The 56332-nt window shown below is 68.9% G+C and carries 56 protein-coding genes and 4 tRNA genes (2 of these 60 running past the window's edge); 33 read left to right on the top strand and 27 right to left on the bottom strand.

Translation table 11 applies throughout. The annotated features are described in order from the left end of the window. On the top strand, nt 1-2216 hold the 3' portion of the coding sequence (locus AMD30_RS03140) for a bifunctional acetate--CoA ligase family protein/GNAT family N-acetyltransferase (RefSeq protein ID WP_156354133.1). Its footprint begins 622 nt before the window's first position; the window shows 2216 of its 2838 coding nt (coding positions 623-2838); the start codon falls outside the window, past its left edge; it ends in the stop codon at nt 2214-2216. 44 nt (nt 2217-2260) lie between these two features. Here the strand turns inward: AMD30_RS03140 and AMD30_RS03135 are convergent, their stop codons facing one another. Together AMD30_RS03135 and AMD30_RS03130 are read right to left on the bottom strand one after the other, a co-directional pair. After that, nucleotides 2261-3199 carry a sigma-70 family RNA polymerase sigma factor gene (locus tag AMD30_RS03135; RefSeq protein WP_171011532.1) on the bottom strand — a complete coding sequence of 313 codons (939 nt, stop codon included), beginning with the start codon at nt 3197-3199 and terminating at the stop codon, nt 2261-2263. Between the two features lie 312 nt (nt 3200-3511). Continuing rightward, entirely contained in the window at nt 3512-3964 is a 453-nt protein-coding gene (locus AMD30_RS03130; RefSeq protein ID WP_055474676.1) for a DUF3099 domain-containing protein, read from the bottom strand. A 152-nt stretch (nt 3965-4116) separates the two neighbouring features. Between AMD30_RS03130 and AMD30_RS03125 the strand changes: the two genes are divergently transcribed. After that, entirely contained in the window at nt 4117-4389 is a 273-nt protein-coding gene (locus AMD30_RS03125) for a DUF3039 domain-containing protein (protein WP_010840877.1), read from the top strand. 45 nt (nt 4390-4434) lie between these two features. On the opposite strand, the gene AMD30_RS03120 is transcribed toward AMD30_RS03125, so the two are convergent. Then, nucleotides 4435-5637, bottom strand: coding sequence for a YihY/virulence factor BrkB family protein (locus tag AMD30_RS03120; RefSeq protein ID WP_055474675.1), 1203 nt, complete (start codon nt 5635-5637; stop codon nt 4435-4437). Between the two features lie 281 nt (nt 5638-5918). On the opposite strand from AMD30_RS03120, the gene AMD30_RS03115 reads away from it, so the two are divergent. Then, nucleotides 5919-7685: a DEAD/DEAH box helicase gene (locus tag AMD30_RS03115; protein ID WP_010840879.1), complete on the top strand. Its 1767-nt coding sequence runs from the start codon at nt 5919-5921 to the stop codon at nt 7683-7685. A gap of 74 nt (nt 7686-7759) precedes the next feature. Here AMD30_RS03115 and AMD30_RS03110 read toward each other — a convergent pair whose 3' ends face one another. From AMD30_RS03110 to ppgK, 4 genes are all read right to left on the bottom strand, one after another. Continuing rightward, nucleotides 7760-7966 (bottom strand): DUF7455 domain-containing protein, encoded by a 207-nt coding sequence (locus AMD30_RS03110; protein WP_004018852.1) that lies wholly within the window; start codon nt 7964-7966, stop codon nt 7760-7762. Nucleotides 7967-8225: 259 nt separating this feature from the next. Then, nucleotides 8226-9275 carry a sulfite exporter TauE/SafE family protein gene (locus tag AMD30_RS03105; protein WP_014926568.1) on the bottom strand — a complete coding sequence of 350 codons (1050 nt, stop codon included), beginning with the start codon at nt 9273-9275 and terminating at the stop codon, nt 8226-8228. Nucleotides 9276-9659: 384 nt separating this feature from the next. Beyond that, a complete protein-coding gene (locus AMD30_RS03100; protein ID WP_081637163.1) occupies nt 9660-11201 on the bottom strand; it encodes an RNA polymerase sigma factor in 1542 nt (513 codons plus the stop codon). Nucleotides 11202-11257: 56 nt separating this feature from the next. Beyond that, nucleotides 11258-12061, bottom strand: coding sequence for a polyphosphate--glucose phosphotransferase (gene ppgK, locus AMD30_RS03095; RefSeq protein ID WP_010840882.1), 804 nt, complete (start codon nt 12059-12061; stop codon nt 11258-11260). Nucleotides 12062-12218: 157 nt separating this feature from the next. On the opposite strand from ppgK, the gene AMD30_RS03090 reads away from it, so the two are divergent. Further along, complete coding sequence (locus AMD30_RS03090; protein ID WP_055474674.1) at nt 12219-13154, top strand: inositol monophosphatase family protein; 936 nt, start codon at nt 12219-12221, stop codon at nt 13152-13154. 46 nt (nt 13155-13200) lie between these two features. On the opposite strand, the gene cei is transcribed toward AMD30_RS03090, so the two are convergent. Then, the gene (gene cei / locus AMD30_RS03085; RefSeq protein ID WP_014926572.1) at nt 13201-13893 is read right to left on the bottom strand and encodes an envelope integrity protein Cei; all 693 of its coding nucleotides are present in this window, start codon (nt 13891-13893) and stop codon (nt 13201-13203) included. Nucleotides 13894-14303: 410 nt separating this feature from the next. Between cei and AMD30_RS03080 the strand changes: the two genes are divergently transcribed. Then, nucleotides 14304-14603 carry a DUF4193 domain-containing protein gene (locus AMD30_RS03080; protein ID WP_004018846.1) on the top strand — a complete coding sequence of 100 codons (300 nt, stop codon included), beginning with the start codon at nt 14304-14306 and terminating at the stop codon, nt 14601-14603. 81 nt (nt 14604-14684) lie between these two features. On the opposite strand, the gene AMD30_RS03075 is transcribed toward AMD30_RS03080, so the two are convergent. After that, entirely contained in the window at nt 14685-15257 is a 573-nt protein-coding gene (locus AMD30_RS03075) for a DUF3093 domain-containing protein (protein WP_014926573.1), read from the bottom strand. Nucleotides 15258-15279: 22 nt separating this feature from the next. Between AMD30_RS03075 and dut the strand changes: the two genes are divergently transcribed. Both dut and AMD30_RS03065 read left to right on the top strand, forming a co-directional pair. Beyond that, the gene (gene dut / locus AMD30_RS03070) at nt 15280-15765 is read left to right on the top strand and encodes a dUTP diphosphatase (RefSeq protein WP_014926574.1); all 486 of its coding nucleotides are present in this window, start codon (nt 15280-15282) and stop codon (nt 15763-15765) included. 84 nt (nt 15766-15849) lie between these two features. Beyond that, the gene (locus AMD30_RS03065; protein WP_055474673.1) at nt 15850-16749 is read left to right on the top strand and encodes a DUF3710 domain-containing protein; all 900 of its coding nucleotides are present in this window, start codon (nt 15850-15852) and stop codon (nt 16747-16749) included. Between the two features lie 7 nt (nt 16750-16756). On the opposite strand, the gene AMD30_RS03060 is transcribed toward AMD30_RS03065, so the two are convergent. Further along, the gene (locus AMD30_RS03060) at nt 16757-17488 is read right to left on the bottom strand and encodes an alpha/beta hydrolase (protein ID WP_055474672.1); all 732 of its coding nucleotides are present in this window, start codon (nt 17486-17488) and stop codon (nt 16757-16759) included. Nucleotides 17489-17702: 214 nt separating this feature from the next. Here AMD30_RS03060 and AMD30_RS03055 point away from each other — a divergent pair, with 214 nt between their 5' ends. Continuing rightward, the gene (locus tag AMD30_RS03055; protein ID WP_010840889.1) at nt 17703-18077 is read left to right on the top strand and encodes an OB-fold nucleic acid binding domain-containing protein; all 375 of its coding nucleotides are present in this window, start codon (nt 17703-17705) and stop codon (nt 18075-18077) included. Further along, entirely contained in the window at nt 18074-18775 is a 702-nt protein-coding gene (locus AMD30_RS03050; protein ID WP_014926577.1) for a DUF3159 domain-containing protein, read from the top strand. Before AMD30_RS03055 ends, AMD30_RS03050 begins: the two co-directional genes overlap by 4 nt. Here AMD30_RS03050 and AMD30_RS03045 read toward each other — a convergent pair. Together AMD30_RS03045 and AMD30_RS03040 are read right to left on the bottom strand one after the other, a co-directional pair. Further along, nucleotides 18756-19418, bottom strand: coding sequence for a potassium channel family protein (locus tag AMD30_RS03045; RefSeq protein ID WP_055474671.1), 663 nt, complete (start codon nt 19416-19418; stop codon nt 18756-18758). The genes AMD30_RS03050 and AMD30_RS03045 overlap by 20 nt on opposite strands. 22 nt (nt 19419-19440) lie before the next feature. Then, entirely contained in the window at nt 19441-20109 is a 669-nt protein-coding gene (locus tag AMD30_RS03040) for a potassium channel family protein (protein WP_010840892.1), read from the bottom strand. A 78-nt stretch (nt 20110-20187) separates the two neighbouring features. Here AMD30_RS03040 and AMD30_RS03035 point away from each other — a divergent pair, with 78 nt between their 5' ends. The 4 genes from AMD30_RS03035 (at nt 20188) to AMD30_RS03020 (ending at nt 26825) form a co-directional block, all read left to right on the top strand. Beyond that, on the top strand, nt 20188-22203 hold the full coding sequence (locus AMD30_RS03035; protein ID WP_010840893.1) for an APC family permease: 2016 nt from the start codon (nt 20188-20190) through the stop codon (nt 22201-22203). Next, the gene (locus tag AMD30_RS03030) at nt 22200-23507 is read left to right on the top strand and encodes a class I SAM-dependent RNA methyltransferase (protein ID WP_055474670.1); all 1308 of its coding nucleotides are present in this window, start codon (nt 22200-22202) and stop codon (nt 23505-23507) included. Before AMD30_RS03035 ends, AMD30_RS03030 begins: the two co-directional genes overlap by 4 nt. Nucleotides 23508-23657: 150 nt before the next feature. Beyond that, nucleotides 23658-25616, top strand: a complete 1959-nt coding sequence (dxs, locus tag AMD30_RS03025) for a 1-deoxy-D-xylulose-5-phosphate synthase (RefSeq protein WP_010840895.1) — start codon at nt 23658-23660, stop codon at nt 25614-25616. Nucleotides 25617-25709: 93 nt separating this feature from the next. After that, nucleotides 25710-26825, top strand: coding sequence for a carboxylate-amine ligase (locus AMD30_RS03020; RefSeq protein ID WP_055474724.1), 1116 nt, complete (start codon nt 25710-25712; stop codon nt 26823-26825). Between the two features lie 8 nt (nt 26826-26833). Here AMD30_RS03020 and AMD30_RS03015 read toward each other — a convergent pair whose 3' ends face one another. From AMD30_RS03015 to AMD30_RS03005, 3 genes are all read right to left on the bottom strand, one after another. Beyond that, a complete protein-coding gene (locus tag AMD30_RS03015) occupies nt 26834-27262 on the bottom strand; it encodes a type II toxin-antitoxin system Rv0910 family toxin (RefSeq protein ID WP_010840897.1) in 429 nt (142 codons plus the stop codon). 154 nt (nt 27263-27416) lie between these two features. Next, entirely contained in the window at nt 27417-28694 is a 1278-nt protein-coding gene (locus AMD30_RS03010; protein WP_055474669.1) for an HRDC domain-containing protein, read from the bottom strand. Continuing rightward, on the bottom strand, nt 28691-29317 hold the full coding sequence (locus AMD30_RS03005) for a DUF3000 domain-containing protein (protein ID WP_035716956.1): 627 nt from the start codon (nt 29315-29317) through the stop codon (nt 28691-28693). Before AMD30_RS03005 ends, AMD30_RS03010 begins: the two co-directional genes overlap by 4 nt. Nucleotides 29318-29409: 92 nt before the next feature. Between AMD30_RS03005 and hemE the strand changes: the two genes are divergently transcribed. From hemE to hemQ, 3 genes are read left to right on the top strand one after another with little or no spacing between them, the layout of a single operon-like run. Beyond that, nucleotides 29410-30474 carry a uroporphyrinogen decarboxylase gene (gene hemE, locus AMD30_RS03000; protein ID WP_084817185.1) on the top strand — a complete coding sequence of 355 codons (1065 nt, stop codon included), beginning with the start codon at nt 29410-29412 and terminating at the stop codon, nt 30472-30474. Next, nucleotides 30474-31895 carry an FAD-dependent oxidoreductase gene (locus AMD30_RS02995; protein ID WP_055474668.1) on the top strand — a complete coding sequence of 474 codons (1422 nt, stop codon included), beginning with the start codon at nt 30474-30476 and terminating at the stop codon, nt 31893-31895. Before hemE ends, AMD30_RS02995 begins: the two co-directional genes overlap by 1 nt. 57 nt (nt 31896-31952) lie before the next feature. Next, nucleotides 31953-32648 carry a hydrogen peroxide-dependent heme synthase gene (gene hemQ, locus AMD30_RS02990; protein WP_044507882.1) on the top strand — a complete coding sequence of 232 codons (696 nt, stop codon included), beginning with the start codon at nt 31953-31955 and terminating at the stop codon, nt 32646-32648. Between the two features lie 15 nt (nt 32649-32663). On the opposite strand, the gene msrB is transcribed toward hemQ, so the two are convergent. From msrB to AMD30_RS02970, 4 genes are all read right to left on the bottom strand, one after another. After that, nucleotides 32664-33095 carry a peptide-methionine (R)-S-oxide reductase MsrB gene (msrB, locus tag AMD30_RS02985; RefSeq protein ID WP_010840903.1) on the bottom strand — a complete coding sequence of 144 codons (432 nt, stop codon included), beginning with the start codon at nt 33093-33095 and terminating at the stop codon, nt 32664-32666. 37 nt (nt 33096-33132) lie between these two features. Further along, nucleotides 33133-34440, bottom strand: a complete 1308-nt coding sequence (locus AMD30_RS02980; protein ID WP_055474667.1) for a glycosyltransferase family 87 protein — start codon at nt 34438-34440, stop codon at nt 33133-33135. 59 nt (nt 34441-34499) lie between these two features. Then, nucleotides 34500-36110 carry an alpha/beta hydrolase gene (locus tag AMD30_RS02975; protein WP_055474666.1) on the bottom strand — a complete coding sequence of 537 codons (1611 nt, stop codon included), beginning with the start codon at nt 36108-36110 and terminating at the stop codon, nt 34500-34502. A 75-nt stretch (nt 36111-36185) separates the two neighbouring features. Continuing rightward, entirely contained in the window at nt 36186-36986 is an 801-nt protein-coding gene (locus AMD30_RS02970) for a pyrimidine reductase family protein (RefSeq protein WP_055474665.1), read from the bottom strand. Between the two features lie 35 nt (nt 36987-37021). On the opposite strand from AMD30_RS02970, the gene zapE reads away from it, so the two are divergent. Both zapE and AMD30_RS02960 read left to right on the top strand, forming a co-directional pair. Further along, a complete protein-coding gene (zapE, locus tag AMD30_RS02965) occupies nt 37022-38035 on the top strand; it encodes a cell division protein ZapE (protein ID WP_010840907.1) in 1014 nt (337 codons plus the stop codon). A 55-nt stretch (nt 38036-38090) separates the two neighbouring features. Continuing rightward, nucleotides 38091-38939 (top strand): aldo/keto reductase, encoded by an 849-nt coding sequence (locus AMD30_RS02960; protein WP_197282730.1) that lies wholly within the window; start codon nt 38091-38093, stop codon nt 38937-38939. On the opposite strand, the gene AMD30_RS02955 is transcribed toward AMD30_RS02960, so the two are convergent. From AMD30_RS02955 to AMD30_RS02945, 3 genes are read right to left on the bottom strand one after another with little or no spacing between them, the layout of a single operon-like run. Further along, nucleotides 38923-39480 carry a GNAT family N-acetyltransferase gene (locus AMD30_RS02955; RefSeq protein ID WP_055474664.1) on the bottom strand — a complete coding sequence of 186 codons (558 nt, stop codon included), beginning with the start codon at nt 39478-39480 and terminating at the stop codon, nt 38923-38925. The two genes, AMD30_RS02960 and AMD30_RS02955, sit on opposite strands and share 17 nt — an antisense overlap. Nucleotides 39481-39485: 5 nt before the next feature. Next, nucleotides 39486-40304, bottom strand: a complete 819-nt coding sequence (locus AMD30_RS02950) for a sulfurtransferase (RefSeq protein WP_055474663.1) — start codon at nt 40302-40304, stop codon at nt 39486-39488. Nucleotides 40305-40327: 23 nt separating this feature from the next. Continuing rightward, nucleotides 40328-42268 (bottom strand): flavin-containing monooxygenase, encoded by a 1941-nt coding sequence (locus tag AMD30_RS02945; RefSeq protein WP_055474662.1) that lies wholly within the window; start codon nt 42266-42268, stop codon nt 40328-40330. Nucleotides 42269-42406: 138 nt separating this feature from the next. Here AMD30_RS02945 and AMD30_RS02940 point away from each other — a divergent pair, with 138 nt between their 5' ends. From AMD30_RS02940 to AMD30_RS02925, 4 genes are read left to right on the top strand one after another with little or no spacing between them, the layout of a single operon-like run. Then, the gene (locus tag AMD30_RS02940) at nt 42407-43045 is read left to right on the top strand and encodes a nitroreductase family protein (protein ID WP_010840912.1); all 639 of its coding nucleotides are present in this window, start codon (nt 42407-42409) and stop codon (nt 43043-43045) included. After that, nucleotides 43042-44652: a class I adenylate-forming enzyme family protein gene (locus AMD30_RS02935; RefSeq protein ID WP_055474661.1), complete on the top strand. Its 1611-nt coding sequence runs from the start codon at nt 43042-43044 to the stop codon at nt 44650-44652. Before AMD30_RS02940 ends, AMD30_RS02935 begins: the two co-directional genes overlap by 4 nt. After that, nucleotides 44633-45277 (top strand): TetR/AcrR family transcriptional regulator, encoded by a 645-nt coding sequence (locus AMD30_RS02930; RefSeq protein WP_010840914.1) that lies wholly within the window; start codon nt 44633-44635, stop codon nt 45275-45277. Before AMD30_RS02935 ends, AMD30_RS02930 begins: the two co-directional genes overlap by 20 nt. Further along, a complete protein-coding gene (locus AMD30_RS02925; protein WP_055474660.1) occupies nt 45274-46380 on the top strand; it encodes a CaiB/BaiF CoA transferase family protein in 1107 nt (368 codons plus the stop codon). The genes AMD30_RS02930 and AMD30_RS02925 overlap by 4 nt, the downstream gene beginning before the upstream one ends. A gap of 41 nt (nt 46381-46421) precedes the next feature. Here the strand turns inward: AMD30_RS02925 and AMD30_RS02920 are convergent. From AMD30_RS02920 to AMD30_RS02910, 3 genes are all read right to left on the bottom strand, one after another. Continuing rightward, nucleotides 46422-46496 (bottom strand) — tRNA-Val (locus tag AMD30_RS02920). 21 nt (nt 46497-46517) lie between these two features. Continuing rightward, nucleotides 46518-46591: transfer RNA gene (locus tag AMD30_RS02915), tRNA-Cys, on the bottom strand. 22 nt (nt 46592-46613) lie between these two features. After that, a tRNA-Gly gene (locus AMD30_RS02910) sits at nt 46614-46686 on the bottom strand. Between AMD30_RS02910 and AMD30_RS24430 the strand changes: the two genes are divergently transcribed. Together AMD30_RS24430 and AMD30_RS02905 are read left to right on the top strand one after the other, a co-directional pair. Further along, nucleotides 46657-46842, top strand: coding sequence for a hypothetical protein (locus AMD30_RS24430; RefSeq protein ID WP_084817184.1), 186 nt, complete (start codon nt 46657-46659; stop codon nt 46840-46842). The two genes, AMD30_RS02910 and AMD30_RS24430, sit on opposite strands and share 30 nt — an antisense overlap. Before the next feature lie 97 nt (nt 46843-46939). Beyond that, nucleotides 46940-47011: transfer RNA gene (locus AMD30_RS02905), tRNA-Val, on the top strand. 77 nt (nt 47012-47088) lie between these two features. On the opposite strand, the gene AMD30_RS02900 is transcribed toward AMD30_RS02905, so the two are convergent. Continuing rightward, nucleotides 47089-47847, bottom strand: coding sequence for a GTP pyrophosphokinase (locus AMD30_RS02900; RefSeq protein WP_055474721.1), 759 nt, complete (start codon nt 47845-47847; stop codon nt 47089-47091). 256 nt (nt 47848-48103) lie between these two features. Here AMD30_RS02900 and AMD30_RS02895 point away from each other — a divergent pair, with 256 nt between their 5' ends. The 3 genes from AMD30_RS02895 to AMD30_RS02885 are packed head-to-tail and all read left to right on the top strand — an operon-like array spanning nt 48104 to nt 49169. After that, nucleotides 48104-48478 carry a DUF732 domain-containing protein gene (locus AMD30_RS02895; RefSeq protein WP_010840919.1) on the top strand — a complete coding sequence of 125 codons (375 nt, stop codon included), beginning with the start codon at nt 48104-48106 and terminating at the stop codon, nt 48476-48478. Further along, nucleotides 48475-48828: a DUF732 domain-containing protein gene (locus AMD30_RS02890; RefSeq protein WP_055474659.1), complete on the top strand. Its 354-nt coding sequence runs from the start codon at nt 48475-48477 to the stop codon at nt 48826-48828. Before AMD30_RS02895 ends, AMD30_RS02890 begins: the two co-directional genes overlap by 4 nt. Before the next feature lie 11 nt (nt 48829-48839). Continuing rightward, on the top strand, nt 48840-49169 hold the full coding sequence (locus AMD30_RS02885) for a hypothetical protein (RefSeq protein WP_014926601.1): 330 nt from the start codon (nt 48840-48842) through the stop codon (nt 49167-49169). A gap of 46 nt (nt 49170-49215) precedes the next feature. Here AMD30_RS02885 and AMD30_RS02880 read toward each other — a convergent pair whose 3' ends face one another. Then, nucleotides 49216-49752, bottom strand: coding sequence for a hypothetical protein (locus tag AMD30_RS02880; protein WP_055474658.1), 537 nt, complete (start codon nt 49750-49752; stop codon nt 49216-49218). A gap of 148 nt (nt 49753-49900) precedes the next feature. On the opposite strand from AMD30_RS02880, the gene AMD30_RS02875 reads away from it, so the two are divergent. From AMD30_RS02875 to AMD30_RS02850, 6 genes are all read left to right on the top strand, one after another. Beyond that, nucleotides 49901-51298: a glycosyltransferase 87 family protein gene (locus AMD30_RS02875; protein ID WP_084817183.1), complete on the top strand. Its 1398-nt coding sequence runs from the start codon at nt 49901-49903 to the stop codon at nt 51296-51298. Nucleotides 51299-51341: 43 nt separating this feature from the next. Beyond that, nucleotides 51342-51866, top strand: coding sequence for a TIGR02611 family protein (locus AMD30_RS02870; RefSeq protein WP_055474656.1), 525 nt, complete (start codon nt 51342-51344; stop codon nt 51864-51866). A gap of 121 nt (nt 51867-51987) precedes the next feature. Then, a complete protein-coding gene (gene thrS, locus AMD30_RS02865) occupies nt 51988-54081 on the top strand; it encodes a threonine--tRNA ligase (RefSeq protein ID WP_055474655.1) in 2094 nt (697 codons plus the stop codon). Continuing rightward, a complete protein-coding gene (locus AMD30_RS02860; RefSeq protein ID WP_004018806.1) occupies nt 54074-54637 on the top strand; it encodes an HIT family protein in 564 nt (187 codons plus the stop codon). Before thrS ends, AMD30_RS02860 begins: the two co-directional genes overlap by 8 nt. Before the next feature lie 97 nt (nt 54638-54734). Continuing rightward, nucleotides 54735-55454 carry a phosphatidylinositol phosphate synthase gene (pgsA, locus tag AMD30_RS02855; protein WP_055474654.1) on the top strand — a complete coding sequence of 240 codons (720 nt, stop codon included), beginning with the start codon at nt 54735-54737 and terminating at the stop codon, nt 55452-55454. Beyond that, nucleotides 55451-56332, top strand: the 5' portion of a protein-coding gene (locus AMD30_RS02850; RefSeq protein WP_010840927.1) for a phosphatidylinositol mannoside acyltransferase. Its footprint extends 42 nt past the window's final position; the window shows 882 of its 924 coding nt (coding positions 1-882); its start codon is at nt 55451-55453; its stop codon lies off the right edge, out of view. The genes pgsA and AMD30_RS02850 overlap by 4 nt, the downstream gene beginning before the upstream one ends.

Raw genomic sequence — 56332 nt, 5'->3', positions numbered from 1 at the left:
ACGCCCGGGAACGCGCCTCGGAGGCCCGCAGCGTCGCGAACCTGCTGCGTCCGACCTCGGTTGCGGTCATCGGCGCCTCGACGGACCCGAACAAGGTCGGCAATGCGCTGCTGGCGAACATCATCGCCGGAGGTTTCACCGGACCGGTGTTCCCGGTCAACGGTCCCGCCCGGGTGGCGGAGGACGAGCCCGAGCGGGGGAGGCGCGGGCCCGGTCGTGAACCGTTGCCGGCGCGTCGCCGCACCCGCGAACGACCGCCGTCGGTGCGTGGCATCAGGGCGTACGAGACGGTGCGCGACATCCCCGACCCCGTCGACCTCGCGGTGGTCGCGGTGCCCGCCGCCCGGGTCGACGACGTGCTCGACGACTGCCTGGTCAAGGGCGTGCGCACGCTCGTCGTGGTGTCGTCGGGTTTCGGTGAGTCCGGCGAGGAGGAGGGGCTCGAGAACGAGCGCCGGCTCGTCGCCCAGGTCCGCGAACACGGAATGCGTCTGGTCGGGCCGAATGCGCTGGGAGTGGCGAACAACGACCCGACGGTCGCACTCAACGCGACCCTGGCCCCACGAATCCCGGGTGCCGGGCGGGTCGGATTCTTCTGCCAGTCCGGCGCGCTCGGGATCGCGATCCTCGACACCGCGGCACGGCGCCAGATCGGACTGTCGACGTTCGCCTCGGCCGGCAACCGCGCGGACGTCTCCGGCAACGACCTGTTGCAGTACTGGGACACCGACGCCACCACCGACGTCATCCTGCTCTACCTCGAGAGCTTCGGTAATCCGCGTAAGTTCTCCCGGATCTCGCGGCGGGTCTCGCGCTCGAAGCCGATCATCGCCGTCAAGTCCGGCCGTGGTGCGATGACACCGGTCCGCGCGGCGCGTTCGGCGGCCACCCTCGACGATCAGATCGCCCGGATGATGCTCGAACAGGCCGGCGTGATCCAGGTCGACACGATCCCCGAGCTGTTCGACTGCGCGGCCGTGTTCGCCTATCAGCCGCTTCCGCGCGGGCCGCGCGTCCGCATCATCGGCAACTCCTCGGTGCTCGGCAGCCTGGCCGCGGACACCGCGCGCAACGGAGGCCTCGAGGTCGTCGACACCGTCGATCTCGGCGCCGGTGCCTCCGAGGAGGAGTTCGAGTCGACGGTGTCGGCGGCGATGGCCGATCCGGGTGTCGACGCGATCATCGTCGTCTTCGTGCCGCCGGTCGCGGTCGGCGCCGACTGGCACGCGCGGGCACTCATGGCGGCGGCGAACACGCCCGACGCCGATGCCGACAAGCCGATCGTCACGACCTTCCTCGCAGTCGACGGCATTCCGCCGGGCCTGACCAGGCCGGGGCCGGGCGGCATGCCGACGAAGGGCTCGATCCCGTCGTACGGCTCGCCCGAGCGCGCCGCGGCCTCGCTGGCCCGTGCCTGGCAGTACGCCCGGTGGCGGCTGAGGCCGGAGTCCGTCGTCCACCGCCCCGAGGGCACCGATCCCGAGGCGGCGCGGACGTTCGTGCGTGAGGCCATGGCGGGTGAGGGTGCCGTGGATCGACCGGTCGAGCGGTTGCTCGGACATGTGGAGTCGGCGAAGCTGTTGCGCTGGTACGGGATCGACGTGGTCCCGTTCCGCGAGGTGACCACGATGCACGAGGCATCCGCGGCGGCCCGTGAACTCGGGCTGCCGGTGGCGGTGAAGGCGACGTCGGACAAGTGGCGCGGTCGTCTCGACCGCGAGGGCGCGCGCCTGGACCTACCCGACGCGACGACGGTGGTGACGGCGTTCGCCGAACTGACCGAACTCACCGGCGACCGCGTGCTGCACGTGCAGAAGATGGCGCCGAAGGGCGTCGGTACGGTCATCCGGGTGCGCGACGATCCGTCGTTCGGTTCGGTGATGTCGTTCGGTCTGTCCGGGCGGACCTTTGACCTGCTGGGCGACCACGGTTACCGCGCCGTCCCGCTGTCCGAACTCGATGCACGGGAACTGATCGAGGAGCCGCGTTCGGCACCGCTGCTGTCGGGCTACCGCGGGGAGGAGCCCGCCGACAAGGAGGCGCTCGCCGATCTGCTGCTGCGCATCTCGACGCTCACCGACGACATCCCGGAGGTCCGCGAGGTGGTCTGCGATCCGATCCTGGCCTCGGTCGACGGCGCGGCCGTTCTCAATGCCCGGATACGCGTGGGCCCGGTGCCCGACAGGCGGGACACCGGACCCAGGCGACTCGGGTGACCGAGTGGACTCAGTGAAGGAGGCGGCGGAGCGTGCGGGAACGCTCAGCTGGCGTAGGCGCGCAGGCGCTCGGCACGGTCGCCGTGGCGGAGCTTGCCCATGACCTCGCGCTCGATCTGACGCACGCGCTCGCGCGACAGCCCGAACATGCGGCCGATCTGATCCAGGGTGCGCGGCTGGCCGTCGTCGAGGCCGTAGCGCATCCGGATGACCTGCTGCTCACGCTCGTCCAGCGTCGCCAGGACGGCGCGGATGTCGGAGTGCAACAGGCCGGCGATGACGGCGTTCTCGGCGGAGGTGGCCTCGGCGTCCTCGATGAAATCGCCCAGGGGAGCTTCCTCGTCGCTGCCCACCGGCATGTCGAGGCTCACCGGATCGCGGCTGTGGTCGAGCAGATCGGCGATCTTCTCCGCGGGGATGCCCGATTCGTTGGCCAACTCGTCGTCGGTCGCTTCGCGGCCGAGCTGCTGGTGCAGCTCGCGCTTGATGCGGGCCAGTTTGTTGACCTGCTCCACGAGATGGACGGGGAGCCGGATCGTGCGGCTCTGGTCCGCCATTCCGCGGGTGATCGCCTGACGAATCCACCAGGTGGCGTAGGTCGAGAACTTGAAGCCCTTGGCGTAGTCGAACTTCTCCATCGCCCGGATCAGACCGAGGTTGCCCTCCTGGATCAGGTCGAGGAGAGGCATGCCGCGGCCGGTGTAGCGCTTGGCCAGCGACACGACCAGGCGGAGGTTCGCCTCGAGCAGGTGGGCCCGGGCGGCCTCGCCTTCACGGACGATGACCGCGAGGTCACGCTTCTTGGCTGCGGACAGCCGCTTCTTGTTGGCCAGAACGTGTTTGGCGTAGAGCCCGGCCTCGATCTGCTTGGCGAGTTCGACCTCCTGCTCCGCGTTGAGAAGGGCGGTGCGACCGATTCCGTTCAGATAGACACGGACCAGATCCGCCGCTGGAGACTGGGCGTCGAGATCCTGTTCGGTCATCGCCGGCCGAGTACCCGGAGGGGTGACTTCGGCGAAACCTTTGGTCGGGGTCGAACGTGCAACTGTCGAGCGTGACATGCGGCCTCCTGACTTGAGTGCGTTCACTGGGTCCAACGCCCTTGTGTGGGCGATAGTTCCCGAGAGTGGTTCGGAGCAAACCTCGCCGAGGCTTGGTGACCTGCGCATTCTTTTTCGCGACTCGACAACCGGCTGAGAAGTTGCTGAGATGTCGCGCGCGAAGGAACCGGCGCGAGATGGCCGGGGTGGCGGTGACGGACCTGTCGGTCGCGAACGCGTGGAGGCGGCGTCGTGTCAGGCGCGGGGATCGTCGGGGTCGACGACCTGTCCATCGACGGTGCGGGACAGCTGCTGATCGGTGTCGGTGAGGGCCGGTGGGCCCACGACGTGGTGGTCGGCGCCGTACTTGTACTGCGGGACCTCGCCGCGTTTGCGCGGCGGACGGTCGTTGGCGATCAGGACCGCGGCCCACGGCAGCGGGATGGAGATCGCGACGATCGCCAGCGCCAGGAGTCCGGACCCGGTGATCCCGTAGGCGACCCCGGCGATCAGGAGTGCCGGGACACGGAAAGCCATGAGGAACAGGTACTTCCGCACGCGCGCCCGGTGCTGGGCCTCCAGCGAGTCCGATGCGTCGGTGATCAGGTAGGTCTCCGCGCCGGAGCGTTTCGACACGGGGTGGCCGTGCTCGTCGCCGTGCGGTGACGTGCTGCTGTGGCCGTACTGACCGCGACCGGTCTCACCCATGGATTCCCTTTGTTCGAACACTCTCTCCACTGTCCCACTTTCGATGTGGGATTGCACCCGCCGCCGGGAGCGGAGCGAGCGGGGCAGATTGGACCCGCCGCGATTCTCGACTCCGGTGTTCCGTCGCGCGGCCGTTGACGCACAATGTAGGTATGGGAACCGAAACCATCGAACGCCCGGACCTCGACGAATGGTCCGACACCAAGACCGACGAGCGTCCCGATGCCGACGCGACCGATCGGGATGACGACGACCGCCCCAAGTTCTTCCACTACGTGAAGAAGAACAAGATCGCCGAGAGTGCGGTCATGGGAAACCACGTCGTCGCCCTCTGCGGCGAGACCTTCCCGGTGACGCGGTCGGCCAAGCCCGGGTCTCCGGTGTGCCCGAAGTGCAAGAAGATCTACAGCAAGATGCGTAAGTAGCGGCTGCCCGCACGTGCCGACGCGGTTGGCCGGTCCCGGTACCGGTCAGCCGCGTTCGCGTTCCCGGGGATGTCTGCGGATCGGACCGGAGGACAGCCGGTCGGGCAGGGTCCGGAGTTGTCCGGTGAAGTCCGAGGTCTGCGAATTCACCCAGTGCCGCACCTGGGTAGTGGTCGATGCCTTCGCCGGCCAGAACTGTTGCACGGCGGCGTTGAACTCGGCGCCGATCACGATGCCGAATCCCAGCGAGAACGTGAAGAGCAGGAAGGCGATCGGGGTGGCCAGCGCTCCGTAGGACACCCCGGCCTCGGTGATCTTGGTCAGGTAGATACGCAGCAGGTAACTCGCGAGCCAGAAGAACACGCCCGCCACGACGGCGCCGCCGATCAGCCGGTGCCACGGCAGGGGATTGGGCAGCGCGAGGTGGTAGAGCGTCGTCAGGACGAACAGCAGCAGCACGGCGACGAACGGGAAGTAGCCGTAGTCGATGAGGGTGGTGACGAAGGAACCCCACGACTCCGGCACGATCGCCCGGAGGTAGTTCGGTCCGAGCGCGACGAGGGGGAGCAGGAACACCGCCACGCTCAGGAATCCGACGTAGAGGAACAGTGCGAAGAACCGCTGCCACACCGGATTCCGGACCTCGTGCTGGTCGTGGGCGTGGGCGATCGAGGCGATGAAGCACGAGACGGCCGACGATCCCGCCCACAGCGACAGGACGAAACCGACCGACATCAGGCCGATCCGGCCGCGTCCGAGCACGCTGTCGACCGTGGGGGTGATCAGATCGTCGACGACGGTCGGGGTGAAGGTCCGGTCGGCGAAGTCGACGATGCGGGCGTAGACGACGTCGACGGTGTCGGGGCCGAACCAACCGGCCACGTATCCGACCGAACCGAGCAGCCCGAGCAGCAGCGGTGGCAGCGACAGCGCCTGCCAGAACGCGGCCTGGGCGGCCCAGCCGATGATCCCGTCGTCCCATGACTTGACGATGGTGCGCCAGATCACGCGATGGATGTTCGGAAGTACCGGCAGTGCGGGCCCGGTCGAGGCCTCGGCCCGTACCGGGTCGTCGTTTCCCGGCTTCTGCGGATGATCCGCGTCGTGGAGCACCTCGACGTCGCCGGATGCCGGGGCGGCTCGTGGCGCAGCGCGCAGGGGTTCGGTCGCGGTGTCGTCGAGCGGGGCGGTGATCGCCGCGGACAAGGGCGCGGGCGGCGGCACCGGGCGCAGGCTCGGCGCAGCCACCGACGACGTGTCGTCGGCCAGCGGGACCGGATTCCTCTTGCGCGTTGTGATGAGTTCAATATCCCTGATCGGAGGGGCAGTTGGGTACTCGGGTCACCAGGCGAGTCGTTCGGATCGCCCACGAGGGGCGGCTTCCGGGACCATCTCGGCCCGATGTCGGGATGCGGGAGCTGTCGCCCGTCGGCGGTACCATTGGCGGGTCCCCTTGGGCGCGGGTCCCGCACGCGAGGGGTCATTTCATGTCCGGCAGTATCCGCACCCGTGGAGGAGCAGCACAGAAGGTGACGTCAGCCGAACCCTCCGCCAGCAGCCCGTCCGGGTCCGCGAGTGCCGGACCCACATTCCAGCTCCGCGCCTGGCAGCGTCGTGCGCTGACCAAGTACCTGACGCAGAAGCCGAAGGACTTCCTCGCCGTGGCGACCCCCGGCGCGGGAAAGACGACGTTCGGTCTGCGCATCGCCCGCGAACTCCTCGACGACCGCACCGTCGACAAGATCACCGTCGTGGCGCCGACCGAGCATCTGAAGCACCAGTGGGCCGAGGCCGCGGCGCGGGTCGGGATCGCACTCGATTCCCGTTTCACCAACGCCGCCGGACAGACCAGCACGGACTTCCATGGCGTCGTGGTCACCTACGCACAGGTGGCCGCCCATCCGGCTCGGCATCGGGTGCGCACCGAGAACTACCGCACCCTGGTCATCCTCGACGAGATCCACCACGGCGGCGACGCCAAGTCCTGGGGTGAGGCGATCCGCGAGGCCTTCGACGACGCGGAGCGCCGGTTGCTGCTGACGGGTACACCGTTCCGCTCCGACGACTCGCCGATCCCGTTCGTCACCTACGAACCGGAGGCCGGTGGGCACCAGCGGTCCAAGGCCGACCACACGTACGGCTACGCCGACGCCCTGAAGGACGGCGTCGTCCGCCCGGTGGTGTTCCTCGCCTACTCCGGCGAGGCCAGCTGGCGGGACAGCGCGGGCGAGGAGTACACCGCGCGTCTGGGCGAACCGCTCTCGGCCGAGCACACCACCCGCGCCTGGCGCACCGCCCTCGATGCGCACGGCGATTGGATTCCGGCGGTGCTCACGGCCGCGCACACCCGCCTCGGCCAGCTGCGCGCGACCGGCACGCCGGACGCGGGCGGCCTGGTCATCGCCACCGATCAGACCGCGGCCCGCGACTACGCCGAACTCCTCACCGCCATCACCGGCAAAGAACCCACGCTGGTGCTCTCCGACGACCCGAAGTCGTCGTCGCGGATCGGCCAGTTCGCCGCGTCCACCGACGAGTGGATGGTCGCGGTCCGCATGGTGTCCGAAGGTGTCGACGTGCCGCGCCTGGCCGTGGGCGTGTACGCCACGAGCTCGTCGACGCCGCTGTTCTTCGCGCAGGCCATCGGCCGCTTCGTGCGGTCGCGTCGTCCGGGTGAGACCGCGAGCGTCTTCTTGCCGTCGGTACCGGTGCTGCTCGACCTGGCCAGCCAGATGGAGGTCGAGCGCGACCACGTGCTCGGCAAGCCGCACCGCGAGAGCGACGGCCTCGACGACCAGTTGCTGATCGATGCCAACAAGCAGGAGGACGAGCCGGGGGAGGACGAGCCGAAGTTCCAGTCGCTCCATGCCGACGCCGAACTCGATCAGGTGATCTTCGACGGCACGTCGTTCGGCACGGCGACGTTCGCGGGCAGCGATGAGGAATCGGACTATCTGGGTCTGCCCGGACTGCTCGACGCCGATCAGGTGCGCGCGCTCCTGCGTAAACGGCAGGAGGATCAGGTCACGGCGCGGACGGCCGCCGCGTCGACCTCGGACTCGTCGGCGAGCTCAGCCCAGCCGACCCCGGGCCGGCCCCCGGGGACGACCGGCGAGAACCTGCATGCCCTGCGCAAGGAACTGAACACCCTCGTCGCGATGCATCACCATCGCACGGGCAAGCCGCACGGCATGGTGCACAACGAGCTACGGACCCGGCTGGGCGGACCGCCGACCGCGATGGCGAGCGCCGAGCAGCTCAAGGAACGGATCGCCGCACTGCGCGAGTGGCGCTGACACGACAGAGCCCGGCCGGATGATTCCGGCCGGGCTCTGTGCGTTGGAACGCCCGTGTCAGATCGTCGGAGGTGTCAGACCAACTCGCCGGCGGACTCGACGACGGTGGCGCTCAGCTCGACGAGACGGGCTTCGTGCTCATTGAAGTGGTGGCGGCAGAAGAGAAGTTCGCCGCCCTTGGGCAGGACGGCCCGTACCTTGGCTGCAGCGCCGCAGCGATCGCAGCGATCGGCGGCTGTGAGCGGCAGGTAGATCGGGGCTGTGGTGGCGATGTCAGTCATGGTTGTCGTTCCTCCGTCCCGGTCCGGCGCCGGTGTCCGGTCGCCTTCCCTTCGAGCCGACACATCCGGGCGATGCGTCAACCTCACTCTGTCAGACGCTCGAGGCGTTCGTATTGTTCCGGGGGTGCGCTCGGTGTGTCGTCACTCACCGTTTACATCGCGCAACAACTGAACAACGAATGCCTGAACGCAATGCGACCCGGCCATGGGGGCCGGGTCGCACCACTCTACGTGTTCTTCGCGGGTCGGGTCGGGCCGGTCAGCTCGTCCGGGTGGGGGAGTGCGTTCCGCTTGCGCCCCCATCGGGTTCGGCTGCGGACTCGGTGGCCGGGATGTCGGACGTCGACGCTGTCCCGGTGCCGGACCGGTCCGCGCCCTCGGCACCCACAAGTGCCTCTTCCTGCTCCTCGCGGAAGTGGGTGACGGCGTCCGAGGATTCGTTCTCACGGTCGCGCAGGTACTCGCGGAGCGAGTAGGCGAAGGCCGCGGCCCAGGCGATGGCGATCACGATGTAGAAGACGTTGCGCACCGAGGCCGGGGCATCGATGAAGTCGCTCTTCAACAGGCTGCGCGTGTTGGTGAGCACGATCAGGCCGCCGACCGAGGCGCCGAGCAGACGCGGCGGGATGTGGCGCACGAGCCATGCCGCGATCGGCGCGGCGATCACGCCGCCGACGAGGATGGCGCCGACCCACGCGAAGTTGATGCCCTGCGAACCGAGGCTGAACAGGAAGCCGAGGCTCGCGGCGACGGCGATGATGAACTCGCTCGTGTCGATCGAACCGATCACCTTGCGGGGTTCGAGGCGGCCGCTGGCCAGGATGGCCGGGGTGCCGACAGGTCCCCAGCCGCCGCCACCGGTGGCGTCGACGAATCCGGCGACGAACCCGAGGGGGCTCAGGAACCGCTTGCGCAGCGGCTTGCCGAGATTGTGGCGGGGAATGCCCTGGAAGGTGAACCGCACCAGGATGTAGAGGCCGAGCAGCAACAGGATCACGGCCATGACCGGCGCTGCGGTCTCGGTGGAGAGACTCGACAGGATCGTCGCGCCGAGGAATGCGCCGATGGCGCCCGGGATCGCGATCCGGCGCACGACCCGCCAGTCGACGTTGCCGAACTTCCAGTGCGAGACACCGGACACCAGCGTGGTGCCGATCTCGGCCAGGTGCACGGTGGCCGATGCGGCAGCCGGGTTGGTGCCGATGGCGAGTAGGAGGGTCGTGGTGGTGACGCCGTAAGCCATGCCGAGACTGCCGTCGACGAGCTGAGCAGCAAAGCCGACGAGGCCGATCAGGACAATCGTTCTCATAGGAGATCTTTCCGGGAAGTCACGCCGTCAGGGGCGTGGAGAGGCTGGGCGGACACGATGCGGCCGCGAGAGATGAAGCGCAGGGTGGGGACGCGGTGTCGGTCCCAGGACGGGTTGGGTCGCGTCACCGACACAGCATCGAGGCCGTACGCAGCAGGTCAACGGCGGCGCGGCGCACCAGCATGGCGCCACGTCTGTTCCCGGTCACTGCGTAAGTCACCGCGTCATCTTATGTAGAGCCAGTTCGAAATCCGACTTCCCGGCCGTGTCGAAATCGTCGCGCGCAGAAACCTTGACAGATGTCGGGTGTGCGGCTAACCGCAGAAGCAGACGCCCCCGGCGCCTGGGAGGCGCCGGGGGCGTGTGTCTGCTGGTTGCGGAGTGCTAGTCCAGGTAGTCGCGCAGGACCTGCGAACGCGACGGGTGGCGCAACTTCGACATGGTCTTGGACTCGATCTGGCGGATGCGCTCCCGGGTCACCCCGTACACCTGCCCGATCTCGTCGAGGGTGCGGGGCTGCCCGTCGGTGAGACCGAAGCGCAGGCGGACGACACCCGCCTCACGCTCGGACAGCGTTTCCAGGACCGACTGCAGCTGGTCTTGTAGCAACGTGAAGCTGACCGCGTCGACCGCGACCACGGCTTCGGAGTCCTCGATGAAGTCACCGAGCTGGCTGTCGCCCTCGTCGCCGATGGTCTGGTCCAGCGAAATGGGCTCCCGGGCGTACTGCTGGATCTCCAGCACCTTCTCCGGAGTGATGTCCATTTCCTTGGCGAGCTCCTCGGGAGTCGGCTCGCGGCCGAGGTCCTGGAGAAGTTCGCGCTGGATGCGACCGAGCTTGTTGATGACCTCGACCATGTGCACCGGGATACGGATCGTGCGGGCCTGGTCGGCCATGGCCCGGGTGATCGCCTGACGGATCCACCAGGTGGCGTAGGTCGAGAACTTGTAACCCTTGGTGTAGTCGAACTTCTCGACCGCGCGGATCAGACCGAGGTTGCCCTCCTGGATCAGATCCAGGAACGCCATGCCGCGGCCGGTGTACCGCTTGGCCAGCGAGACGACGAGTCGGAGGTTCGCCTCGAGCAGGTGGTTCTTGGCGCGATTGCCGTCGCGCGAGATCCAGTTGAGGTCACGCTTCTGGGCGGTGCTCAGCTTCTCGCCGGCGTCCATGATGCGTCGGAGACGTTCGGTGGCGAACAGCCCCGCCTCGATCCGCTTGGCGAGCTCGACCTCTTCCTCGGCATTGAGGAGGGCGACCTTGCCGATCTGCTTCAGATACGCGCGGACGCTGTCGGCGGAGGCGGTGAGTTCGGCGTCCTTGCGCGCCTGGCGCAGAGCCTCCGACTCCTCCTCGTCCCACACGAAGTCGCCGGATTTGGCGGCGGCTGCCTCGTCCTTGGAGGCGGCCGCGGCGGTGGCGGGACCCGCGCCGGCGGCCGGGGTCTTCGCGGACTCCTCGTCGTCCGACTCGTCGTCGTCGACCTCCAGGTCTTCGATTTCGACGTCTTCGAGCTCCGCGTCGGGGCCGTCGATGTCGTCGATCGAGTCCGGGTCGTCGGGCTCGGCGCTCGGATCGTCGCCGGACCCCTCAGCGGAGGCGCCCTTCTTGGCGGCCTTCTTCGGCGCTGCCTTCTTGGTCGCCTTCTTCGCTGCTGCCTTTTTGGCGGGCGCCTTGCGGGCGGCGGTCTTCTTCGCAGCCTTCTTGGCGGTCCGCTTGGCCGGGGCGTCGGTCGCGGCGGGGGTCGACTCGGTCGACTCCTCGGCCTCTACATCACCCTGGTGGGTCGTGATGGCTGCCACGTACAACCTTTCGAACTGTCTTCTATGGTGTCGTCCGTCGTCTGTCACCAGACGTGACACGGCAGCACGAGCCGCCGTGGACGAGGTCTTGGTTTCTCGGTTGGAATGACCGGTGACGACCATTGTAACGACATCGCCGTGTCCGGTGTGTCAAAGACCTGGTCAATGCACGCGTGGCGCTAGGTTTTGAGCCCCCGCGAGACCGCCATGGCGGCACCCACGATGCCGGCGGTGTTCAGCAGCACCGCGGGGACCACGGGCGTGTCATTGGTCAACAGCGGAATCCACTTGTCGGACTTGCGGCTGATGCCGCCGCCCGCGATGAACAGCTTCGGCCAGAAGAGGGCCTCGTAGGTCTTCAGGACCTCGGAGACCTTCTCGGTCCACTTCTCGTATGACCAACCCTTCTCGTCCCGGACGCGAGAGGACGCCTGGTGCTCGGCTTCCTTCTTGCCGACCTGGAGATGACCGAGCTCGGTGTTCGGCACGAGGGTTCCGTCGATCAGGATCGCCGACCCTATGCCGGTTCCGAACGTCAGCAGCATCACGACCCCCGCGACGTCCTTGCCCGCGCCGTACGCGTCCTCGGCCATCCCCGCGGCGTCGGCGTCGTTGAGCACCGACACCTGCCTGCCGTCGAGGTGCTTGCTGAAGAGGTCGTAGACGTCCGTACCGATCCAGGCCTTGTCGATGTTGGCGGCCGTGCGCATGATCCCGTCGGTGACGACGCCGGGCAGGGTGATGCCCACCGGTCCGGTCCAGTCGAAATGTGCCACGACCTCGGCCACCTTGTCGGCGACTGCGTCGGGTGTCGCCGGCTGCGGGGTCAGCACCTTGAACCGCTCGCCGACGAGTTCACCGGAATCGAGATCGACGATCCCGCCCTTGATCCCGGAACCGCCGACGTCGACCCCGAAACCGAGGTTGGTCGGAGGTGTCGGATCGTCGGGGTCGGACGATCCGGGGACGGACGTATCGGTCATGGCGGGGCTCCCTGTCGGGGTCGGCGGCAATCGTGGTCCAGGCTATCCACGTGACCCGCCGAACGTGCGACATCGCAACGCATGTCGACACGATCGGCCCGGGCGAGGCGAGAGATCGGTCACCGCGATCGGCGGTGCGGTCGGGCGATGTGCTCACATGGAAGGCGTGGATCAGACAATTCCGGTGGACGAGCTCGCCGCGGTCGCCCATGCCGTGGCTCAGGAGGCCGCCGCGCACGTGCGTCGCCGCCGCCCCGAATTGTTCGGCGCGACACCGGGACACGGCGAACCGCCGGCATCCGGGACCCCGGACACGCGATCGTCGACGGTGCGACCGGTGTCGACCACGTCGACGGTGCAACCGGTGTCGACCAAGTCGACGGAAACCGATCCGGTCACCCTCGCCGACACCGAGACCGAACGCCTGATCCGTTCGCTGCTCCGCCGCGCGCGTCCCGACGACGAGGTGCTGGGGGAGGAGGACGGCGGCAGCCGGGCGGTGCCCTCCGGCGTCCGATGGGTCGTCGACCCGATCGACGGCACCGTCAACTTCATGTACGGCGTCCCGGCCTATGCCGTCTCGGTGGCGGCGCAGGTCGACGGGCGGTCGGTTGCCGGGGTCGTCGTCGACGTCGCCCGCGACGTGACCTACGGCGCGACCCTCGGCGGGGGAGCCTGGGCGGCAGATGCGACCGGAGTCCGCCGGACGCTGCGCTGCACGTCGGTCGATCGAGCCGAACTGGCACTGGTGGCAACGGGTTTCGGGTATGACGCGGCACGGCGCAGGCAGCAGGGCCGCATCGTCGCCGAACTGCTGCCCCGCGTCCGGGACGTCCGTCGCATCGGAGCCGCGGCCCTCGACCTGTGCATGGTCGCCGCCGGCGCCGTCGACGCCCATTACGAACACGGTCTGAGCCCGTGGGACTGGGCGGCCGGAGGACTGATCGCCGCCGAGGCCGGTGCGGTCGTCCAGATGCCGCCGCCGGACTCGCGGGCCGACGAGGGGCACATCACCGTCGCCGTCGCACCCGGCGTGGCCGACGAATTCCTCGCGCTGCTGGACGAACTCGACGCCCGCCGCCCGCTCGCCTGACGGCTCCCCGGCGCACACCCGGCGGCGGGGAGCCTCTGGGCGAACCTCAGCAGGGAGCGGAATGCACGGCCTCGACGAGCACCGGGTCGACACCGCTCGCCGGGTTCTTCGGATCCGCCGACCGGAGCGCCTCCAGCGCGGCCTGCGCGTCCTGGGACATCTCGTCACCCGAATGGTGGGTGCCGAGTGCGACGTCGACGGCTGTCCCGCGTCGGCCGTCATCGACCAGCTGTGCGCACGGGAACGCGAGCCACGTGGCCGCGGCCGCGGCGCGTCCCGCGGGCCCGAAACGGATCTGCGCGACGCAGTTCAGGTCCCGGTTGGGGTACACGGGGTCATCGGCATAGGGGGTGTCCGGCACCGGGGTGAACCCCTGCGCGGTGAGGTCGTCGGACACCGTGCGGGCCGCGCCGCGTTCGTCGGAGGCGTTGAGGACCCGCACCCCGAAGGTCGACAGCGGTGCCGGCGCGACCCCCAGCATCTCGTCGCGACCGACGACAGTGAGTGCCGGCGGTGCGGGAGGCGCGGGTGCACCGGCCTCCACCGACGTCGGCGGAGTCGGCTGATTGCACGCTGTCGGTACGGATTCGGTGTCGCCGCCGCCCAGCGCGACCGCCCACACCACCACTCCGACGACCATCAGGACGACGACCGTGATGATCGCCGGTGCATAGCGGCGCCGACGGTAGGGTCGGCCCTGCTCGTCTGTCGGATAGCCGGACGTAATCTTCGACACCACCGTGGACTGGCTCCTCACTGGGCGTTGCGTGATCTCGGATCACTGTAGAGGGTGGCCTCGCGGTGGACCGCATGCCTCGCCGGGAGCGAGGTCACCGGTGCGCTCCGAGGTGTCTGTCGGCGCCGGAGCGAAACTTACCGACGAGTTGGGTCCAGCGTATTGACCATGCACGAGGTGTCGACTATGCTACGGGCGCCCGCGCTTCCAGACTCGGGATGCGCCCGATATCGAACCGTGATCGAAATCACGCAATACGTCTGTTCCTCTGGTACGAATCTCGCCCGAGACGACGTTGCACTGACCCCATCGGTAAGACAATCCCGGTGGTGTCGTGCGCAAGAACACCCGGGTGACGACGCCAGCGCCGTCACCGTGAGCGCCCCTCACACTCTCGACAAGTTAGGCACAGAATGGCTACAGATTACGACGCGCCACGGCGGACGGAGACCGAGGACCTCAACGAGGACTCGCTCGAAGAGCTGAAGGCGCGACGCAGCGAGGCTCAGTCCTCGGCGGTGGATGTCGACGAGAGTGACACCGCGGAGTCCTTCGAACTCCCCGGAGCCGATCTCTCCGGTGAAGAGCTGTCGGTGCGTGTCATCCCGAAGCAGGCCGACGAGTTCACCTGCACCAGCTGCTTTCTCGTCTATCACCGCAGTCGGCTGGCCGAAGAGAACGGAAGCTCGCTCATCTGCGTCGACTGCGCCTGAGCAGGTTCGCAGCCAGCGGATGACCGCTGATGAAAGGGGCCGACGCCGAACGCGGCGCGGCCCCTTCGTCGTGTCCTGGGTTCAGGCGGTGGGTTCCGGGCGGTCGGCCGCGGCGTCGTCGATGCCCAGCGCCGCGAGGAGTTCGGCCGGGCGGCGGGTGGAGACGAGCCAGTAGGGAGTCGGGTCGTCGGGGTCGTCGAGGACGAGGAGCACCATCGTCTTCACCCAGGACCGGTGGACGAGATAGGCGGCCGGGTCCAGCTGGCGGCCGAGCGCCGCGCTCTTGGCCGACGCCGGGACCGTCGCCCCGCGGGCCACGACGGAACGTGGCAGAACGGCGCGGTGGGCGTGCAGTTCCCCACCCGGGGTCACCCGGATACGGGTACGGCTCATCGTCCACAGCATCACCGCGCACAGGACGCCGGTGGCGACGTACCCGATGATGCTCCAGGCGCTCCCGCGTGCCGACAGCTGGATCTCGTAGCCCACCACGCCGGTGAGGACCACGGCTGCGAGCCACCACCACCAGGGCACGTACAGACGCTCGTCGAACCGATCGGCGGTCGAGTCGGTGACATCGGCGTTGCGCCCGGTGGGTGCGGGGGAGGCGTCCGACGTGCCCCCGGGGTGCTCGGGCGAATGATCTGCGGTCACGTGACCAGCGTAGTCTGCGTCCGTGACCCCAGATCTCCCCCCTGTGCAGCCCTCCGCCGCGGCGCCGATCGCGGTCCGTCGCCTCGACCCCGATCTGCCCCTGCCGACCAGGGCGCACCCGGGTGATGCGGGGGTCGACCTCTATTCGACGATCGATCTCGAACTGCCGGCCGGACGCCGTCAGCTCGTCGGAACCGGGATCGCGGTGGCGTTGCCGTTCGGAACCGTCGGGCTGATCCACCCGAGATCGGGCCTCGCCGCGCGGGCCGGCCTGTCGGTCGTGAACACCCCCGGGACCATCGACGCCGGCTATCGCGGGGAGATCAAGGTCTGCCTGATCAACCACGACCCGGAGCAGACGATCTCGATCGCGCGCGGCGACCGGATCGCCCAGCTGATCGTGCAGCGTGTGGAGTTACCCGACTTCGTCGAGGTCGACGAGCTCGACGACACCGCCCGGGGCGACGGCGGTTACGGATCGAGCGGCGGTTCGGCGATTCTCGCCTGACCTCCGCCCGTCGGGAGTCGATTACTGTTTTCCGTGTGTCCGGCGGATCGTTGTCGCCGGCGGTGACGAACGAGGAGTGACGCGATGGCACAGGACGGATCAGAGGAGTTGCGGGTCGGTCAGGCGCGCGGTCCCTACGACATCGACGCGCTGGCCACCCGGCCGCAGGAACTCGAGAACTCCCATCTCGACCTCGGTTCGGTGCTGGTACCAGTGGTCGAGGGCGGCCAGGTCACCGTCGAGATGTCCGAGGCCCACCAGCCGCAGAACGTGTACCTGGTGACCCCCATCGGCCGGATCTCGGTGAGTGCGTTCGCCGCACCCAAGTCTCCCGGGATGTGGCGCGAGGTGGTGCGGGAACTGGCCGGCTCGCTGCGCGACGACGGTGCCGCCACGAGCGTCGAGGACGGGCACTGGGGACGCGAGGTGGTCGCCGACAAGGATGGCGTCACCCACCGTTTCATCGGGGTCGACGGGCCGCGCTGGCTCGTCCGGTGCGTCGGCAGCGGGCCCACCGCCAACGCCGACGATCTCGCCCGGCTCAGCCGCGCGGTGCTCGCCGAGACCGTCGTGCGACGCGGTTCCGAACCCTTCCCCCCGCGTGACCCACTGCCGATCGTGTTGCCCCCAGTGCTCGCCGAGCAGGTCGCGGCCGCCCAGCAGCAGATGTTCGCCGATCCCGCCGCCGGACAGGATCCCCAGGCCGCCCCCGCGGACCAGGCGCCCGCCGCCGGGAACGACGCGGACTCGACCGAGGAGCCGGGGCCGGTCGCCGGTGGCGCGCTCGACCAGGTCGCGCACGCCACCGTGTACGGCGACAACACCTACCGCGACGACGCCGACACTGCGGTGGCCGACGCCGCGGACGCGCCGCCCGCCTCCGAGCCGCCCGCCTCCGATCCGGCGGCCGACACCGCGGATGACGACGACCCGCAGCCGCCGTCGTCGGGCTCGGCGATGCAGCGTTTCCTCCGCCGTCGCTGACCCGCGGTCACCGCTCCGGGTCGGTCAGACGGATGAGCCCGTCCCGCGCGCCGGCCCCGAGCAGACCCGGGTCGCGGCCCCAGTCGTCCAGGCTCACCTCCACGAGGGCCGATCGCGGTGCAGCCGCGTGCCATTCACGGGCGACGGTGATCGGATGGACCGGGTCGTCGGGAGCCGCGACGATCGCGAGCGGCACCGCGAGTCCGGCGATCTCGGCGCCGACGGGGGCGCGGTAGCCGGCCGCCTCGCGCAACATGGCGACGAGGCCCGGATGTAGACGCCGCCACGACCGGGACAGTTCCGTCGAGAGCCAATCCGGGCTGCTGCCGGCCATCGCGGCGATCGTCGCCTCGAGTCCGTCGCGCTCGAGCGACTCGGCGGTGGCGACCGCGCTGGCGGCGGCGGGGGCGGTGCGTGCGTCGCCGCTCCAGGCCGGCAGCGCGGCGAGCACCCCGGCGCATCGTCGCCCGCCGTCACGCAGGGCCCAGTCGAGCGCGATCGCGGCCCCGATCGAGACGCCGCCCACCACGATCGAACGATGCGCTCGCGCGGCACGATCCAGCCCGCGGAGGTGACCGTCGATCAGCGACGTCGTCGGCTCCAGGGCGATGAGCTCGATGCCCAGGTCAGCGGCGGTTCCGCCGAAGGCGCGGGTGACGTGGTCGGCGTCCGAACCCGTCCCGGGGATGACGACCAGAGCGGTCGGAGGCGGGCGGAGCAGACCGTCGGTGCCGGGCATCAGAGCATCATCCCCTAGTGTGTCCCGGGGCCCCGCGCAGACCCGAGACCGCGGCGGCCCGGCACCGCGGAATGCCCCCGCGGTCGTCTACGTTGTCACTGGCCGAGGCCGGGGTCTACGCTGGCGGACAGGTCACCGATCACTCGTTCGGCGACCCACGGTCACCGCTCTGCACAGCCCGCGGTGCCGGCCGAAATCCATTGGGAGGGTCGAGATGCCCACTGCCGGCTATCTCAAACGACTTACCCGTCGGCTGACCGAGGATCTCGGTGACGCCGACGCAGAGAAGATCGCCGAGGAATCCAAGGCGACGGGTGCGCAGCGCGCATCCGAGTGCTGCCGAGGTGACGAGGTCACCATGCACGGCGAGCTCCGTGCCGTCGAGACGTGTTCGCGCTCGGCCAAGGCGGGTGTGAAGGCCGAGTTCTTCGACGGCTCCGACGTCGTGATACTCAAGTGGCTCGGCCGCAACCGCATCACCGGAATCGAACCCGGCCGCAAGGTCACCGTCCGCGGACGGCTCGCCGAGCAGGACGGGCACAAGGTGATCTACAACCCCTACTACGAACTGCACGGCGTCGACGAGTGACCGACTCCGACTCGACCGCCTCGACGGACTCCGATCCCGACCAGCCGGCCTCGGAGCGGACGACGCCCACGGTTCTCGAACAGATCGGCGGCGTCTCGGGTCTCGTCTACTCGACGGTGCCCGTGGTGGTGTTCGTCCCCGTCAACTCCTTCGCCGATCTGCGCACCGCCATCTATGCCGCCCTCGGTGTGGCGGCACTGCTGTTCGTCGTGCGCCTGGTGCGCCGCGAACCACTGACGCCCGCGATCTCGGGGCTGCTCGGCGTCGCGATCTGCGTCTTCATCGCCGACCGGGTCGGGGACGCCAAGGGCTACTTCCTCTTCGGGATCTGGAGCACCCTGGTCTACGCGATCGTGTTCGCCGTCTCCATCCTGGTGCGATGGCCGCTCATCGGCGTGGCGTGGCACCTGGTCAACGGCGAGGGATCGAGCTGGCGCAAACAGCGGTCCATCCTGCGTGCCTACGACATCGCCACCGCGCTGTGGGCCCTGCTCTTCGCGGCGCGCTACCTCACCCAGTCGGAGCTGTACGACGACGGCGCGACCGGGTGGCTGGCGTTCACACGCATCGCGATGGGATGGCCGCTGACAGCTCTCGTGGTGCTCGCGACGATCCTCCTGGTGCGCCGTGCCCAGCGCGCCGAGGCGGCACGCGCCGAAGCCTCGGCCGACGCCGGGATCACCGCGCGATCTGCATAGCCTCGTAGAGGGCGGGTTCGGCCTCGACCGGGGCGATGAAGATCAATTCGTCGCCGCCCTCGATCGGGTCGTCGCGCTGGGGGACGATGACCCGGCCGCCACGCAGGATCGCGACCAGTGCCGCGTCCCGGGGGAGCTCCAGCTTGCGCACGGGCTTGCCCGCGAGCGGTGTGTTCGACGGCAGGGTCAGTTCGACGAGGTTGGCCTGTCCCTGCCGGAACGTCATCAGCCGGACCAGATCGCCGACGGACACCGCTTCCTCGACGAGGGAGGCGAGTAGGCGAGGGGTCGAGACGGCGACGTCGACGCCCCAGTCCTCGCCGAAGAGCCATTCGTTGCGGGGATCGTTGACCCGAGCGACGACCCGGTTGACCGCGAACTCGGTCTTCGCGAGGAGGCTGACGACCAGGTTCGCCTTGTCGTCGCCGGTCGCGGCGATCATCACGTCATAGGTCTGCAACTGCGCGTCTTCGAGATTCGCGAGCTCGCACGCGTCGGCGAGCACCCAGTTGGCGCCGGTGACGGCGTCGGTGTCGATGTGGCCGGCGTTGCGCTCGAAGAGCGTGACCTCGTGGGCATTCACCAGCAGTTCGCGGGCGATGGACCGCCCGACCGCGCCGGCTCCGGCGATGGCGACCTTCACTTCGGGACTCCTTCGGCCCGGGTCATCCGGACTCGTTCTGGATGAACGGCTCGGCAGCGAGGCCGCGGGCGTTCTTGAGATTGTCGAGCATGACCGCTCCGTAGATCACATCGTCTTGTTGGACAACGGTTTTGGCATCGGGCAGGACCGCGCGTCCGACGCGGCTGAGAAACACCACCCGAGCCCCGGTCAGTTCCTGGAACTTGGCCACCGAGATCCCGATCCAGGACTCGTCGACGTCGATCTGGGCGATGGCCAGTGAACCGGACGGGTCGCGCCACGCCATCGTCGTCGTCTCGCCGAGCGCCGAGACGAACCGTTCGGTCGTCCACGGCACGGTGGCGACCGTCGGGATCCCGAGACGCTCGTACACCTCGGCGCGCTTGGCGTCGTAGATCCGGGCGACGACCCGCTCGACATCGAATGTCTCGCGCGCCACCCGCGCCGAGATGATGTTCGAGTTGTCCCCCGAGGACACCGCGGCGAACGCGTCGGCGTGCTCGATGCCCGCCTTGACGAGGATCTCCCGGTCGAACCCGACCCCGGTGATCGTGCGGCCCGCGAAATCGGGACTCAACCGCACGAACGCGCTCGGATCGCGGTCGATGATCGCGACGTCGTGTCCGCGCTTCTGCATCGCCATCGCGAGCGAGGATCCGACCCGCCCGCAACCCATGATGACCACCTGCACGGCATTCCTCTCCACATGCGGCTCGTGTGCCGCGAGTCGAACCTACCCGGCCCGGCGCCAACGCTCTAGGGTTGCCTGGTGTCCACCGTCTCCAAGGTGTCCGTCGCGACCAAACGCCTCCTGCTCGGCAGGCCGTTCCGCAGCGACACACTAGGTCACACGCTGCTGCCCAAGCGGATAGCCCTGCCGGTGTTCGCCTCCGACGCGATGAGCTCGGTGGCGTACGCGCCGCAGGAGATCTTCCTGGTCCTCTCCGTGGCCGGCATCAGCGCGCTCGCGTTCACCCCGTGGGTGGCGATCGCGGTCGCGGTCGTCATGACCGTGGTCGTGGCCAGCTATCGGCAGAACGTGCACGCCTATCCCTCGGGAGGTGGCGACTACGAGGTCGCGACCGTCAACCTCGGCCCCAACGCGGGTCTCACCGTCGGCAGCGCCCTCCTCGTGGACTACGTGCTCACCGTGGCGGTGTCGGTCACGTCCGCCGCGGAGAACATCGGCTCGGCGATCCCGTTCGTCGGCGAGCACAAGGTGTGGTTCTGCGTCGGCGCGATCATGCTTCTCGCCGCGGTCAACCTGCGCGGCATCAAGGAGTCCGGCGCAGTGCTGGCCATCCCGACCTACGGGTTCATCATCGGCGTGCTGGGCATGCTCGTCTGGGGCTTCACCGAGATCTACGTGCTCGGGCAGGACATCCAGTCCGAGACCGCCGACTTCGGCATCGTGCCCGAGCAGGACAATCTCACCGGGCTGGCGCTGATCTTCCTCGTCGCCCGGTCGTTCTCCTCCGGTTGTGCGGCGCTCACCGGGGTCGAGGCCATCAGCAACGGGGTGCCGGCGTTCCGGAAACCGAAGTCGCGCAACGCCGCGACGACGCTGCTGCTGCTCGGCGCCTTCTCCATCACGCTGCTGCTGGGCATCGTGCTGCTCGCGGGCAAGATCGGTGCGAAGTACGTCATGAACCCGGAACAGGACCTGATCGGGGCCCCTGACGGCTACCAGCAGAAGGCGATGATCGCCCAGCTCGCCCATGCCGTGTTCGACTCGTTCCCACCCGCTTTCTTCTTCGTCGCCACGGTCACCGCGCTGATCCTGCTGCTGGCCGCGAACACCGCCTTCAACGGGTTCCCGGTGCTGGGTTCGGTACTCGCGCAGGACCGTTACCTGCCGCGTCAGCTGCACACCCGCGGCGACCGCCTCGCCTTCAGCAACGGCATCCTGTTCCTCGCGATCGCCGCGATCATCTTCGTGGTCGCCTTCGGCGCCCAGGTGACGGCGCTGATCCAGCTCTACATCGTGGGTGTGTTCGTCTCGTTCACGTTGAGCCAGACCGGCATGGTGCGGCATTGGACCCGCTTGTTGCGCACCGAGACCGATCCGAACGCGCGTCGCCGGATGATGCAGTCCCGGGTGGTCAACTCCGTCGGCCTGGTGATGACCGCCACCGTCCTCGTCGTGGTGCTGTTGACCAAGTTCACCGAAGGGGCCTACATCGCGGTGATCGCGATGGTCTCCCTCTTCGTGATGATGAAACTCATCCATCACCACTACGCATCGGTGCAGCGAGAACTCGACCGCGCCGAGGAGGACGACGAAGCGGTCCTGCCGAGCCGCACGCATTCGATCGTGCTCGTGTCCAGCCTGCACATGGCCTCCAAACGCGCACTGCGCTATGCCCGGGCGACGCGGCCGGACGTCCTCGAGGCGATCACGGTCAACGTCGACGACCGCGACACCCGCAAACTCGTCTCCGAATGGGAGGCCAGCGACATCACGGTGCCGCTCAAGGTCATCGCGTCGCCGTACCGCGAGATCACCCGGCCGGTCATCGAATACGTGCGCCGGGTGCGCCGCGAATCGCCGCGCGACGTGGTCACCGTGTTCATCCCGGAGTACGTCGTCGGGCACTGGTGGGAACAGATCCTCCACAATCAGTCGGCGTTGCGCCTCAAGGGGCGTCTGCTGTTCGAGCCCGGCGTGATGGTGACCTCGGTGCCGTGGCAGCTCACCTCGTCGGACCGGCGCAAGGAGGACCGCGCGTACTGGGCGCCGGGCGAGACCCGTAGGGCGCTGGGCGAACCCGAGCGGCGACCGTGACGGGGTCGGGACCGGCCCGTCGTGTCGAGGTCACCGTCGACCGCCCCGCCAACGGTGGTGAGGCGGTGGGGCGCGCCGACGGTCGGGTCGTGTTCGTCCGCGGGGCGATCCCGGGCGAACGGGTGGTCGCCGAGATCACCGACGACCGGCACGACTCGTATTGGCGCGCCGACGCGGTGGAGGTGCTCGACGCCTCGCCGCACCGCGTGCCGTCGCCGTGTCCGGCGGCGGCGGCCGGAGCCGGCTGCTGTGATCTCGGCCACGTGGCACCCGATCATGCCCGGGACCTGAAACAGGCTGTGCTGCTCGATGTCCTGGACCGGGTGGGGCATCTGCCGCGCGACGTCGTCGCCGGCACCGAGCTGGCGAGCACCGGGGTGCGGCGTCTCGGGGGCGCCGACACCGGCTGGCGAATCCGTACCCGCCTGGCCGTGGACGCCCAGGGGCGGCCGGGGCAGTCGGCGTTCCGCGGGCGGCAGGTCGTGACCGAGGTCTGCGTGCAACCCGCGCCCGGGATGCTCGACGGTCTGGCCGAGAGCCGCTTCACCCCGCACGCCGAACTCGCCGTGGTGCTCGACGCCGACGGTGCGCGGCACGTCACCGAGCTCGCACCGGTCGAGAAGCCGCGTCGGGGCCGCGCCGACAGCCGGCGTCGGGCTCAACAGAACCGCGTCCGACGGTCGCGGACCCGGGCCCAGGTGATCGTCGAGGGTGGCGCGAGCGCGGTCCAACGCGTCGGCGGGAGGTCGTGGGCCATCCCGGTCGCGGGATTCTGGCAGGCGCACCGCGACGCACCGCGGGCCTACGCCGAGTCCGTCGTCGACCTCGTCGACGCGCACCTCGGGGCGCGGCCGCGGGTGGCGTGGGATCTCTACGGCGGCGCCGGGGTGTTCGCGGCCGCGCTGCTCGACAGCACCGCGGGTGGTCTGGAGGCCGTCCACATCGTCGACTCCGATCCGGCCGCCCTCGACGCCGCCGACCGCGCCTTCGCCGACGACGGCGACCGCGTGCGCACCCACCGTGGGGAGGTCGCGGCCCGGATCGCGGACCTGGACGACCGGCCGGACGTGGTCGTGCTCGACCCGCCACGGACGGGGGCGGGCGAGCGGGTGATCGCCGCGGTCGCCGACGCACGGCCGGGCATCGTGATCCACGTGGGCTGCGACGCCGCGCGGTTCGCACGTGATCTCGGACTCTTCGCCGAGCGCGGATTCCGCGTCACGGAGATCCGCGGTTTCGACGCGTTCCCGCTGACACACCACGTGGAGGCGGTGGCCTGCCTGTTCCCGCCCGCTCACGGGTGAGAGAACGCAGGGCGGGGGGTAGCGGGACACCCGCGCCGCGGCCATCCGCCGATCCGGTTCGCGACGAATGCTTCCGTAGACTGACCTGACATGTGCCGGACGTTCTCGGCGCGACAGCCGACCCGGCGTCACGGGGTTATGGAGGAAACGATGGGTGTGCTCGACCGGATCAGCTCGCCGGCCGATCTTCGGCCGCTGTCGGACGAGGAGATGGAGACCCTCGCGTCGGAGATCCGGACGTTCCTGATCGAGAAGGTCGCGGCCACCGGCGGACACCTCGGTCCCAATCTCGGCGTCGTCGAGCTGACGCTCGGCATCCACCGCGTCTTCGACTCGCCGTCGGACGCGATCCTGTTCGACACCGGCCACCAGTGCTACGTCCACAAGATCGTCACCGGACGCAAGGACGGCTTCGATCAGCTGCGTCAGCGCGGTGGGCTCACCGGCTACCAGGAGCGCGCGGAGTCCGAACACGACTGGGTGGAGTCGTCGCACGCCTCGGCGGCACTGTCGTACGCGGACGGGCTGGCGAAGTCGTTCGAGCTGACCGGTCAGCCGCATCGCGCGGTGGTCGCGGTCGTCGGCGACGGCGCCCTGACGGGCGGGATGTGCTGGGAGGCGATCAACAACATCGCCGCCTGCAACCGCCCGGTGGTCATCGTCGTGAACGACAACGGCCGCTCGTACGCGCCGACGATCGGCGGTCTCGCCAGCCACCTGTCGGGACTGCGGCTGCAGCCCGGGTACGAGAAGTTCCTCGACGAGGGCCGCCGCGTCGTCAAGCAGGTACCCGTCGTCGGCGAACCCGCCTACGCGGTCCTGCACGGGATGAAGAGCGGACTCAAGGATCTGCTTGCCCCCCAGGCGATGTTCACCGATCTCGGACTGAAGTACGTCGGACCCGTCGACGGCCACGACATCGACGCCGTCGAGTCGGCCCTGCGTCAGGCACGGGACTTCGGCGGACCGGTCATCGTGCACACCGTGACCCGCAAGGGAATGGGCTACGCGCACGCCGAGAACCACGTCGCCGACCAGATGCACGCCACCGGCATCATCGACCCGGTCACCGGCCGGCCCACGAGCGTGTCACCCCCGGACTGGACCGCGGTGTTCTCCGCCGCCCTGCTCGACGCCGGAGCCAACCGTCCCGACGTCGTCGCGATCACCGCGGCCATGCCCGGCCCGACGGGACTCACCCCGTTCGGTGAGCGCTACCCGGATCGCATGTTCGACGTCGGCATCGCCGAACAGCATGCGATGACCTCGGCGGCGGGTCTCGCCCTCGGTGGCCTGCATCCGGTCGTCGCGATCTACTCGACGTTCCTCAACCGTGCGTTCGACCAGCTGCTGATGGACGTCTCGCTGCTGAAGCAGCCGGTGACGCTCGTCCTCGACCGATCGGGCATCACCGGCCCCGACGGCCCCAGCCACCACGGCATGTGGGATCTGTCGCTCATGGCGATGGTCCCCGGTCTCCGTGTGGCGGCTCCGCGGGACGCGGTCCGGCTCCGCGAGGAGTTCGACGAGGCACTCGGCGTCGCGGACGGTCCGACGGCGCTGCGGTTCTCCAAAGGTGCGGTCCCCGAAGACATCCGGGCCGTCGAACGGCTCGACGACGGCGTCGACGTGTTGCACCGGACCGACCGTGACCTCGGTCCGGCGGACGGCGATGTGCTGATCGTCGCGATCGGCGCCTTCTGCGGACTGGCCGTGGACACTGCCGAACGCCTCGCGAGGCAGGGCATCGACGCCACGGTCATCGACCCACGCTGGGTCCTGCCTGTCCCGACGTCCGTGGTCGAGGTCGCGCGCCGTCATCGGCTGGTCGTCACACTCGAGGACGGGTGCACCAGCGGTGGGGTCGGGTCCGCGGTCGCGACAGCCCTGTCGGCGGCCGAAGTACTGGTACCCGTGCAGATCAAGGGCATCCCGCAGGAGTTCGTCCCGCACGCCTCCCGTGGCGAGATCCTCGCCGATCTCGGGTTGACCGCTCAGGACCTCGCCCGGTCGATCACCGCGACCGTCTCGGGCATGCAGGCCGGCCCTGGCCTGGACCGCGCGATCGAGAACACGCCCGACCCGGCAGAGAGCCGCGCCGAGGACTGAGCTCCCGGCGGTTGAATGCCGGAGAGGTCCGGTTTGGCCGGTGCCGAAGCTGGGCATTTTCTCTCCGTGAGCGACGAATCCGGTTCCGCGGGGATGCATCGCACCGACCCGCCGGTGCCGACCCTCGGGGTCGAGGAGGAGTTCGTCCTGGTCGACCGCGAGACCGGACGGCCGGTCGGACGTAACCGCGAGGTGGCTGCGGCGGCGTCGGCGCGCGGCCTCGACCTCGAGCTGGAACTCACCTCCTCCCAGGTGGAGATCGCCACGCCCGCGGCGGCATCGAGCCAGGAGATCGGCGATCATCTCCACCGGCTACGCGGCATCCTGACGGCGGCCGCCGACGATGTGGGCGTCGACGTCGTGGCCTGCGGGGTGCCGCCACGAGTGCCCGACTCGTTTCCGGTCACCGACATCGGCCGCTACCGCGCGATCGCCGAACGCTACGGCATGCTCGCCCACGAGCAGGGCATCAGCGGTTGCCACGTCCACGTGGAGGTTCCCGACACCGACACCGCCGTCGGGGTGTGCAACTGGCTGCGGCCGTGGTTGCCGGTGTTGCTGGCCCTGGCGGCCAATTCGGCGGTCTATCGAGACGCAGATTCCGGACACGCGAGCTGGCGGTCGGTGCTGTGGTCGCGGTGGCCGGCGGCGGGACCGCCACCACACCTGCGGTCGGCCGAGCACTTCGCCGAGACCGTCGAACTGCTCGTCGCGACCGGCGCGATCCTGGACCCGCACATGCTGTACTGGGACGCCCGGCCATCGGATCATCTGCCGACCGTCGAGGTGCGCGTCGGCGATGTGCAGATGCGGGTCGAGGAGACCCAGGTCTTCGCCACCCTCGTCCGAGCCGCGGTGATGACTGCTCTCGACGACCTCCGGCAGGGGGGACGGCGGTCACGGGCCGGCGCCGTCCTCGATCCGGCGCTGCTCTCGGCTGCCTACTGGATCGCCGCCCACGACGGCGTCGACGGAAACGCGCTGGACCCGGCCACGGGAGCTCTGGCATCCGTGTGGACCCGCGTCGACCAGTTGCTCACGACTGTCGCGCCGGCGCTGGACCGGCTCGGTGACCGAGAGCGCGTCGAGCAGGCCCTGGGGCGGGTGCGGCGGGACGGCAACGGGGCCACTCGACAGCGGCGCATCTTCGAGGAGTCGGGGTCTGCGCTGGCCGTCGTTCGGGCGGCCACGTTGCGCCGGCCCGATTGACGGTGGGTTCAGCGCAGCGTCGCCAGGTTCGAAATCGACTTGTGCACATCGGATTCCAGGACCTTGGCGACGAGCCGTCCGACCGCTCCGTTGAGCAGCCCGCCGGACAGCTCGGCGGACAGGTCGAAGTGGGAGCCGTCGACGATCTCGTCGACCTTCATCGCCAGATCGATGTTCACCCCGCCGCGGCCGGTGCCCGACAGCGCGATGAGCCGTGGCTCGTCGTAGTCGGTGACGGTCCAGTGGATGACGTTGCGGAAACCCTTGACCTTGATGAGCGACGAGATCGTGGTTCCCTCGGCGATCGTCTCGGGAACCGGCGACCGCCAGCCGCCGAAGATCGTCATCCATTCGTCGAAGCGCGAGAGGTTGCTCGCGAGCGCCCATGCCGCGCTCGGGTCGAGGTCGGAGTCGATGCCGACGGAGACTGTGGCCACAGAGCTGCTCCCATCCGGAGAAGGTGGTCCGCTCGGGAAGATGACTTCCCCCGGGCGGTTCGGATACTCGGGTGATGGCATTCGGGTCGGGATCGAATGTACGCGACGACGGCGCTGCGGGCTGGGCGCAGCGATCCGCGCCGGTGGGGTGCGGCTATTCGCCGTCCGCGGTCGTCCCTGGTCGGGCCGCCTCGAGGAGGGCCTGGGTCAAGGCCTCGGCACAGAGGGTTCGCTGCCACGCGCGGGCGCCCGCCGCGGCCAGGTGCGCGTCGAGCGCCTCGGTCGTGATCGGTTCGGGCAGGCCGTCCCAGCACAGTTGCCGGACCACATCGGGTGCGAGCAGGTTCTCCACCGGCAGGGTGTGGGCGTCGGCGATCTCCTTCAGCGCCGGCCGGACCGCCTGCAGTCGTGCCGCGGCCTCCGGATTCCGCTGATCCCAGCGGCTGACCGGAGGCAGGCCCGGTCCGGTCGTCTTGCGCGACGGGAGCTTGCTGTCGGGGATCTCGCGGGCCCGTTGCAATGCCGACAGCCAGATCCCGGCCTGGCGCCGCTGGCGCGGGCCGCCGAAGACCGGCAGCTTCGTGAGGTCGGCGATGGACTCGGGGTTGACGGTCGCCGCGTTGACGATCGCGGTGTCGGGCAGGACGCGTCCGGGCGCCACATCCCGGCGCTGCGCCAGTTCCTCGCGCGCGGTCCACAGTTCGCGTACCGCCGCCAGCGCCCGCGTGGACTTGACGGTGTGGATGTTCGAGGTCTTGCGCCACCGGTCGGTACGCGGCGGTGCCGGCGGGCGGGACAGGATGTACGCGAATTCCTCACGCGCCCATCCGTCTTTGCCCTCGGCGGCGAGTGCGGCGTCCATCGCGTCACGCAGTTCGACGAGGACCTCGACGTCGAGTGCGGCGTAGTTCAGCCACTCGTCGGGCAGGGGACGGCGCGACCAGTCGGCGGCACCATGACCCTTGAGGAGGCCCAGCCCGAGGAATTCGGCCACCATCGCCGCCAGATTGACCTTCGCCAGGCCCAGTAGACGTCCGGCCAGCTCGGTGTCGTACAGCTCGACGCACTCGAAGCCGAGTTCGCGGAGGCAGGGGAGGTCCTGATCGGCGGCGTGCAGCACCCATTCCGGGCCCCGCAACGCGTCGATCACCGGTGCCAGGGCAGCGGGATCGCCGATCGGGTCCAGCAGGAAGCTGCCCGACCCGCGTCGCTTGATCTGGATCAGATAGGCGCGTTGCGAGTAGCGGTACCCCGACGCGCGCTCGGTGTCGACGGCGATCGGGCCGCTACCCGCCACGAGAGCCGCTGCCGCGTCGGCGAATTCGGTGGCGGTCGCCAGCACCGGTGGCACACCGCCGGCCGGCCGGAGCAGCGGGGTGATCTCCGGAGCCGGTTCGTCGGTGGCCGGTTCGTCGGGGGCGGGATCGTTCACGTCGCGCCGAGTTCGGTCACCCCGACCGGTGGGAGACCGGCGGCGGAGGCGAGGACATCGCAGAACGCCTCGAGATGGCTGCCGAGTCCGTCCGCGGTCAGCGCGGTCCAGGAGGCCCGCACCTCCAGTTGATGCGCGCGCGGAGGTCCGGCGATGTCGCCGTAACGGACCGACGTGGTGGAGGTGACGGTGCCGCCGAGTGCGGTCACATCGACGCGATGGGCGGAACCCTCGGGGGTGGCGGTGGCGCCCACCGGCACGCCGAGCGCATCGCTGATCCAGCTCCACGCCACCTCGGGCAGCAAGGGGTCCATGGCCAGCGCGGCCTCGACCTCGGCCTGCAGGAACGCGACGAGACGCATGGTGCCGTTCCAGGCGTCCTGGCCGGCTGGATCGAAGAGCAGGATGAGCCGCCCGAACGCGCTGCCCTGTGAATCCGTCGGCACGACGTCGAGGTCCTCGGGCGGGCGCACCTCGGCGCCGACGGCGTAGCTGTAGGGCGCCAGGCGCTGCGGCGGGCGGATGGGTCCGACCTCGATCTCGCGGCGGACCCGGGCAGCATGCAGCGACTCCACCGCCGCGCGGAAATCAGCAGGCTCGTCCGGAGCTCCCGAAGAGGTCACCGTTCGACCGTAGGGCGGGGGTGGCCGGGCGCGGCGGAGGCGCGCCGACACCACACGTGCGGGATCGGGGGGGCATGGCAGAGTAAGCGGTGATGTCGAACGCAACTGGTACCCGGGTCCATAGGTCGCACCTGCCGCTCGTCGCCGCGGCCACCGGCGCGACCCCCTCACGCCGTCCGGTGTGGTTCATGCGGCAAGCGGGTCGTTCGCTGCCCGAATACCGGGCCATCCGCGCCGATCACGGCATGCTGGAGTCCTGCTTCGACGCGGAACTGGTCTGCGAGATCACCATGCAGCCGGTCCGCAGACACGACGTCGACGCGGCGATCCTCTTCTCCGACATCGTGGTGCCGCTCAAGGCCGCCGGCATCGACCTCGACATCGTCGCCGGGACGGGCCCGGTGATCGCCGAGCCGGTGCGCTCGCCCGACGCGGTGTCGCGCATCCCGCGCCTGGAGCCCGCTGCGGTCGGTTCGATCGCCCGTGCGATCGAACTCCTGCTGGGCGAACTGGGAGACGCCACGGCACTGATCGGCTTCGCGGGTGCGCCATTCACCCTCGCCTCCTACCTCATCGAGGGCGGGCCGAGCCGCAACTACGAACGAACCAAGGCGATGATGCACGGGGATCCGGAGACGTGGGCCGAGCTGATGGCACGTCTCGCCGACATCACCATCGCGTTCCTGCGCGTGCAGCTCGACGCCGGCGTCGACGCTGTCCAGCTGTTCGATTCGTGGGCGGGCATGCTGTCGGCCGCCGACTATCAGCGTTTCGTCGCGCCACACAGCGCCCGCGTGCTGGCCGAGGTCGCCGACTACGGCGTGCCGCGCATCCACTTCGGGGTGGGCACCGGTGAACTCCTCGCCCCGATGGCGCATGTCGGCGCCGACGTCATCGGCGTCGACTGGCGGGTGCCGCTCGAAGAGGCCGTGCGCCGGGTCGGTCCGGGCAAGGCCGTGCAGGGCAACCTCGACCCGACCCTGCTGTTCGCCGGCACCGATGTCGTCGACGCCGAGGTGCGGCGGGTCGTCGCCGACGGCGACCGGGCCATCGCGGCCGGGGCGGTCGGTCACATCTTCAACCTCGGCCACGGCGTGCTTCCCGGCACCGACCCGGATGTGCTGACGCGGGTCGTCGAAGTGATCCACAGCCTCTGATGTCCCCGCGGGTCCGGATCGCGATCGTCGGCGGCGGGATCTCCGGCCTGACCGCCGCCTACCGCCTCCGTCGTGCCCTCGGGTCGGACGCGCACATCGACCTCTTCGAGGCCACCGCACGGCTGGGTGGTGTGCTGCACACGGCGACCGTCGGCGACCGGCCCGTCGACGTCGGCGCCGAGGCGTTCATCGTCCGGCGCCCCGAGGCGCTCGAACTCGTCACCGAACTCGGCCTGGCCGACCGGGTCGTCTCACCGACTCCGCGACGTCCCGCGGTGTGGTCGGGGGAGCGGTTGCACCCGCTGCCCAGTCCGGCGCTGATGGGCATCCCGGCCGGGCCGGCAGTGGTCGACGGTCTCGCCGACCCCGCCGACACCGAGCGTATGACCGGCGAACCCGAACGCCCGATGAGCTGGGAGACCGGCGCCGACGCGTCCGTCGGGCAACTCGTCGCCGAACGGTTCGGACCCTCCGTGGTCGCCCGCAGCGTCGACCCGATGCTCGGCGGTGTGTACTCCAGCCTCGCCGGCGACATCGGGGTCCGTGAGGCGCTCCCGGCACTCGCCGCACGTCTGGACGCGGGCGCGCCGTCGCTCACGGCGGCCGTCGGGGCCCTCATCGCCGCCGGCGCGGGCGCGTCGGGACCCGTCTTCGGTGCACTCGTGGGCGGCTACGCGATCCTCCTCGACGCCCTGCGGACCGCGGCCGGGGTCGACCCCGACACCAGCAGTCCGATCACCGAACTCGTTCCGTCGGGGGATGGCTGGGAGCTCGACGTGGACGGGGCCGCAGACCGGCGACCGTACGACGGGGTGATCCTGGCGGTGCCGGCGTGGCGGGCCGGCGATCTCCTGCATCGGTCCGTGCCGGACCTGTCCGTTCCGTTGCGGACCGTCCGGCGCGCCTCGTCGGTCGTGGTGTCGATCGCGTTCGCGCCGGGCACAGTGCTGCCCGAGCACTCGGGTGTGCTGGTGGGCACCGGAGAAGGGTTGCGCGCCAAGGCGTTCACGTTCAGCTCACAGAAGTGGGCCCATCTGTCGGGGCCGGACCCGTCGGGCGCGGACCGGCCGGTGTCGGTCCGTGCGTCGTTCGGGCGGTTCGGTGCGCCGGTGCCGGATGAGGCCACCGAACCCGGGGTCGACGACCGGTTGCGGAGTGCGGCGCTGGAGGATCTCGACGAGGTGTGCCGTGCCGCCGGCGTCGCGCCGGTGTCGTCGCGGGTCGTCGACGTGTACGTGCAGCGCTGGGACGACGGGCTGCCGGTCTATGCGCCGGGCCACCTCGCGGCGATGGCGCGGGTGCTGGCCGCGCGCCCACCGCGCCTCGCACTGGCCGGGTCGTCGTACGCAGGGGTCGGGGTACCGGCGTGTATCGGCCGGGCCGGCCGCGCGGCGGCCGAGCTGCTCGACGATCTGACGTGACCTGTCACCGCTGACCTGCCTGGTAGTTGTGTGGGCGGCGGTGGCACGATGGCATCCATGAGCCGCTTGGACTACGCAGAACTCAACTCGACGATCCGCTACCTGATGTTCTCGGTGTTCGCGGTGCGCCCCGGTGAACTGGGTACCGACCGCGATCAGGCCAAATCCGACGCCACGGACTTCTTCAAGTCACTCGAGGACAGCGGCGTCGTGGTGCGCGGGGTGTACGACGTGTCGGGGCTGCGCGCCGACGCCGATTTCATGATCTGGTGGCACGCCGCCGACGTCGAGCCGATCCAGGCCGCCTATGCGAAGTTCCGCCGCGAGACCGTTCTGGGACGCGCGTGCAACCCCGTGTGGAGCAATGTCGCCCTGCACCGCCCCGCCGAGTTCAACAAGAGCCACATCCCGGCGTTCCTCGCGGGCGAGGACCCCGGCAACTACATCTGCGTCTACCCGTTCGTGCGGTCCTACGAGTGGTACCTGCTGCCCGACGAGGAGCGTCGCAAGATGCTCGCCGACCACGGCAAGGCGGCCCGCGCGTACAAGGACGTCCGAGCCAACACGGTGTCGTCGTTCGCCCTCGGCGACTACGAGTGGCTGCTGGCCTTCGAGGCCCCCGAGCTGCATCGCATCGTCGATCTCATGCGTGACCTGCGTGCCACCGAGGCCCGGATGCACGTACGCGAGGAGACGCCGTTCTTCACCGGTCCCCGGGTCGAGGTGCCCGCGCTCATCGACGCGCTGCCCTGATCCGGGGGACCGTCGCTACTCGGCGGGTTCCAGTTTCAGGCTGATGCTGTTGATGCAGTAGCGGAGGTCGGTGGGGGTGTCGTAGCCCTCACCGGCGAAGACGTGACCGAGGTGGCTCTTGCAGTTCGCGCAGAGCACCTCGACGCGCCGCATACCGAGCGAGGTGTCCTCGACCTCGATGATCTTGTCGCCGGCCAGCGGAGAGAAGAACGACGGCCAGCCGCAATGTGATTCGAACTTCTGCTCGCTGCGGAACAGCTCGGTGTCGCAGGCGCGGCACCGATAGACCCCGACCGTCTTGGTGTCGGTGTACTCGCCGGTGAAGGGGGCCTCGGTACCCGCCTGGCGTAGGACCCGGTATTCGGCGGGAGTCAGGCGCTGCTTCCACTGCTCGTCGGTGAGGTCGGCGAGATTCTCGGTGTCGGTCCGCGGGGTGCTGTCGGTCATGCCTTCCACGGTAGCGCGCGCGTCCGGACCGACTGTGTCAGCGCTGTTTCGACAGGCTGATCGAGTCCTTGTCGCCGGGCTCCGCCGTGCTGTCGAAGGCGTCGGCTCCACCGGCCGGGATGCGCGGCGCATCGGACTCCGACCGGACCGGCGTCACCATGCCGGTCACCCCGTCGGACCGCATGTCGAGGTAGCGGAACAGCAGCGAGCAGAACACCGCGATCATCAGCAGCGACCAGCCCCACGTGACCTTGTTGTACTCGACCATCCAGCCGAACGCGGTCCAGCGGTCGGAGTAGAAGCCGTCGAAGGTCATACACCCGTAGACGCCCAGCCACGCCGGCCAGTTGCGCATCGGTGACCCGGGTAGCAGCACCGTCATGAGCAGCGGGAACAGGAGCATCGAGTAGTAGCCCTGGCCGAGCGAGCCGACCAGGAACGTGGTGCACAGCAGCACTCCCGATGACGCCGTGAGCCACAGCATTTCGTTGGTCTTGCGGTAGTAGCGGTACAGGAACCACAGCGAGAACGCGGCCATCACCACGAACGCCACGCGCAGCAGCAGGATCAACCACGGGGCGACACCGAAGTACGCGCCGTTGCCGGCGATCGAGCTGTTGTAGTAGTCGCGCGCCTCGCCGAGATACGGGACCGTTCGGCTGATGAAGTCGTTCGCGTCGACCGAGAGCGGCCAGGCGACGACCGTCAGGACGACCGGGATCGCGATGGAGAGGGCGAACACCCGCCACTGACGATTGAGCAACGGCAAGAGCATGAGAGGCGCCAGCACCGGCTTGACGGCCAGAGTCAACCCCATCGGTACGCCGGCCCACCAGTCGTGCCGGGTCAGCATCAGCATGAGAAATGCGATCAGCCCCAGGAGCACGAACGAGTTGAAGTTCGTGAAGATCAGTGTGTGCGAGACGGTCTCGGTGCTGAAGAAGAAGAACAGGACCGTCGGCAGGACCCACGAGTTGATCGCGTAGCCGAACATGCGGGTGAGCAGGTAGGCGGAGACCAGCAGGGCGATCACGCTGACGGCGATGAAGGCCCAGCGCGCGCGCTCGTAGTCGATGACCGCGACCGGTGCCATCAGGAGGGTTCCCGATGGTGGATAGAGGTAGTGCGGGTCCACGGTGGCGTAGTTCTCGCCGTAGACAGGCAGACCGTTGAGGAAGTTGAAGGCCGCGTTGTACACGGGCTTGAAGTCATCGGTGCGGTCGCCGTTGACCCCCAGGAACACCGAGCGGTGCACGACCATGAGCAGGCTGATCGGCCACAGGACCATCGGGATGATCCGTTGAGCACTCATCGGGGGGTAGAGATACCTGTCGAGATTGGCCACCCGCGAACCGTACTACGCGCGCCGTCGAGCTCAGAACCCTGCGCGGGGTCCGACCGTCCTCACGTCGGGCAGCCGCGCTGGGTCGGGCCCTGCAGACGGGCCCGGTCGACATATTCGACGACGACGCCGGCGGCGCAGGCGCTCCGTCCCAGGACCGAGAAGCCCAGACCATCCCAGGTGACCGTCACCGGTTCGGCTCCGGCGTTCATGAACAGCGGGACCAGGGCGGCGGCTCCCTCACCGCCGTTGATGGAGTCGCGCGTCCCGTTGAGGATCAGCGGGTCGGCCGGCAGCGACGTGGGTGGCCGGACCGGATCGCCCGACGCCCAGCCGTTGCATCGGACGAGCGAGAGCGCGCTGTCGGCGCCGGTGAGGGGATTCTGCTTCGACCACGCGTCCACGAGGCCCGGCACTTCGTTCTGGCCGACCGGTCCGGTGACGTCGTTGCAGCGGGAGACGTGGGCGCCGTCGGGGAGCCGGAGGGTCGCGGCGCGTTCGGCGAGGCGGACGAGCGCCGCGGTCTCCCCGCGGTCGGCGGCCGCGATCGCGTCGGCGAGGTCGAGGAGCGACTGCGGCCGGTCCGCGGCGAGTGCAAGTGTCGTCGTGATCGCGCTGAGGGCGGTGGTGTCCGACAGCGACGGGAGGTCGCCCGCGCGTGCCTTGGTCAGCAGGCGGGTCATCGTCGCGACTCCGTTGGAGCCGAGCGCACAGCCGGTCAGCGCCGAACAGCGCTGTGCGAAGCCTTGCAGGGCGAACTGAACGCCCTGTGCCTGCGACTGCGCGCGGTCGCGCGCGTTCGCGCCGAACGGCGTCGGGGTGTCCAGGATGATCCGCCCGGCACGTCCGCCGTACAGCGACGCGTAGCTGAGCACGACGTCGGAACCCTCGCCGGTCCCGATGAGCCCGAGGTGTTCGACGCCCCAGCGCTGACGGAGCGACTCGAGGTCCGCGGCTGCGTTCGCCGCCCCGAAGCTCAGCTGGTAGGGGGTGAGCGTCTCCGTGCAACCGTCGGAGGACGACGACCCGGCGGCCGCCAGCCGGGAGATCCGTGCGTCGGTGGTCGTCCCGCGTTCGGTGAGGCCGTTGTTCGCGATCGTCTCGCGTTCCAGTCGGGTCATGCAGTCGATGTCACTGCTGAGCGGGATTCCGCGATGGTCGACCGCGACGACGGGGTGCGACGCGAGCAGTGCCCGGCCCGGCCCGGCCGTCATCACCATCAGGGTTCGGGACGACGGCAGGTCGGAGCCGGAGGTGAGGACGAGCGGCGCGGCATCGGGTGGGGTGTCGGCCGTACGGGCTCGGGTCACCGCCACCGAGATGGCCTCGCCGTCGGGTTTGTCACGGTCGATGGGCGAGTCGTATTCGGCGCATTCGACGGTCACGCCCTCCGGACGTGCGACCCCGTACCGTTCGCTGGTCTCCGCCGCGCACTCGCTCCACTCGAGATCGGTCTTGGGCGCTGCGAGCGCCGGTACCGGTGGAGCGGTAGACGAGGACGGGGCCGGCCCCTGCTGACCGCCGCCCCCCGGGATCAGGTCCGGGCCCCGATCGGGGCCGACCGCGCAGGAGGAGAGGACGATCGCCGCGATCGCGCCGACGACGACACCCGCGAGAACCCTCGGGCGGGTGCTCGGTCCTACGCCGACGGCCGGGGTGTGCGCTCTTGGCATGTCCGCGAGAGTAGTCAACGTCGACCGAGAAGACCCCGGGCCGGGTGTCGGCGCGTCAGGCGTGGAACCGACGGCTCACTGCGTCGAGGAGCGGCCGTGACGGAGCCAGCGGGTGAACACGAAGCCGTCGTCGTCGGTGATGATCGTCGCCGGACGCAGGGCGCGTAGCACCGCTGACCCGTCGGCGGACCCCGAGCCCCCGGTGGCCACGATGCGCCCGGCGTTCCCCCCGACCAGGTGCGGGCTCGTGGTCAGGCAGAGTTCGTCGAGGGCGTCGGCCGCCACGAGTGAACCCAGCAGGCTGGGGCCGCCTTCGCAGAGCACACGTGACCATCCGCGATCGGCGCACCGCTCCAGGATCGCCGGTGTCGACACGGTGTCGTCGCCGCAGTCGAGCAGGGTCGCGCCTGCGTCGAGCAGCGCTCGCCGACGATCAGCGGGTGCGCTGGTGCACGTGAGGATGACCGTGTTCGGGTCGGACACGGGCTCGAAGTCGGGTGGTATCGACAGCGATCGGGACACCAGCGCGAGTGCCGGCGCAGGGGCCTGCCCCAGCGATTCGCGATGCGCGGCGAGAGCCTCGTCCGGCTGGGGCTGGCCGTAACCCTCGGTCGTCGCGGTGCCCGCGCCCACCAGGATGACGTCGGCGAGTCCGCGCAGCACGCGGAAGACGGCCTTGTCACCGGGTCCACCGAGTCCGCCCGATTTGCCGTCGTAGGTGACGGCCCCGTCGATCGACGACACCATGTTGGCGCGTACGAACGGCGCGGCTGCGCCGGGACCCGACGACGGACGAGGTGGGTAGAGGTAGAGCTCGGCCAACCGGTCCAGTTCGTCGTCGGGTGTGACCTGGGTCGCTTTCTGCAGGTGGAACATGTGTCCATCATTCCGCGGATGGCTACTCTCCACACATGGTGGCCCGACTCTGCGATCGCAACCCTGCGACCTCGCCCGACGCACTCATCGACGAGATGGTGCCCCCGTCGACCTTCGACGACGTGAGCTTCGACTCCTACATCCCCGACCCGAACGAGCCGTCGCAGGCCGAAGCGGTGGCCAAAGCGCGCGACTTCGTGGTGCGAGCGTCGAAGGCGCGCTCCGGGAAGAAGGGCCTGTTCTCGCGCAAGTCACCGTCCCAGGGCGTCGGCCTCTACCTCGACGGCGGTTTCGGCGTCGGCAAGACCCACCTCCTGGCGTCCATCTATCACTCGATGCCCGCGCCGAAGTCGTTCGCGACGTTCGTGGAGGTGACCCACGTGGTCGGCGCGCTCGGCTTCGTGAACGCGGTCGAACGACTCTCGCAGCACACCGTGCTGTGTATCGACGAGTTCGAGCTCGACGACCCGGGCGACACGATGCTCGTCTCGCGGCTGCTCACCGAACTCACCGCCAAGGGCGTCTCGATCGTGGCCACCTCCAACACGCTTCCCGGACAGCTCGGCGAAGGCCGGTTCGCCGCCCAGGACTTCCTCCGCGAGATCCGCAAACTCTCGGCCGTGTTCGAGACGATTCGCGTCGACGGTCCCGACTACCGTCATCGTGATCTGCCGCCGGCACCGGAGCCGCGCAGTGAGTCGGAGCTGACCGCGATCGCCGAATCAACCGAGGGTGCGACCCTCGACGACTTCGACGCTCTGTGCGACCACCTCAGCACGCTGCACCCGTCGAAGTACAAGGACCTCGTCGACGGCGTCTCCCTGGTCTGCATCTCGGGAGTGCATCCGGCAGAAGACCAGTCGGTGGCGCTGCGCCTGGTCGTGCTCGCCGACCGCCTCTACGACGCCCACATCCCGGTCACCGTCGCGGGAGCGAAGCTCGACGAGATCTTCACCGACGAGATGCTCGCCGGTGGCTATCGCAAGAAGTACCTGCGCGCGACGTCGCGTCTGCTCGCCCTGTCGCGGTTCGCGGAGTCGGCCGCCTGAACTCCGGGCCGACACCATGGTCGGCCCGCACGCTTGAGGTCGTAGCGTGCTCTCCATGACCGCTGCGATCTGGACTGACGGGGTGCCCGTCCAAGGGCTCGGGCTGATGCGACTGACCGACGACGGATGGGGCGACAGCGACCGTGACCCGGCCACGCTCGTGCAGGTGGCGCTCGACGAAGGAGTCACACTTCTCGACACCGCCGAGATGTACGGCAACGAGGACATAGTCGGACGGGCACTGGGTTCCCATCGCGATCAGATCACCCTCTGTAGCAAGTTCGGCGTGTACCGGGGTGACTCAGGTCGTCACGACGACTGGTACGTGCGCGCCGATCCCGCGACCGTGCGCACAGCCGTCGACGGTTCGCTTGGTCGGCTCGGTGTCGATCACCTCGACCTCTACTACCTGCATCACCGCAGCGAGGAGACGCCGATCGAGGAGACCGTCGAGGCGATGGCCGAGTTGAAGCAGGCCGGCAAGATCCGCGCTCTGGGACTGTCGAATGTCACGCTCGAGGACATCCGCCGTGCACACGCCGTGCATCCGATTGCGGCAGTGCAGGAACAGTGGTCACTGACGCAGCGCGGTGTCGAGGACTACCTGCCGACACTCGCGGAGCTGGGAATCGCGTTGGTCGCGCACTCGCCGATGGGGCACGGGGTCCTGAACCAGAACGCCGACGGGGAGCTCGCACACGAGCTCTCTCGTATCGCTTCGGAGCTCGGGGTCGGGGCCGGACAGGTCGCGCTCGCGTGGGTCCACCAATGCGCGCGTCAGACCCAGGGGACCGTGATACCTCTTCCCGGAACGAGCAGCGTCAGCCACCTGCGCGCGAACGTGGCCGCGTCCCGCATCGAACTGGGGGACGTGGACATCCGCCGGCTCACAGCCGCAGTGTGAACACGTAATCGTGCTCGACGCTGTCCCCGAGGGCGAAGGTCTTCTCTCCGACACGCGTGAAGTCCATCTTCGCGTAGAACCGCTGGGCGCGGACGTTCTGCTGGTTGACACCGAGCCACACGACGCTGCTGCCGTGTGATCGGGCACGCTCGAGCGCCGCGGTCATCAGCAGACGGGACGGGCTGGCGCCCTGGCGGGAGTGATGGTCGGGGAGTACGTACAGCTTCGACACCTCGGTGACCGGACGTCCGGTGACGACGGCACACACGTCGGGGTCGGTCGGTTCTCGGTGGAAGACCAGCGCGTAACCCACGATCGGACCGCCGGCGCCGTCGCGTGCCACCAGGACGTCGGTCTGCGGCTCGGCGATGTGTTCGCGAAAGTTGTTCTCGCGCAGTTTGTTTTCGATGAAACCGGAGATGTCGTCGGGGGTCGCGTGCGGTGGGCACGCGAGCGGGAACGTGCGTGCGGCCACATCCGCGACCGAGGCTGCGGCGGCGGGATCGGTCACGAGTTCGACGGCGAAGGCGATGTCGTCCACGTCTGTCACGACAGCGGACGAGCGGGGTCGGCGGTCCAGGCGTTCATCGACCCGTCGTAGACGGCGACGTCCTCCCGGCCGAGGGTGCGCAGCGCGAAAGCGGCGGCGGTGGCCGCGATCCCGCCGCCGCAGTAGGTGACCGGCCGCACCGACGGGTCGAGGGCGCCCGCGTTGCCGAACAGCTCGCGCAACTCCTCGAGTGGCCGGAGTCGGCCGGAGTCGTCGACGAGGTCACCGAACGGGACGTTGACACTGGACGGGATGTGGCCGTTCGCGAACGATTCGCGGTCGAGCGCGTTGACCAGCAGGACAGAAGAATCGGCGGTGGCGTCGGCGACCTCGGCGGTGGACACGACGCGCTCGGGCCGGCGACGCGGGGTGAATGATGCTGCCGGATGGGTGACCTCGCCGGTCTCGACCGGCAGACCGGCCGCGGTCCAGGCGGAGTACCCGCCGTCGAGGACGAGCACGTCGTCGAAGCCCTCGAGTCCGAACTGCCACCACAGGCGGGTGGCCCAGATGCCGTTCACGGTGTCGTAGACGACGACGGTCGAGTCGTCGCCGATCCCCAGGCCGCCGATCGCCGCGGCGAATCGGGCCGAGTCGGCTGCCGCGAAGGGCGCTTCGCCGTCGGGATCGCTGAGGTCGGCGATCTGGTCGGCGAACACCGCGCCCGGCAGGTGCCCGGCCAGATAGGTGTCGCGCCCGGAGGCGACATGGGCGCCGTCGGCGTCGAAGGTCAGGTGAACGGTCGCGTCGACGATGCGCAGGTTCTCCTCGCCGAGACGGGCGGCGAGGTCGGGGGCGGAGATGAGCGAGGTCATGACAGACACCGTAGTCCCGTCGGTCACCGGAGAGGTTCGGCGAGGAAGTCCGCGAGGTCGACGGTGCGCGTGCGCGCCCAGTAGTCGACGATCCGCCACGGCAGGACGGCGACGACGCGGCCATCGGGGTTGCGGTACCAGTTGGTCATCGCCGGGTGCGTCCACACCATCGTCGCGTGGGCACGGTCGACGGCATCGTTGTATTCGTCGGTGACATCCCGCCGTACTTCCAGTGCGCCCAAACGGTTCTCGATCATCGCGCGAATGGCATCACAGACGTAGCGCACCTGGTATTCCAGGATGCTGATGAAGCTGCCGCCGTGTCCCAGGGCGGTGTTCGGTCCGGTGAGGATGAACAGGTTGGGGAAATCGGGGGCGGTGATGCCGAGATAGGCGTAGGCGTCGTGATCACCCCACGCCTCGACCGTGTTCTGCCCGCTGCGTCCCACGATGTCCATGGGGTACAGGTAGCGGTCGCTGTGGAATCCGGTCGCGAAGACGATGATGTCGAAGTCGTGTGCGGTGCCGGTGCCGTCGACGAGCCCGCCGGGTGTGACGCGCTCGACACCATGCGGGACCAGCTCGACATTCGACCTGCGCAACATGCGAAACCAGCCGTTGTCCAACAGCATCCGCTTCCCGAAGGGCGGGTAGTCGGGGGTCGACAGGTCGACGAGGTCGGCGCGGTCGCCCAGCTCGGAGCGCAGGTAGCGGAGATAGAACTCGCGGTGACCGTGATTGACCGCGTTGATCGACGCGGTCTGCTCCGGCCAGTCCGGGTCGACGTGCAGGGTGGAGTGGACCTTGTCGTTGAAGATCCACGACAGCCGTGCGCGATACCACTCGCGATATCCGGGGAGGTTGTCCATCAGCCAGTGCACGTTGTCGCCGACCGGTGCGAAGTAGTCGTCGTTCGGCGCGATCCACTGCGGTGAGCGCTGGAAGATCGTCAGGGACCCGACTCGATCGGCGATCGCCGGCCCGATCTGCATCGCACTGGCACCGGACCCGACGATGGCGACCCGCTTGCCCGTGAGGGCGCCGGGCTCGTCCAGTTCGTCGGGCCACTGCGCGGAATGGAAGATCGGGCCGGTGAAGCCGGCCATGCCCGGGAGCTCGGGAAGCTTGGGACGGTTGAGGATTCCGACCGCGCTGATCAGGATCCGGGCGGTGAGTGTGTCCTGGTGGCCGTCGCGGTCACGGACGTGGACCGTCCAGCGCTGGGTGTCGGTGTCGTAGGCGGCCGAGAGGACCTCGGTGCCGAATCGGACCCGGTCACGCACCGCGTGCCGGTCGGCGAAGGCCTGCAGGTAGCCCTGCACCTCGTCGCGTTTCCCGAAGTGTGTCGACCAGGGGTGGTCGAAGGACGAGATCGAGTACAGGTAGCTCGGTGTGTCGACCCCGGCGCCGGGGTAGTGGTTCTCGTACCACGAGCCGCCCACCTCGTCGTTCTTCTCCAGCACGGTGTGCTCGACGCCGGCCGCGGCGAGCTGCGTGGAGATCAGCATGCCGGCCACTCCGGCACCGATCACCAGCGCGTCGATCGACGTCGCGAGATCGGCCGGCAGGGTCGGGAGATGCCTACCCCGCAGGTCTCCGCGGACGATCTCGGTCATCATCGGCGCGAATTCCGGAGCCACCTGCTCGCCCGCGGTGAACGACATCAGTGCGGCGACGAGGGTCTCGTCGGCCGGCTTCCGCTCGGGACGACCGCGGTCATACCAGTCGTCGAGGGCGTCGACGACCGCCTCGCGGATCTCCTGCTGGATGTCCTCGGCGAGACCGCCCGAGGAGTTGTCGTCCATGCCGCGGCTACGCGTCGGGCGGTACCGGTCCGCCATCCACCGCCGGTCGCCGGTCATCTCCACGAGAACGGCGAGCAGGGTCGGGATGTTGCCGTCGGCGACCGCCGCGCGGATCTCCGCGGTGTGCGGCCGGGTCGACCGTAGGGAAACGGATGTCATGACTGAAACTAACCACTGTTAGTAGTGCCTCGTCAATACCAACTTCAGACACCGATATCGACTATTGACGCCGCGATCGGCGTGTGTAAGTGTGGGCTCAGTCATACTAACGCTGGTTAGTGATCACGGAGGATGGACATGGATCTCAGCGAAGCAATGCGCACGACGGGCACCTGCCGCTACTTCAGCGAGCGGCCCGTCGAGGACGACGTGCTGTACCGGGCGTTCGACGACGCGCGGTTCGGCCCGCAGGGCGGCAACCGGCAGCCCGTTCGCTGGGTGGTCGTCCGCGACGAGGTCACGAAGAAGGCGCTCGCCGACCTCTACCTGCCGTTCTGGGAGGGCTACTACGCGGCGGTCGTCGAGGGTTCGAAGAAGGTCGGTGCGGTACCCAAGACCGTGGAGAGTGCGAACTACTTCGCTCATCATCTCGCCGAGGTGCCCGCCCTCATCGTGGTCTGCGCCGAGATGGAAGGACTGCACCCCACCGACCACGAGCTCGGCAGGCTCAGCGTCGTCGGCGGGGCGTCGATCTACCCGAGCGTGCAGAACCTCACCCTCGCGCTCCGGCAACAGGGCGTGGCGACCGCGCTGACAACCCTGCTGTGCGCCGCCGAGAACGAGGTGAAGGACCTCCTCGGCATTCCCGAGGGATACCTGACCGCCGCGCACATCGCCGTCGGCTACCCGCGTGACGACTTCCCCCGCAAGCTGACCCGGACCCCGGTCGAGGAGATCACCTTCCTCGACCGGTTCGACAACCGGATGTTCGCGTGAGCGCCCCCGCCGTGGACTCCAGCACCCGCGCACTCACATCGGCACAGACCTCGAAGCTCGGCCGGGCCACCGTCGGTGACCAACTACGACGCCTGGCCCGGTCCCAGGGTTCGACACCGGCGATCGTGGCCTACGACGCGCAGGGCGGACGGACGTCGACGTCGTACGCGGAACTCGACTCGATGGCCAATCGGGTCGCGCATGTGCTGCTCGACCTCGGCGTCGGACGAGGGGACCGGGTGGCGGTGATGAGCCGCAACCGGGTCGAGACGGTCGCCACCTACTACGGCGCGCTGAAGGTCGGCGCCGCGTACTCCGGCGTGAGCCCGATGTTCCGGGAAGGCGAAGTCGCACAGCAGCTCCGTCACCTGGAGCCGACGGTGCTCGTCGTCGAAGAACCCCTGTCCGCGCTGGCCGGTCCCATCGCCGACGGTCTCGGCATCTCGGTGCTCGTCGTCGGTGACGACGACGCGAACTCGTGGAACTCCTTCGACGAGTCGGTCGCCGCGGCAGACGATTCCGAACCCGACTGCGACGTCGACGAACACGACCTCGCGATGATCGTCTACACCAGCGGGACCGAGTCGACGCCCAAGGGCGTCGAGATCGCTCACCGGAACTACCTCATCTCCACCTCGCCCGCATACACGTGGGGGCTGCGCTGCCGCAACGACGACGTGTGGCTCTACGTCATGCCGTTCCACACCATCGCCGGAATCGGTTCGCTGACGTCGCTGACGCTGCTGGGCGCGACCCTGGTACTGCCGGCCGCGGTCGACCCGGCGACGGCGTTGCGGATGATCCGGGACGAGAAGATCTCGGTGCTGGCGCAGACGCCGACGTTCTTCATCGCGCTGGCCAACCACCCCGACTTCGGCCCCGCCACAGTGGGTTCGGTACGTCGGTGCCTCACCTACGGCGGTCAGGTGTCGCCGCATGCGGTCGACGCGTGGGCCGCGGCCACTCCGGAATCGGTGTGGGGCACCTACTGGGGGCAGTCCGAACTCACCCAGCTCGGCTCCGTCGGCTGGTTCCGGCGGCTCGAGGACGTGCCGGATCAGGACCCGACCTGGATCGGCAAACCGGTCGGGCACCTGGAGGTCCGGGTCGTCGACGCCGACGGCAACGACGCCGAGGAGGGCGAGCTGCTGTGCCGCACACCGTCGGTCATGCTGGGCTACTTCAAGGACCCCGAACGCACCGCGCAGGTCTTCGAGGGCGGTTGGGTGCACACCGGTGACATCGTCCGTATCGACGCCGAGGGCAACCTGTTCTTCCGCGACCGGCGCAAGGACATGATCAAGACCGGCGGCTTCAACGTCGCCTCGCAAGAGGTCGAGCGAGTGCTGCAGGCGCATCCCGACGTCGAGCGCGCCGCCGTCGTGGGGTTGCCCGACCCGTACTGGTCGGAGGCCGTCACCGGTTTCGTGGTGCTCCGCCCCGGCGCGGAACACACCGGTGCCGACATCCGCGAGTACTGCCGGACCGACCTGGCATCGTACAAGGTGCCCAAGGAGGTCTACGTCGTCGATGCACTGCCGACCGATGCTCAGGGCAAACTGCTCAAACGCGAGTTGAGGAAGGCCTATGGAACCGGTCAGGGCTGAGGACGACGCCATCGAGGCAGCCGACGATCACCGGCAGCGGACGGATCGACGGCCACGCCGGCGCCGCGACGAGATCGTCGAGGCCGCCGCCGGTTACTTCGCCGAACACGGATATTCCAACGCCGGGATGCGCGACATCGCCCAGGCCGTCGGTATGCGAGGGGCGAGTCTCTACAACCACTTCCAGTCGAAGGAGGAGATCCTCTACGCGATCGCGCTGCGCATGACCGAGGACCCGCAGGAGGACCTGCTGCTGCTCGATGCCGAGGGCGGTCCCGTCGAACGGCTGACGAACCTCATCGAGGCGCACGTCCGGCGACTGGCGCGACACCGGGTGGAACACCTTGTCGCCCTCCGGGAGCTGTCGGCGCTGACGCCCGAGCACCGACGCGTGGTCACCGACTACCGCAAGTACTACCAGCGTCGTATCCGCGATGTCATCGACGCCGGTGCACGGATGGGGCTGTTCGAGGTTCGCGACCCGCACCGATCCGCGGTCGCGGTGCTGGACCTGATGAACGGGATCAGCTGGTGGCTCAACGACTCCCACGATGTCGACCAGCTGGCACGCGACTACGTCGACTTCACGATCGGTGGCGTGCTCCACCACCGTCCGACGTCGTGAGCGGCCCGCTCGCCGGGGTGCGGGTGGTGGAGATGCCCGGTCTCGGGCCGACGCCGCACGCGTGCATGCTGCTCGCCGATCTCGGCGCCGACGTCCTCCGGATCCGGCGCCCCGGCCCCGATCTGCCCGGGCCCGACGGCATTCCGGCTGCCGACGCCGGTCTGTACCGGTCACGACGCAGTGTCGACGCCGACGTCAGGGACCCCGCCGACCTGGCCCGCATCCGCGAGCTGATCATGCGCGCCGACATCGTCGTGGAGGGTTTTCGGCCGGGCGTGATGGAACGTCTCGGACTCGGTCCCGAGATCTGCTCCGACGCACCGCGACTCATCTATGCACGGATGACCGGATGGGGGCAGGACGGCGACCGCGCCCCGAGCGCGGGACATGACATCAACTATCTGGCGGTCACCGGTGTACTCGAGGCGATGGGTCCGGCCGGAGCGCCGCCGGTGCCGCCGCTCTCGCTCGTCGGCGACTTCGGCGGTGGCTCGATGCTGCTCATCGTCGGGGTGCTGGCCGCCCTGCACGACCGCACGCGCACCGGTCGCGGTCAGGTGATCGACGCCGCGATGGTCGACGGCGCCGGCCTGCTCGCCGCGCTGCAGTGGTCATGGAAGGCGGCCGGACGCTGGCGTTCTCGGGACCAGGGCAACCTGCTCGACGGGTCGGCGCCGTTCTATACCACGTATCGGTGCGCCGACGGCAGATTCATCGCCGTCGGCGCGCTCGAGGAGAAGTTCTGGCGGAATCTGGTCGACACCCTCGGGGTGGGTGATCTGCCCGACCGGTGGGACCGCGCCTCGTGGCCGGTGATCGGCGCCGCACTGCAAGCCCGATTCGGAACGCGCACGCGCGACGACTGGGGGAGTGTGTTCGCCGATGTAGACGCCTGTGTGACACCGGTTCTCGACTTCGACGAGGCCGCCGCTGACCCGGTCGCGGTGCAGCGGGGCTCGTTCGTCCGCCTGGACGACGCGATCACGCCGGCGCCCGCGCCGCGCTTCTCGCGGACCGTGCTGCCCGCCCCCTCCTCGCCGTCGGCGGTCGGGCTGGGGGAGATCGTCGACGAATGGTCGGTGGCGACCGCGACGGCACGCTGATCGCAAACGAAAAACCCCCGGTCAGACCGGGGGTTTTGTCGTGGTGCGCGATACAAGGATTGAACTTGTGACCTCTTCCGTGTCAGGGAAGCGCTCTCCCACTGAGCTAATCGCGCGGGTATGGAATTGTGCAGCGTTGGAGGTGGCGACGGGAATCGAACCCGTGTACACGGCTTTGCAGGCCGTTGCCTCACCACTCGGCCACACCACCAGATGCGAGTCGACTCGCGCCGAGCGGATGACGGGATTCGAACCCGCGACCCTCACCTTGGCAAGGTGATGCGCTACCAGCTGCGCTACATCCGCATGCCCACGAGCGATCTTGTGGATCTTGCTGCTCGCGGTGCGAAGAGAAACTTACGCGATGGTTTCCGAACTATCCAAATCGCCTGGTCAGAGGCGTGGGCGAGAGTGAATCCGCAGCATGTGATTCACCCGCGGGTGCAGATCGCCATGCAGTGACATGGCCCACCGCCGGAATTTGGGACTTCTGCGCAACCCGTGTAATCTTCTGGCTCGTGCACAGGCGCCCCTGTCACTGACAAGAGGCGCCCGACACGGTCCCGTGGCTCAGTGGAAGAGCGTCCCGTTCACACCGGGAAGGTCGCTGGTTCGATCCCAGCCGGGACCACCGAACGACAAGAGCCTCGCCGAATTCCCGGCGAGGCTCTTGTCGTTGGGGGCGCTTCCGCGGTTCGGCACCTACGGTCAGGACGACTCCGGACGACTTTCCGCTACCTCCGGCGTGAACGAGTGCTGCCGTAGATACCGGATCACGTCGTCGTCGATGGGGCCCCGCGCCGAACTGGTCGTGTCGCCGTGAACCTCGGCGTGCAGCCGCTCCATCCGCTGATCCAGTTCGTTCGCCGTGCGGGCCGCCGAAGCGAGCTCTGCCGACAGGTGGTCCGGGACGCGGCCGTCGTACTTGTAGAAGATCTTGTGCTCCAGCGTGGCCCAGAAGTCCATCGCCACGGTCCGGATCTGGAGTTCGACCACGACCTCGACGGGACCCGTGGACAGGAACACCGGGATCGCGACGATCGCGTGCAAACTCTTGTAGCCGTTGGGTTTGGGCGCCGCGATGTAGTCCTTGATCTCGATGACCCGGATGTCGTCGTGTGAGGTCAGGGTCTCCAGGATTCGGTAGGTGTCCGCGATGAAGCTGCACGTGACGCGGATGCCGGCGATGTCGGTCAGTTGTGCGCGGATCGACGGCAGGTCAGGAGAGATGCCCTTGCGCATCGCCTTGCGGAGGATGCTCTCGGGTGTCTTGACCCGCGAGGTCACGTGCTCGATGGGGTTGTAGTGGTGCAGGTGGAGAAACTCTGTACGCAGGATGGTCACCTTGGTCAGGATCTCGTCGACCGCGAACTGGTACTCCATCTGAAACCGGGTCAGGTCGTCCCGCATGTGGGCCAGATGGTCGAGGATCTCCCGGTCGATCGGACTGTCGCTGGATACTGTCATCGCTCCTCCGCGGGTACACGAACCGGTGGACACACAATCGACCACCGACCACCGACCATAGAAGCCCGGACCGTTCCATGGGCGCCGCGACCGGTCGAGCGCAATGGCGGACGGCATCCACGCTGCAGTGCGGCGTTCGATTGATCGGATGAACAAAGCCAGTGACCTCAAGTTTCGGCACCGCGGATGGATACGATGCGGCGGCAGTTGTAGCGATCGGTGGCTCACGGCTGCAGGCGGACGCTTGGAGACAGACATGACCACACGCTGTGGCTGGCTTGCTGGAGTCGCCGCGCTCACATCGGCTGTCGTTGTCGCGTTCGGTGCCGGTGATGCCTCGGCATCGCGCGGCGACTATCTCGCCATTCTGCAGTCGCAGGGGATCTACACAACAACCCCCGGAGCGGCGTCGTGCTTCGACCATCCCGGCGACGGCGCCAGCGGTTGTAGCCGACGTTTCACCACAGCTGACGACGCGCTTCACACCGGCTACTGGGTGTGCGGTCAGCTGGACACCGGCCGTTCGTCATCGTCCATCGCCCACGCGCTGTACGCAGCGGACGGACTGTTTCTCAGCAAGGAGAACTCCGCCATGGTCGTCACCGCCGCGCAGACAGAACTCTGCCAATGAAACGACTCATCACCGGAATGCTGGCCACGATGGCACTGGGTGCGGGTCTGCTCGTCGGCACCGGGCAATCGTCCGCCATCACTGTCGCCGAGCAGGCTTTCGTCAACAAGGCGCGAACCCTACCCACTGCAGCCTGGCCGAACAGTCGCTACACCACTGACGCGGAAATGGTTGCAGGCGGCTACCGGGCCTGTGGGGTCATGGACCGACATGCGGACACTCAGATTGCCGAGCGGGTCTTCTACAACCCTGACGGCAGCTACCAGCCTGCTTACGAACAGCGACTGTTCTTGCTCTACGCGACCCAGGACCTCTGTCCTCGCCACGCATATCGCTACGAGAACTTCTGAGGAGATCACTGATGGCCAGAAAGTCCGTCGCCGGAATAGTCATGGCAGCAGCGGTCATCGGCGCTGTGGCCGGCGTCGGCGGGGCGTCGGCGGCGCCGTCTTCGGTTCAACGCGAAGGCGGACCCTGCTATCAGCACGAGTACGGCATGGACTCTGCCGACGGCACGCTGTACTGCTCCGCCGAAGTAGCTGGTTGGCGCAGCTACGCCGTAACCCGTGCGCCCAAGGTCCGTATCGGCACCCCCTGCCCGAAACTCGGTGCTCGCGCGATGGTCTATCAAACCGACGGCACCGCCACGTGCCGGCAGTCGAACAGCGCCGGTTTGCGGTGGCAGTGGTAGTTGCCGCACCGGCGTTCCGTGAGTGCGGCGCGGCGATCGGTCGAGCTCAGTAAGGACTGCACCCCTGCACGAACACGGGCCGGTAAGGCCCCGCCACCGCGTCGATGTCGTGAAGAAGCCGTGCCAACACGACGACCGCATCGTCCGCGGACCGTTGCTGCGGTGCGGCGAGGAGTGCGTGGCCGTACTGCATCGTGTCCGTGGCGACGATCCGTACCCGCCACCCCGGGGCGTCGAGGGGCGGTGACTGGATGTCGCTCAGAAGACGGCATGCGGACCGCTGCGCGAGCTTCTCGCCGTCGCTTCCTGACGACAGACGGACGAGTGCCTCGGCGGCACGGCGCTGCTCGGGCCTGAGGGCGGCGTCGTCGGGGAGCGGCCAGAGGTCGATCCGCGGGCGCACGACGTCGGACGGGGTCTCGACCGCGATGCGAATCGGTGGAGCCGGACCGTCGACTGGGCTCGACGAGGTGGCGCGCGTCATCGCGGCCCGCTCGATGCCGTTGTCTATGCAGGCCACGGCCAGTGTCAGAGTCGCCGCAGCGAGTGCCGGCCCGAGTGTCCAGGGCGCTTTCGGTGGCATGGTGTCGTCCCCAAGGTGATCTCGTCACCCACCGGGATCAACGGTAGCCCGCCCCGAACCGTCGGAACCCGACTGTCTGCCGAACAACCGACCGCTTCCCGCGGCGTTTCGAGTGAGCCATGTCACAATTCGGGCGTACTCTCGCCGCGTGGCCGAGAGGACTGCCGTCGAACTGCCGGAGTCGTCACGCCCTGCGCCCGCATCGGTGTCGACGGCAGCGATCGTCGGGGCGGCCGTCATCGCGATCACGGTGATCGCCTGGCACATCGCGGCATTCCCCATCACCAACCCGTTCTACGGACTGTTCGAGAACGCCACCGACGTCCGCGTCTACCGGGCGGGCGCCGCCACCGTGCTCGACGCCGCACCGCTGTACGACGCCCCTGTCCTGTGGCGTCTGCACTTCACCTACCCGCCGTTCGCCGGACTGGTCTTCGTCCCGCTGGCTCTGCTCACCGAGAGCATGGCCCGAATGGTCTGGTGGGCGATCGGTTTCGCCGCGCTCGCGGGCGTCGTCGCGATGAGTCTCCGGAGCCTGAACTACCGACTCGATGCGCGTCTCGGCGTGTTCGCCGTGCTGATCGCGATCGCGTCGACCGCCCTCGAGCCGATCCGCACCACCATCTGGCTCGGCCAGGTCAACCTTCTGGTGATGGCGTTGATCCTGATCGACCTGGTGTTTCTCGGGAGGTGCTCACGGTGGCGCGGGGTGGCCATCGGAGTCGCCGCCGGACTCAAACTGACGCCGCTGTTCGCCGTCGTCTACCTGCTGGTGACCCGGCAATGGCGTGCGGCCGGCACCGCGGTGGCGACCTTCGCGGCGACCGTGGCGATCGGATTCCTGATCGTTCCGGCCGACTCGTGGGCCTACTGGACCCGTCACCTCGCCGACACGGACCGCATCGGCCGGGCGGATTCACCCGCCAACCAGTCGGTGCGCGGATTCGTGTCCCAGTTGCTGGCCCACTGCGACATCGGACGGTTTGCCGAGCGCGCGCCCGGCGGGCCCGTCTTCGTGGCGCCGACGTGGCTGTGGCTGCCGCTCGCGCTGATCGTCGCCGGTCTGGGGTTGCTCGCCGCGGTCCTCGCTCATCGCGAGTCGCGCGACCTTCTCGCCGCGACGATCGTCGGGATGACGATGTGTGCGGTCTCGCCTTTCGCGTGGGGGCACCACTGGGTCTGGTGCGTACCCCTGTTCATCGTCGCGCTCGACCTGGCCATTCGGCGGGGGAGGACGGCGGGTGCGTGGTGGTACTGGCTCGCTCCGATGGGCGTGGTCGCCCTGACGTTCACCTGGTGGCGGCACTGTTGGGACAGCGGGCCCTACCTGACGTCGGATCACGCGATCGCCCTGGGGCTGTTCATGATGCCGCGCGACCCGAACGGCTCCATCGTCGACGACGTGCTCGTCGTGCTGTACTCCGGGTGCTATCCGCTTCTGCTCGCGGTCACGGTGTCCGCGACGCTGATCGACGCCGCGCTCATGTGGCGTCGCCGTCGAACGCCGAGCCTGCCGGCGCCGGAGGACGCCGCTGTGATCGCGTAGCCTGGACGTCACTTTCCGGGCCGAACGAACAGGGTGGGAGACGATGCCGACACCGGGGGCGAGCGAGTCCGGAGTGAACGAGACCTCCACACCGGACCCGGCGCGGAGCGTTTCGTCGAATCCTGCTGCCGGGCGCGCCGACGTCGACCGCGGATCCCGCCGGCACCGCCTGCGAATCCTCGCCCGCCACCGTCGGTTCGTGGTGCGCAGCAACCCTCGCTGGCACGGCATCTACCGCATCGCGGTCGGGACCATCGGCACGATCGTCCTGCTCTGCGGCATCCTCGCGATCCCGTACCCGGGCCCCGGATGGCTCATCGTGTTCCTCGGGCTGGGAATCCTGTCGTCCGAGTTCGAGTGGGCGCACCGGCTGCTGAAGTTCGCGCGGGCCAAGTACGACGCCTGGATGGAATGGATCGGCCGCCAGCACTGGTCGGTGCAGGCCATCTTCTGGCTCGGCACCTGCGCGATCGTGATCGCGACCCTGTGGTTGCTCGGAGCCCTGCACACCGTCGCCGGCTGGGTGGGCCTGGACTACAGCTGGCTGGCGAGTCCCGTCTTCGGCTGATCGCGAGGGCCACAAGGTAGGGGTGCACTCCACGACGACGCGGCGCGGATACCATCAGAGTCGCAAACGTCCCGACCCGGACGCGTCTTCGCGTGTCCGCCCCGACCCTAGGAGCGCCCCCGTGCCCGACGACGTCCAGGTGACCAGCCCCGCCACGATCCGTGTGCCGGCTGGGACGACCGCGGGCACCGCACTGCGCGAGGCCGTGTTCCCCAACAAGGGGCCGGAGGCCATCGTCGTCGTCCGTGACGCGGACGGCGATCTGCGCGACCTGTCGTGGGCACCCGACGCCGACACCGACGTCGAACCGGTTGCCGCGAACACCGAGGCCGGCCGCAGCGTGATCCGGCATTCATCCGCACACGTTCTCGCACAGGCGGTCCAGGAGCTCTTCCCAGAGGCCAAGCTCGGCATCGGTCCGCCGATCAAGGACGGCTTCTACTACGACTTCGACGTCGCCGAGCCCTTCACACCCGAGGACATCGCCGCCCTCGAGAAGAAGATGAAGCAGATCATCAAGTCGGGTCAGCGATTCTCGCGGCGGGTGTACGCGTCGAAGGACGAGGCCCGTGCCGAGCTGGCAGGTGAGCCGTTCAAGCTCGAGCTCATCGACGACAAGGGCGCCGCCGACGACGCCGAGGTCATGGAGGTCGGCGGTGGCGAGCTGTCGGTCTACGACAACCTCAATCCTCGTACCGGCGAACGCATCTGGTGCGATCTGTGCCGCGGGCCGCACGTCCCGACCACCAAGTACATCGCGGCCTTCAAGCTGACCCGCAGCTCGGCGGCCTACTGGCGCGGTGACCAGGACAACGCCGACCTCCAGCGCATCTACGGCACCGCGTGGGAGTCGGTCGAAGCCCAGGACGCCTATCTGGAACTGCTCGCCGAGGCGGAGAAGCGCGACCACCGCAAGTTGGGCGCCGAACTCGATCTGTTCAGCTTCCCCGACGAACTCGGGTCCGGCCTGCCGGTGTTCCACCCCAAGGGCGGCATCATCCGCAAGGAGCTCGAGGACTATTCGCGTGCCCGCCATGTCGCGGCCGGATACGACTTCGTCAACACGCCACACATCACCAAGTCGCACCTCTACGAGGTGTCCGGACACCTCGACTGGTACCGCGACGGCATGTTCCCGCCCATGCACGTCGACGCCGAGTACGACGAGGACGGGGCGGTTCGCAAACCCGGGCAGGACTATTACCTCAAGCCGATGAACTGCCCGATGCACAACCTGATCTTCCGTGGCCGGGGCCGTTCATATCGCGAACTGCCGCTGCGGATGTTCGAGTTCGGCGCGGTGTACCGGTACGAGAAGTCCGGTGTCATCCACGGTCTGACACGCGTGCGCGGCATGACCCAGGACGACGCGCACATCTACTGCACGCGCGAGCAGATGCGCGACGAGCTGACCTCGACCCTGCAGTTCGTTCTCGACCTGCTCAAGGACTACGGCCTCGACGACTTCTATCTCGAACTCTCCACCAAGGACCCGAAGAAGTTCGTCGGGTCCGACGAGGCGTGGGAGGAGGCGACCGCCACCCTCGCCGAAGTCGCGCAGGCGTCCGGGCTCGATCTCGTCCCCGACCCCGGCGGCGCGGCCTTCTACGGCCCGAAGATCTCGGTGCAGGCGCGCGACGCACTCGGCCGTACCTGGCAGATGTCGACCATCCAGCTCGACTTCAACCTGCCCGAGCGCTTCGAACTCGAGTACACCGCCTCCGACGGAGCCAAGCACCGCCCGGTGATGATCCACCGCGCGTTGTTCGGTTCGATCGAGCGGTTCTTCGGTGTGCTGACCGAGCACTACGCGGGTGCGTTCCCGGCCTGGTTGTCGCCGGTCCAGGTCGTGGGCATCCCGGTCGCGGAGACGTTCGCCGGGCACCTGCAGGGGGTCGTCGATTCGCTGGCGTCCGCCGGAATCCGTGCCGAGGTCGACAACTCCGACGACCGGATGCAGAAGAAGATCCGCAACCACACCACCGGCAAGGTGCCGTTCATGCTGCTGGCCGGCGAACGCGACGTCGAGGCCGGCGCGGTGAGCTTCCGCTTCCGCGACGGCACCCAGGTCAACGGCGTCCCGGTCGCCGACGCGGTGTCCGTGCTCGTCGAGTGGGTTCGGAGCAGGCGCAACGAGTCGCCCACCAAGGAGCTGATCGAGACCGCCCTGGGCGACGTGGAGACGGTCGTGGTGGCGGGGGCACTCGATGAGTGACGCCGCGTTCGGGGACGCGCCCGGCGAGATCCGGGACGAGGGTGTCGGCGTCGGCGATCGCCTGCAGCGGTTGTGGAGTCCGCACCGGATGACCTACATCGCCGACCCGCAGCCGGCGGAGAAGACCGGGCACCCGTTCCTCGACATCCCGACCATGTCGGACGAGGACGGCCTCATCGTGGCGCGCGGCGAGGCCGTCTACGCGGTGCTGAACCTGTACCCGTACAACCCGGGGCACACCATGGTGGTGCCGTACCGGCAGGTCGCCGACCTCGAGGACCTGACCGCCACCGAATCGGCCGAGCTGATGTCGTTCACCCAGCGGATGATCCGGACCATCAAGTCGGTGTCGAACCCGAACGCCTTCAACGTCGGTCTGAACCTCGGCTACGCGGCGGGTGGCTCGCTGTCCGAGCACCTCCACCAGCACATCGTGCCGCGGTGGATGGGTGACGCGAACTTCATCACGATCGTGGGCGAGACGAAGGTCATGCCGCAGTTGCTGCGGGACACCCGCGGACTGCTGGCCGACGCGTGGCAACGTCTGGGTGACTGACGTACGCGGCGTGCGATCGGGTGAGGCGATGTCAGACGATGGATGACCGGGAAGCGTCGGGGTGCGGCGCACGGCGAGATGGGGGAGGAACTCCGCGATGCTGAGCATTCTGGGTCGGGCGTCGGTCTCGAAGGTGACCCTCCCGATGGGTCGGGCGCTCCTGCGGACCGGACTCACGCCGGACTCGGTGACGGTGATCGGCACGCTCGCGGGCGTGGCGGCCGCGCTCACTCTGTTCCCGATGGGCCATCTGTTCGTGGGCACGCTGGTCATCTGGCTGTTCGTGATGTTCGACATGCTCGACGGTGCGATGGCGCGTGCCCGGGGCGGCGGTACGCGATTCGGCGCGGTGCTGGACGCGACCTGTGACCGCGTCGCCGACGGTGCCATCTTCGCGGGGCTGGCGTGGTGGTGCGCGGTCACCGAACCCCATCACCTGCTGCTCGTCGCGACCCTGATCTGTCTGGTGACCTCGCAGGTCATCTCCTACGCCAAGGCCCGCGCGGAGGCCAGTGGCCTCTACGGCGACGGCGGTCTCATCGAACGGCCCGACCGGCTGATCATCGTGCTCGTCGGCACCGGGCTCACCGGTCTCGGGTTGTGGTGGGCCGTACATGTCGCGATGTGGTTTCTCGCGATCGCCAGCGTGATCACCGTCGGACAGCGCATGTGGTCGATCGCCCAGTCGCCGGGTGCGCGCGACCTCATCCCGATCACCCCGAAACCCGGGGACACCGCCGAGACCGGTACCGACCTCGGGGGCTCCGACCCGCCGGCCGGCTCGGGCGGACAGAACCCACCTGCGGGACAACGATGACCGATTTCGGCGCGCTGGCGGCCGACCTCGGGTACCGGGCGGGCTGGGCCGCGGTCCGATGGGCACCAGAGCGGGCGGCGCGGGCTGTCTTCGACCGTGCCGGAGCCTATGCGGGACGCCGTCGCGGCGGTCCGGATCAGTTGCGGCGCAATCTCGCCCGTGTCCTCGGCGTCGAACCCGCGCAGGTGCCCGACGACCTCGTCGCCGACGCGATGCGCTCGTACGCGCGCTACTGGTGCGAGGCTTTCCGGCTGCCGGCACAGGATCGCGCGACCGTCACGTCGACCGTCACGCTCCCGGCGCCGGACCGGGCTCGGCTCGATGCTGCCGTGGCCCGCGGCAAGGGTGTGGTCCTGGCCCTGCCGCACACGGGCAACTGGGACATGGCCGGTGTGTGGCTGGTCCATCACTACGGCAGGTTCGCGACCGTCGCCGAACGACTCAAGCCGGAGTCGCTGTTCGACCAGTTCGTCGCCTACCGGGAGTCGCTCGGTTTTGAGATCTTCCCGTTGAGCGGTGGCGAGCAGCCTCCCTTCGGACGCCTGGCCGATCGGCTGCGCGCCGGCGGCATCGTGTGCCTGCTCGGCGAGCGTGACATCGCCCGGCACGGGGTGCCGGTCACCTTCTTCGGCGGGCGAACCAGGATGCCTGCCGGGTCGGCGCGGCTGGCGATCGAGACCGGCGCAGCGCTGCTGCCGGCCCATCACTGGTTCGAGGAGGCGCCCTACTCCCGGATGAGCTGCGGCGAGCCGATCGACACCTCCGGCGGCATCGAGTCCGCCACGCAGGCGCTCGCCGACGCGTTCGCGGTCAACATCGCCGCACACCCCGCGGACTGGCACATGCTGCAGCCGCTCTGGGAAGCGGACTGGACCGAC

Origin of the sequence: Gordonia sp. HS-NH1 (assembly GCF_001418765.1) — a bacterium.
GTDB lineage: Bacteria > Actinomycetota > Actinomycetes > Mycobacteriales > Mycobacteriaceae > Gordonia.
The sequence above is the reverse complement of the archived record's forward strand: the minus strand, read 5'-3'. Positions and strand labels throughout refer to the sequence as shown.

Coding starts and splice junctions, on each gene's coding strand:
- AMD30_RS02870 (WP_055474656.1), top strand. CDS start 51,342: ATGCCGACACCGGGGGCGAGCGAGTCCGGAGTGAACGAGACCTCCACA.
- AMD30_RS03055 (WP_010840889.1), top strand. CDS start 17,703: ATGCCCACTGCCGGCTATCTCAAACGACTTACCCGTCGGCTGACCGAG.
- pgsA (WP_055474654.1), top strand. CDS start 54,735: ATGCTGAGCATTCTGGGTCGGGCGTCGGTCTCGAAGGTGACCCTCCCG.
- AMD30_RS02995 (WP_055474668.1), top strand. CDS start 30,474: ATGTCCCCGCGGGTCCGGATCGCGATCGTCGGCGGCGGGATCTCCGGC.
- AMD30_RS02880 (WP_055474658.1), bottom strand. CDS start 49,752: ATGCCACCGAAAGCGCCCTGGACACTCGGGCCGGCACTCGCTGCGGCG.
- AMD30_RS03100 (WP_081637163.1), bottom strand. CDS start 11,201: ATGGTCGTCACCGGTCATTCCAACCGAGAAACCAAGACCTCGTCCACG.
- AMD30_RS03135 (WP_171011532.1), bottom strand. CDS start 3,199: ATGACCGAACAGGATCTCGACGCCCAGTCTCCAGCGGCGGATCTGGTC.
- AMD30_RS03065 (WP_055474673.1), top strand. CDS start 15,850: ATGGCACAGGACGGATCAGAGGAGTTGCGGGTCGGTCAGGCGCGCGGT.
- AMD30_RS03080 (WP_004018846.1), top strand. CDS start 14,304: ATGGCTACAGATTACGACGCGCCACGGCGGACGGAGACCGAGGACCTC.
- AMD30_RS03110 (WP_004018852.1), bottom strand. CDS start 7,966: ATGACTGACATCGCCACCACAGCCCCGATCTACCTGCCGCTCACAGCC.
- AMD30_RS03105 (WP_014926568.1), bottom strand. CDS start 9,275: ATGAGAACGATTGTCCTGATCGGCCTCGTCGGCTTTGCTGCTCAGCTC.
- AMD30_RS02950 (WP_055474663.1), bottom strand. CDS start 40,304: ATGACCTCGCTCATCTCCGCCCCCGACCTCGCCGCCCGTCTCGGCGAG.
- AMD30_RS03125 (WP_010840877.1), top strand. CDS start 4,117: ATGGGAACCGAAACCATCGAACGCCCGGACCTCGACGAATGGTCCGAC.
- AMD30_RS03020 (WP_055474724.1), top strand. CDS start 25,710: ATGCATCGCACCGACCCGCCGGTGCCGACCCTCGGGGTCGAGGAGGAG.
- AMD30_RS02945 (WP_055474662.1), bottom strand. CDS start 42,268: ATGACATCCGTTTCCCTACGGTCGACCCGGCCGCACACCGCGGAGATC.
- AMD30_RS02860 (WP_004018806.1), top strand. CDS start 54,074: ATGAGTGACGCCGCGTTCGGGGACGCGCCCGGCGAGATCCGGGACGAG.
- ppgK (WP_010840882.1), bottom strand. CDS start 12,061: ATGACCGATACGTCCGTCCCCGGATCGTCCGACCCCGACGATCCGACA.
- AMD30_RS02885 (WP_014926601.1), top strand. CDS start 48,840: ATGGCCAGAAAGTCCGTCGCCGGAATAGTCATGGCAGCAGCGGTCATC.
- hemE (WP_084817185.1), top strand. CDS start 29,410: ATGTCGAACGCAACTGGTACCCGGGTCCATAGGTCGCACCTGCCGCTC.
- AMD30_RS03130 (WP_055474676.1), bottom strand. CDS start 3,964: ATGGGTGAGACCGGTCGCGGTCAGTACGGCCACAGCAGCACGTCACCG.
- AMD30_RS02900 (WP_055474721.1), bottom strand. CDS start 47,847: ATGACAGTATCCAGCGACAGTCCGATCGACCGGGAGATCCTCGACCAT.
- AMD30_RS02970 (WP_055474665.1), bottom strand. CDS start 36,986: ATGTTCCACCTGCAGAAAGCGACCCAGGTCACACCCGACGACGAACTG.
- AMD30_RS02940 (WP_010840912.1), top strand. CDS start 42,407: ATGGATCTCAGCGAAGCAATGCGCACGACGGGCACCTGCCGCTACTTC.
- zapE (WP_010840907.1), top strand. CDS start 37,022: ATGGTGGCCCGACTCTGCGATCGCAACCCTGCGACCTCGCCCGACGCA.
- AMD30_RS02930 (WP_010840914.1), top strand. CDS start 44,633: ATGGAACCGGTCAGGGCTGAGGACGACGCCATCGAGGCAGCCGACGAT.
- AMD30_RS03090 (WP_055474674.1), top strand. CDS start 12,219: ATGGAAGGCGTGGATCAGACAATTCCGGTGGACGAGCTCGCCGCGGTC.
- dxs (WP_010840895.1), top strand. CDS start 23,658: ATGGGTGTGCTCGACCGGATCAGCTCGCCGGCCGATCTTCGGCCGCTG.
- AMD30_RS02895 (WP_010840919.1), top strand. CDS start 48,104: ATGACCACACGCTGTGGCTGGCTTGCTGGAGTCGCCGCGCTCACATCG.
- AMD30_RS02975 (WP_055474666.1), bottom strand. CDS start 36,110: ATGCCAAGAGCGCACACCCCGGCCGTCGGCGTAGGACCGAGCACCCGC.
- AMD30_RS03060 (WP_055474672.1), bottom strand. CDS start 17,488: ATGCCCGGCACCGACGGTCTGCTCCGCCCGCCTCCGACCGCTCTGGTC.
- hemQ (WP_044507882.1), top strand. CDS start 31,953: ATGAGCCGCTTGGACTACGCAGAACTCAACTCGACGATCCGCTACCTG.
- msrB (WP_010840903.1), bottom strand. CDS start 33,095: ATGACCGACAGCACCCCGCGGACCGACACCGAGAATCTCGCCGACCTC.
- AMD30_RS02890 (WP_055474659.1), top strand. CDS start 48,475: ATGAAACGACTCATCACCGGAATGCTGGCCACGATGGCACTGGGTGCG.
- AMD30_RS02960 (WP_197282730.1), top strand. CDS start 38,091: ATGACCGCTGCGATCTGGACTGACGGGGTGCCCGTCCAAGGGCTCGGG.